This is a genomic window from Caballeronia sp. LjRoot29 (genome assembly GCF_964252755.1).
Taxonomy (GTDB): Bacteria; Pseudomonadota; Gammaproteobacteria; order Burkholderiales; family Burkholderiaceae; genus Caballeronia.
The window spans coordinates 1-55,446 of the sequence record NZ_CAXUPU020000034.1 but is presented as its reverse complement, the minus strand read 5'-3'; the positions used below and the strand labels follow the sequence as shown (position 1 = coordinate 55,446).

Sequence of the window (55,446 nt, the reverse complement as noted above, 5' to 3'; positions counted from 1 at the left end):
GGCACTGAAACCGCCACTTTCTCCGATATCTTCAAAGGCTCGCATCTCAAGACAACCGTGCTCGGCAGCGCGTTGTGCACCGGCATGCTCGGCGGTTATTACGCCATCACCACATGGCTGCCGACGTACCTGAAAACCGAGCGTCATTTGTCCATGTTCAACACGAGCGGTTATCTCGTGGTGCTGATCGTCGGCTCGTTTCTGGGTTACGTGTTCGGAGCCATTCTCTGCGACAAGATCGGGCGGCGCGCGTCGTTCGTGCTGTTTGCCATCGGCTCGTTTCTGCTCGGGATGATCTACACCATGATCCCCATCACCGACCACGCCATGCTGCTGCTCGGCTTCCCGCTTGGCATCGTCGTGCAAGGTATTTTTGCTGGGGTTGGTGCGTATTTATCGGAGCTGTATCCAAATGCGATTCGTGGCTCGGGACAGGGGTTTTGCTACAACCTCGGGCGCGGGCTCGGCTCGTTTTTTCCGATTCTCGTGGGCGTGTTGTCGCAGGCAATGTCGCTGGTCAAAGCGATAGGCGTTGTGGCTGGGACGGGGTATTTGCTGGTGATCGTTGCCGCGTTGTTGCTGCCGGAAACGCGCGGAAAGGTGCTTGGGTGAGATGACGGGATGAAAGTGATTTATTGAGCAGCAAAGGCCGTTTAACTCGCGTTAAAGGGCCTTTTTTCTTGATGCGCGTGGTTTCTCAAACGCGATCGCTTTCCATGGTCAGATCACTCCACTTCCCATATCTCGCGCCCGTTCAGGGCTTGTACCGGCCGTTGATTGCCATGATAGAAACGATGCATGGCATCGCGTTGTTGCTGAGTGATAGTCATCGATTCCTTGAACTCGATCCACGTCACGCCTTCCGAACATGGCGGCGTGGTCAGCGAACCGCTGTAGGTGTAATAGCCCGTTTGTTTGGGCAGCAACTCGAGCGGGTTGACCATCACGGCGTCCACCTTGAACTCGGCCCCCGGCTCTTTCGGAATTCGGTCCAGCATCGCCTGGATGACAGGGTTAGGTTGGGCACCTATCTTGAATTGAACAGCCAGCACGAGGAGCTTGCCATCTGAGGAGCGATGGACGAGATGTGCGTCCATCGCGCTGTCCTTGCCGGCGAAATGTTCCTCGCCCGGGGAGTGGAAGTGGAATTGGACGAGCTGGTAGGCCTGATCGCCGAGGGTGATGCTGTCGGTGCCGGGTGTTGCGTTGAACTGAACTGCGTGGCCGGTGTTGATGATATCGATGGGGAGCGGCTGACAGTTGATCTTGAGGCGGGGCATATCGGCTGGGGCCTTCTTTGCACCATCGATATTGATCGGTGACTCAGCACGACCGCTTTCGCAAGCGTGGAACGCTTCGCTCATTGCGCCCCAGTGGGCAGGGCCGTGTTCGCCGTCGTAGGTCCAGCCATGACCCGCGGTTTCAGCCGATGCAGTGAGCGAAACGACGGCGGCAAATAGGAACGCGCCGCTGGACAAACGTTTGATGTTGGTCATTCCATGCCCCTGAAATTGTGAGGGCATGAGCATGCGCTGATAGGCATGCGGGGGATATCGGAGAAGTCGTAATAGAGGCGGACGGAAACGGAAACATTGGCGAGCGAGGTTCAATCAGAACCGTCAATAAAAAAACCGGGTTCAACATCGAGCCCGGTTTTTCAACGACCATTCGCGGGAGAAAAATCTCAACGCGGCAATTCACTAGATCCCATCAAAAACGCATCGACCGAACGCGCGCACTGCCGTCCTTCGCGGATCGCCCAAACCACGAGCGACTGGCCGCGCCGCATATCGCCGGCGGTGAACACCTTTGGCACCGACGTAAAGTAAGCCTTCTCCCCTTCGGTAGAAGCCTTCACATTCCCACGCGCGTCCTTGTCCACGCCGAACGCTTCAAGAACCGGCGACGTGGGCTGCGTAAAGCCCATCGCGAGCAGCACCAGATCGGCTTTCATTTCGAACTCCGATCCCGCCACTTCCTGCATCTTCCCGTCCTTCCATTCCACGCGCACAGCGATCAGCTTTTCGACCTTGCCGTTCTTGCCTTCGAAGCGCTTCGTCGCGACCGACCAATCGCGCTCACAACCTTCCTCGTGCGATGACGACGTCCGCAACTTGATCGGCCAGTACGGCCAGACCAGCGGCTTGTTCTCGGTCTCAGGCGGCTGCGAAAGCAACTCGAACTGCGTCACGCTCTTCGCACCATGCCGATTCGATGTTCCGACACAATCCGAACCCGTATCACCGCCACCGATCACCACAACGTGCTTGCCCTTGGCGATCAACTGATCGACAACCGTATCGCCAGCATTGACCCTGTTCTGCAGCGGCAGGAATTCCATCGCGTAATGAATGCCTTGCATTTCACGTCCAGGCACTGGCAGATCACGCGGCGTTTCCGACCCGCCCGCAATCACGACAGCGTCGAACTCTTCGCGAAGCTGATCAGGCGAAATGGTTTCACGCGATGAATTCGCGATATGCCCCGGCAGCGGATCCTTGCCGATAAACACATTGGTCTTAAACGTCACGCCTTCGGCTTCCATCTGCCGCATGCGGCGATCGATCAGCCACTTTTCGAGTTTGAAATCGGGGATGCCATAGCGCAGCAATCCACCGACGCGATCATTCTTCTCGAACACCGTCACGTCATGCCCGGCACGCGCGAGTTGCTGCGCAGCGGCCAATCCGGCGGGACCCGATCCGACCACGGCCACCTTCTTGCCGGTCTTGTGCTTCGACGGCAACGGGGCGACCCAACCTTCGGCCCAGGCTTTATCGATGATCGCGTGTTCGATCGACTTGATGCCGACTGGATCGTCGTTGATACCGAGCGTGCAAGCCGTCTCACACGGCGCCGGACAAATGCGCCCGGTGAACTCGGGGAAGTTGTTCGTGGAATGCAGCACATCAATGGCCGTCTTCCAGTTTTGCTGGAACACCAGGTCATTGAAGTCCGGGATGATGTTGTTCACCGGACAGCCGTTGTTGCAGAACGGAATGCCGCAGTCCATGCAGCGCGCGCCCTGGATCTTCGCGTTCTCGTCCGACAGCGCGTGAACGAATTCCTTGTAATGCTTGACGCGAGCGAGCGGCGCTTCGTACGTCTCATGCTGGCGCTCGAACTCGAGAAAACCGGTTGCCTTGCCCATGTGGTTCTCTTTCTCTGTATTTGGGGGTTAATCCACCCTTCGACGTTCAAGGTCGAAGGGCCGTACTAAGTCAGATCAGCGAACACTCAAGCCGCGATCGCATCCTTCGCTTTCTTCGCGCCCAACTCGCCAAGCGCACGCTTGTACTCGGTCGGGAAGACCTTCACGAATTGACGACGCGACGCGTCCCAGTTCTCCAGCAACGCTTTCGCGCGCGTCGAACCGGTGCACTGGAAGTGCTGCTCGATCAGGTCCTTGAGCAACGCTTCGTCGGTCTTGCCGGTGTGCCACAAAGCCCGATCCACGGTGCGTTCCTGTTCTGCCTGCTGCAAGACAGGATCGAGCGCGACCATCGCCTTGTTGCACTTGCCACCGAACGTGCCGTCTGCATCGAAGACAAATGCCACGCCGCCCGACATGCCCGCCGCGAAGTTGCGCCCGGTTTCGCCGAGCACCACCACCGTGCCGCCGGTCATGTATTCGCAACCGTGATCGCCGGTGCCTTCAACGACCGCCGTCGCGCCCGAGTTACGCACCGCGAAACGTTCGCCCGCGACACCCCGGAAATACGCATCGCCTTCAATCGCGCCGTACAACACCGTGTTGCCGCAGATGATGTTTTCCTCCGACTTGCCGCGGAAATCGTTAGTCGGGCGAATGATGATGCGCCCGCCCGACAGACCCTTGCCGACGTAATCGTTGCCATCGCCGACGAGGTCCAGCGTGATGCCCTTCGCCAGGAACGCACCGAAGCTCTGCCCCGCCGTGCCCTTCAACTGGATATGAATCGAGTCGTCGGGCAAGCCGTCATGACCATACTTGCGTGCGATCAAACCGGACAACATTGCGCCGACCGTGCGGTTCACGTTGCGCACTGGCTGGATGAACGAGACGTGCTCACCCTTCTCGATAGCCGCTTTCGACTTCTCGATCAGCACATGATCCAGCGCCTTCTCAAGCGCATGATCTTGCGTTTCAACATGCTTCGTCGCGATGCTGCCGTCGTTCGGCACCTGATAGAACACCTTCGAGAAATCCAGGCCCTTCGCTTTCCAATGCTCGACGCCCTTCTTCGTATCGAGCAATTCGGCGTGACCGATCAAATCGTCGAACTTGCGGATGCCCAGCTGCGCCATGATTTCCCGCACTTCTTCAGCGATAAAGAAGAAGAAGTTCACCACGTGTTCCGGCTGGCCCGTGAACTTGGCGCGCAGCACCGGATCTTGCGTCGCGACGCCGACCGGGCACGTGTTCAGGTGACACTTGCGCATCATGATGCAACCCTGCACGACGAGCGGCGCGGTCGCGAAACCAAATTCATCGGCGCCAAGCAGCGCACCGATCACCACGTCGCGGCCGGTCTTCATCTGACCATCGGCTTGCACGCGGATACGGCCACGCAGGCGGTTGAGCACCAGTGTTTGCTGCGTTTCGGCCAGACCCAGTTCCCACGGCGTACCGGCGTGCTTCAGCGATGACAACGGCGAAGCGCCCGTGCCGCCATCGTGACCGGCGATCACGACGTGATCGGCCTTAGCCTTGGCAACGCCGGCGGCAACGGTCCCAACGCCGACTTCCGACACCAACTTCACCGACACGCTCGACGACGAGTTCACGTTCTTCAGATCGTGAATAAGCTGCGCCAAGTCTTCGATCGAATAAATATCGTGGTGCGGCGGCGGCGAAATCAGACCCACGCCCGGCACCGAATATCGCAGCTTGCCGATGTAATCGCTGACCTTGTGACCCGGCAGTTGTCCGCCTTCGCCCGGCTTCGCGCCCTGCGCCATCTTGATCTGGATCTGATCAGCCGACGACAGGTATTCCGCCGTCACGCCGAAGCGTCCGGACGCAACCTGCTTGATCTTCGAGCGCAGAGAATCGCCGTCTTTCAACGGAATGTCCGTGACGACTTCTTCGCCGATAACGGAGCGCATGGTGTCGCCGTTCTTGATAGGAATGCCGCGCAGTTCGTTGCGATACCGGTTTGCATCCTCACCGCCTTCGCCCGTGTTCGACTTCCCGCCAATCCGGTTCATGGCCACAGCCAACGTGGCGTGCGCTTCGGTGCTGATCGAACCCAGTGACATCGCGCCGGTGGCGAAACGCTTGACGATTTCCTTCGCCGGTTCCACTTCGTCCAAAGGAATCGCCTTCGCCGGATCGACCTTGAACTCGAACAAACCGCGGAACGTCATGTGACGCTTGGTCTGGTCGTTGATCAGGTGCGCGTATTCCTTGTACGTCTGATACGAGTTGCTGCGCGTGGAATGCTGCAGCTTGGCGATGGCATCCGGCGTCCACATGTGCTCTTCACCGCGCACGCGATACGCGTATTCGCCACCGGCATCGAGCATGGTCGCGAGCACGGGGTTCTCGCCAAACGCCTCGCGATGCAGGCGAATTGCTTCCTCGGCCACTTCGAAGATGCTGATCCCGCCGACCTTCGATGCCGTGCCCTTGAAGTACTTCTCCACGAGTTCACTGGACAGCCCGACCGCTTCGAAAATCTGCGCGCCGGTGTACGACATGTACGTGGAAATACCCATCTTCGACATGACCTTGTACAAGCCCTTGCCGACCGCCTTCGTGTAGTTGTAGATGGCTTTATCGGCGGAAAGATCGCCCTTCAGGCCTTCGGCCATTTGTGCGAGCGTTTCCAGCGCCAGGTACGGATGCACCGCTTCCGCGCCGTACGCGGCAAGCAATGCGAAGTGATGCGTCTCGCGCGCCGACCCCGTTTCCACGACCAGACCCGTGCTCGTGCGCAGACCGTGCTGCACGAGATGCGTATGGATGGCGGACGTGGCAAGCAGCGCCGGAATAGCCAGGTTGTCGCGATCCATCTTGCGATCGGAGACGATCAGCATGTTGTAGCCGGACCTGACTGCATCCACGGCTTCCGCGCACAGCGAAGCGAGGCGCGCTTCCACGCCTTCGTTGCCCCACACGACCGGATAGCAGATGCTCAACTCATACGAGCTGAACTTGCCGCCAGTGTATTTATCGATAGCGCGAATCTTCGCGATGTCCTTGAAGTCGAGCACGGGCTGCGAGACTTCGAGACGCATAGTCGGGTTGATGTTGGTCGTGTCGAGCAAGTTCGGCTTCGGGCCAACGAACGACACCAGCGACATCACCATGTTCTCGCGGATCGGGTCGATCGGCGGGTTCGTGACCTGCGCGAAGAGCTGCTTGAAGTAGTGATACAGCGTCTTGTTCTTGTTGGACATCACCGCGAGGGGCGAGTCATTCCCCATCGAACCGACGGCTTCTTCGCCCAGCTGCGCCATCGGCGCCATCAGGAACTTGACGTCTTCCTGCGTGTAGCCGAACGCCTGCTGCCGGTCCAGCAAAGCGGCCGCCTCACGACGCTGCGTTTCGACTTCCTCGGCCTTCGGCTCGATTTCATCGAGCTTGATGCGCACAGCGTCGATCCAGCTCTTGTACGGCTTGCCGTTCGCGAGATTGTCCTTGAGTTCCTTGTCGTCGATGATCCGGCCTTGCTCCATGTCGATCAGGAACATCTTGCCCGGCTGCAGACGCCACTTCTTCACGATCTTCGATTCCGGCACCGGCAACACGCCCGATTCCGATGCGAGGATCACGAGGTCGTCGTCCGTGATGACATAACGCGCCGGACGCAGGCCGTTACGGTCCAGCGTGGCGCCGATCTGACGGCCATCCGTGAACGCGATCGCGGCGGGGCCGTCCCACGGCTCCATCATCGCGGCGTGATATTCGTAGAACGCGCGGCGGTTGTCGTCCATCAGCGTGTGCTGTTCCCACGCTTCCGGGATCATCATCATCATGGCGTGGACGAGCGGATAACCTGCCATGACCAGGAGTTCAAGGCAGTTATCGAACGATGCCGTGTCCGATTGGCCCGGATAGATCAGCGGCCAGAGCTTCGGCAGGTCGTCGCCCAGCACGTAACTGGCGATCGCGCCGGTCCGCGCGTTCAACCAGTTGACGTTGCCCTTCACGGTGTTGATTTCACCGTTGTGCGCGATCATCCGATACGGGTGCGCGAGTTCCCACGCGGGGAACGTGTTCGTGGAGAAACGCTGGTGCACGAGCGCGAGCGCGGAGACGGTGCGTTCGTCCTGCAGGTCGCGGTAATACACGCCAACCTGACCGGCCAGCAGCAGACCTTTATAGACGACGGTACGCGCTGACATGGACGGCACGAAGTATTCCTTGCCGTGCTTGAGCTTGAGCGCCTGGATCCGATGGCTTGCCGTCTTGCGGATCACGTACAGCTTCCGCTCGAGCGCGTCGGTCACCACAATATCCTTGCCCCGGCCAATGAAGATCTGCCGGATCAGCGGCTCGCTGGCCTTCACGGTCGGCGAAATCGGCATGGTGGCGTCGACGGGGACGTCACGCCAACCGAGCACCAGCTGACCTTCGGCCTTCACCGTGCGCTCCAGCTCCTGCTCGCATGCGAGACGCGACGCATTCTCCTTCGGCAAGAAGATCATGCCGACGCCGTACTCGCCTTCCGGCGGCAGCGTCACGCCCTGCTTCGCCATTTCCTCGCGATAAAACCCGTCAGGAATCTGGATCAGGATGCCCGCGCCGTCGCCCATCAGCTTGTCGGCGCCGACAGCGCCGCGATGGTCGAGGTTTTCGAGGATCTTCAGACCCTGCTCGATGATTTCGTGGCGTTTCTTGCCCTTGATGTGCGCAACGAAGCCGACGCCACAGGAGTCGTGTTCGTTCTCTGGGTCATACATGCCCTGCGCGGCGGGAGCGGAACCGAGAGTCGGCGGCAGTTGATCGTTCATGGGTCACCGTGTTCTGTGGGGGGCCGCGGGCGGCCGTTGAACATGTTTTTGCTTGAGCCTTGCTGCTTACATGCTGCTCGTGTGCTGCTTCTATGCGCTGCTCGCGTCTTTCGGGAGGCCAAGACCCTGAACCTGGGCGAAAAACACGAAGCGATGATCGCAAGCCGGTCGTGCAATTTGACGCATCGCGTCACGAACAGCCGGAAAACGAAATATACGCGATGAATCAAAAAGTTGGCAATCAAAACGCGTTGATCTGACACCTATTATCGAGTTGGTGCACGAATGCTCCATTTAATTAGTGTCATATCAATTCTGATGAAATAAAACGGCATGCCGATTTTTGTCGTCATGCCGTTCAGTCATTCTTCGGGGACTCTTCAGTTCCGGCGTAAAAGCTCCGTTAACGGGTCTGAGGAGTCTCGCGAATCTTGCGCGGCCGGCCGCGAGGCAGCGGAGAGACCCGACGGTTAGCGGCGCGCCCGGCCCACTCGCGGTAGGAATCGCTGCCGAGCACCCAGCCCTTGAGCGTCGCCTGAAGCAGCCGGTTCGCTTCGCGTTCATCGAGCGGCTGTTCGCACAGCTCCGTATAGGCGCGCTGGCGCTCGAAAGGCGTGTTGCCGAGCTTCCAGTACAGCGGGTGGTCGGTGATCAGGCTGTCGAGCGTCAAGCCGATGTGATGGCGGTAGCTGGACCATTTGTAGTCTTGCGGCAGGGTGGCAAGTTCGGCGTGTACGGGCGCCATCTCGACCACCCGGCTCGCCAGCAGGAAGTAGGTTTCACCTTCGATCACCGTTGCGCGGTAGCGGCCTTCCCACAAGGTTCCGCGACGGGCATAACGGCGATTGAAATGGGCAACGTAGCGCCGGCCGACCGCCTGCATGGCTTTCGGGAGGCTCGCTTCGTCGCGGGGAGTGACGAGCAGATGTACCGCGCCTGGCATCAGCGCATAAGCGTGGATGGCGAGATGGTGGTCGCGGGAGGCCGTGCGCAGGCATTCGATAAAAAGCTCGTAGTCCGGAGCTTCGACGAAAGCGGGCTGCTGGTCGAGACCGCGCAAGATGACGTGCTGCGGCTGTTCGGGAACGTAGAGTCGTGCTAGCCGTGCCATGCTGGATTTTCCGTTAGTCGAGCGTTGGTCGGGTATTCCGGCGGTCCGTCAAAGCCACATTCTGGGCCACCTTTAGATTTTTCGTTCAAGTCGTGCAAGACATGCGTCAGCGGGAAAAGTCAGGGGCCTGGCACCGCGCTAATCCAATTAGAGCCCGCATTCTTCTTAGGGAAAACGCTCTGAGGCGAAGCATGGTTTGTTTCAAATGTTCTGTTCATAATTAGCGTGCTTTTTCGGAGGAGCACTCAATGAAAATAAAACGGGTAGTTACGGGGGTCGCCGCGTTTGCGTGCGTGTCTGGCGCGGCACATGCCCAGTCGGCGAACACTTTCTACGTCACTACAGGCTGGTTCCATTTCGCTCCTATTTCCAGTAGCGGCCCACTCAAGGAAACAAGCGTAGGCGGATCGCCAATCGGCATTGAAGTACCTAACACCGGCGCAAGTCTCTCTAGCGGCGACACCGCAGGCTTCACGGCCGGCTACTTTGTCACCGACCATATTGCCGGCGAATTCGTTCTTGGCATTCCACCCAAATTCGACTTGCAAGGTGAAAAGGGGTATTCGCAATATGGCAACCTCGGTTCGGCCAAGCAGTGGAGCCCGACACTGTTGCTGAAGTACTACTTCATGCAGCCCCAATCGAAGATTCGCCCCTACGTGGGTATTGGCGTGACGCGCGTGTGGTTCACCGACGCGAAGATTACGAATTCTGCCTTCGAAGCCAACGTACTGCATGGTCCGACCGACGTATCGACGGATAGTTCGTGGGCGCCCGTGTTTAATGCAGGCCTTACTTACTCGTTCAACGAGCACTGGTTCGCCGGTTTCTCGATCTCCTTCGTGCCCCTCCACGCCACGGCCAAGCTGACAACCCAGGCGCAGACGCCGGTTGGCGAGCTCACCGTGAAGTCGGAAGCAAAACTGAAGCTGAACCCGATCGTGACGTACTTGAACGTCGGGTATCGGTTCTAGGCGCGGTTCTAAGCGCGGTTCTAAGCGCCGCTCAAGTTTTCAGCTGTTCCGTCAAAGCAAGTCATCAAACAAACGCCGTTGCGAGGAATCCTCGCAACGGCGTTTGTCTTTCCGCGCTTGTAAATATGACTCGCATCGAGCCATTTTCCGGGTTGATCCGGGGAGTTTCTACTTTTCCTGATTCTTTCCTTTTCGCTGGATGCCTTGCGTGACAACGCGCAAGCGTGCAATGTTGAACGCCGCGCGCTAACCGGCATCCAACTTGCTCACCTTTTGTTTTTCCGCACTTTCGCGGCCCATCCACGATTCACCATCGACGGAGCGATCCTATGAACGCATTCCCCAATACGCGAGATGCCCTCGGAGATTCATGGAACTCCACCAGCCGTCGTGCACGCCGCATTTCGCGTCACAGCAAAGACGCGGCGCAGGACATTGGCGGCGAATTGCGCACGCTGATTTCGGAGATTGAAGAAACGCTGTCGGAAGGGACGTCGGCCGACGTCGCCGCATTGCGAGCTCAACTGGGCAAGAGCGTGGACTCAGCACGCGCACGTTTGAACGACACACAAGATGCCGTTCGCGCCCGCGCGAATGCGGCGCTAGCCGATGCGGACACCTACATTCACGACAAACCGTGGCAAACCATTGCCCTGGTTGGCGGCCTGGCGTTGGTAGCCGGCGTATTGCTGGCCCGCGCCCGCTAAGCCATTTGCTGCATCGATGAAAAAACCGCGCGCAGGAATCGCTTCCGGCGCGCGGCTTTTGTTCGCTCGCGCCCGTTCGTCGCTTTGCTCAGTCCAGGAAATCCGCGCCGATCACATCGATACGATCCGTGCAGATCGCGTCCACGCCCCACTTCGCAAGCTCACGCGCCCGCTCCGGGTCGTTGACAGTGTAGGCCAGGATCCGCAAGCCGGAGTCCTTGATCTCCGCGACCAGACGTTCGTCCAGCGTCTTGTGATCCGCGTGCAGCGATACGCACGCCAACGCCGCGGTCTGGGCGCGCCAGTCGGCTGGAATGGCTTCGTAGAGCATGCCGCGCGGCAGATCGGGGGCAGCCCCGGTGGCGGCCTCAAGCGCAGCGTATGAAAACGACGACAACAGCGGCGCCGGTTCTGCCGTTGACCACAGCCGCGCCGCTTCCTGCGCCACTAAAACACCCGTTTCAACGTCACGCCCTTCGCATGGCTTGATTTCGATATTTGCCGCCAATCCGTGCGCAAAACATCGTTCCGCGACCTGGACGAGCGTCGGCATGCGCGCGCCGGCGAAACTTGGATCGAACCAGCTTCCGGCATCGAGTTGCTCGAGTTCTTCGTAGCGAAGGTTTTTCGCCGTGCCACGCCCGTTCGATGTGCGATCCACCAGGTCATCGTGTAGCAAAAACACAACGTTATCCGCCGATAACTTCGCATCGAATTCGATCATTTTCAGACCGAGCCGCGCGCCGGTATCGATACCGTCAAGCGTGTTTTCCGGCGCAACCTTCCCGCCACCACGATGCGCGACGATGCGCGGATAGGGCCAGATTTTCATCGTTTTTCCTGTTCTAGTTCACGCGCAAGCCGGTCGCCGGATCGAAGATATGCAGGCGATGCGCCGGCAACGCCACTTCCAGCGCGTCGCCTCGCGCGGGACGATGTTCGTGCGGCAAGCGCACCGCGACGTCATGCTTGCCCCAACGTCCGTGCGCCAGATTGTCGGCGCCGAGGAGTTCGCAGGAATCAACCGTCAACGATACATGCGCGCTCTGCTGTTCGGGCAGCATGTGTTCCGGCCGAATGCCCAATACCCACTCACGGCCCTTCAGATCCTGTTGCAGCGACTGCATGCCCGCGAGCGGCAAGCGTGGCCCGTTACCCGCAACTTCAAAACTCGAGCCATCGTCTGAGACACGGCCTTCGAGCAGATTCATTGCCGGCGAGCCGATAAAACTCGCAACGAATACGGTCGCCGGACGCTCGTAGACTTCGGTCGGCGGCCCGATCTGCTCGGCACGGCCGCGATTCATCACGATCACGCGCTGCGCGAGCGTCATCGCCTCGATCTGATCGTGCGTCACATAAAGGCTCGTAGTCGCTAGACGCGCGTGCAGCCGCTGGATTTCCAGCCGCATTTGCACGCGCAACTTGGCATCGAGATTGGACAGCGGCTCGTCGAACAGGAAAACGGCCGGTTCGCGCACGATCGCGCGGCCCATTGCCACGCGTTGCCGCTGGCCACCGGACAACTCGCGCGGCTTGCGGGCGAGCAGCGGTTCCAGTTCCAAAATCTTCGCGGCATTCTGCACGCGCCGATCGATTTCCGATTTACTCACGCCGCCGATCTTCAGCGCGTACGCCATGTTCTGCGCGACGCTCATGTGCGGATACAGCGCGTAGTTCTGGAACACCATCGCGATGTCCCGGTCCTTCGGCTCAAGCGTATTCACCACCTTCTCGCCGATGGAAATCTTCCCTTCGGACACGCTTTCCAGCCCCGCGACCATGCGCAGCAAAGTCGATTTTCCACAGCCGGACGGACCGACCATCACGACGAATTCGCCGTCCGTCACTTCCACGTCGATGCCGTGCAGAACGAACTGTTTGCCGTCGTAAGTTTTCTTGACGCCTTGAAGGCTCAGTGCAGCCATCGACCCGCCTTCATTTAAGGGCGCCCGCGACCGTCGCAAAATGCGCGACCGCGACACCCGGTTCATAGAATTTATGCAGCAGCTCGCGCCACGTCTGGTAGTCGGCCGAGCCGCGAAAACCTTCCTCATGCGCCGCGACCGTTTCCCATCGGACGAGCAGCACGTAATGCGAAAAGTTGTTCGCGTCGGCGCCGCGCACGAGTTCGTGCGAGAGAAAGCCCGGTTGCGCCGAGATGATCTTTTCGGCTTGAGCGAACGCCGTTTCGAACGCGGCCTCTTCGCCTGCCTTTACCGGCAATTGAGCAACTTCAAGGATCACTGAATGAGCCTCCGTTATTTTTCGGAATCGACGAGACCGCGCACAAACCAGCGCTGCATCGTCAGCACGACCGCGAGCGGCGGCAACATGGCGAGCAGCGTGGCCGTCATGACCAGATGCCATTCCGTGGCGGTGTCTCCAGAAGCGATCATGCTCTTGATGCCGACCACCGCTGTTTGCAGCGACTGGTCGCTCGTGATCAGGATTGGCCACAAATACTGGTTCCAGCCATAGATGAACGTGATCACGAAAAGCGCGGCAATGTTCGTCTTCGACAGCGGTAACACCACGTCCCACAAGAACCGCAATGCGCCGGCGCCGTCGATGCGCGCCGCCTCCATGAGTTCATCGGGCAGCGTCATGAAGAACTGGCGGAACAAAAACGTTGCCGTCGCCGATGCAATCAACGGCAGCGTCAGGCCGGCGTACGTGTTGCTGAGATGCATCGATGAAACGACCTGGACTGTCGGAAAAATCCGCACTTCCACCGGCAGCATCAGCGTGATGAAGATGAGCCAGAAGGCCAGGTTTTTAAACGGGAAGCGAAAAAACACAATGGCATAGGCCGACAGCATGGAGATAGCGATCTTGCCGATCGAAATCACCAGCGCCATGACCAGGCTGTTCAGCAGCATGTGGCCGAACGGCGCTGCCGCGTTGCCGCTGCCGTGCGTCCAGATATTCGCGATGTTCTCGAACAAATGCGTGCTCGGAACGAGCGAGATCGGCACGCTGAATACTTCTTTTTCGCTCATCGTGGCGGCGCAGAACGCGATGTACACCGGAAACACGACCAGCACCACGCCCACGATCAGCACCGCGTGGCAAAACAGGTCAAAACCGCGACGGTTCTCGATCATGAGTACTGCACCCGACGTTCAATAAAGCGGAACTGCACGACCGTCAGCGCCACCACGATCACCATCAGCACGACCGACTGAGCACCGGAACTGCCGATATCGAGACCTTGGAAGCCTTCAGCGAAGATCTTGTAGATAAGCGTTTTTGTGGACTGGGCGGGACCGCCGCCGGTCGCTGCATCGATTACCGGGAAGGTATCGAAGAAGGCATAGACCACGTTCACGGTCAGCAGAAAGAAACTCGTTGGCGAGAGCAACGGCAACGCAATGCCGAAGAACCGCCGTACCGGCCCGGCGCCGTCAATGGCGGCCGCCTCGATCAGCGAACGCGGAATGGCCTGCAAACCGGCATAGAAGAACAGAAAGTTATAGCTGACCTGTTTCCACACCGACGCCAGCACGACCAAAAACATGGCCTGGGAGCCGTTGAGCGCGTGGTTCCAGACAATGCCGTATTTCGCGAGCGCATAGGTCACGAGACCAATGCTCGGATTGAACAGGAACGACCACAGCACAGCGGCAATCGCGGGCGCAACCGCGTACGGCCAGATCAAAAGCGTCTGGTACAGCTTCCTGCCACGCGTCACCCGATCGGCGCACGCGGCCAGCAGCAGCGAAATCACGAGACCCGACACGGTCACGAGCGTGCAGAAGATGATGGTCGTGTTGAACGACGCGAGGTAAAGCGGATCGGTGAAGATCTGCTTGAAGTTCGCCAGCCCCACAAACTCGCTCGATGTCCCGAACGCGTCCTGGGTCTGCGTGGCCTGCCACAGCGCCTCGCCGGCCGGCCACAGGAAAAAGAGCGCGGTGATGGCGAGTTGCGGCGCGACCAGCAGATAAGGCAGCAGGCTCGTATTGAACCGCGATCGTTTTTCCATGGCGAGTTTAGTTTCCGGCCTTTTCGAAGCGGCGCAGCAAGTCGTCGCCACGCGATGCCGCCGAATCAAGCGCGTCCTTCGGCGTTTTCTTGTCCGCCCAGACCTGCTCGAGTTCTTCGTCAACAATCGTGCGGATCTGCGGCATGTTGCCCAGACGCAAGCCCTTCGTGAACGGCAGGGGCGGCTTGTTCAGCATCTGTTTGATCGCGGTATCGGCGCCGGGATTCTTTTCGTAGAAGCCCTGCTTTTGCGTGAGCTCGTAAGCGGCCGTCGTGACCGGGAGATAACCCGTGTCCTGATGCCACTTGGCGGCAACGGCCGGCGACGTCAGGTAAGCCAGGAACTTGGCGACACCCTTGTACGTTGCAGCATCCTTGCCGGACAGAACCCAAAGACTCGCGCCGCCGATAATCGCATTCTGCGGTGCGCCCTTCACGCTCGCGTCGTACGGCATCATGCCCGTGCCGAAATCGAATTTCGCGTACTTCTTGATGTTGGCAAGCGAACCCGACGAGTTGGTGAGAATGCCGCAATCGCCGCTATAGAACTTCGATACCGGCTCGTCCTTCCGGCCGACGTACGTGAATGTGCCGTCCTTCGCCATGTTCTGCAGGAACTGGATGTGCGCGATCTGCAGCGGCTTGTTGAATTCGAGCACAGCGTTGGTGCCATCGAAGCCATTATTCTGTGATGCGAACGGCAGTCCGTGCCACGCACTGTAGTTCTCTAGCTGAATCCAGCTCTGCCAGCCCGACGTATAACCGCATATGCCAACCGCTTTCAGCTTTTTCGAATCGGCTGCGACTTCTTCCCAGGTTTTCGGCGGATGAGTCGGATCGATACCGGCTTTCTTGAACGCGTCCTTGTTGTAATAGAGGACAGGCGTGGAGCTGTTGAACGGCATCGAAATCAGGTGACCGGTTTTCGAGTCGCTGTAATAGCTGGCGATGGTCGGCACGAACGCCTTTTCATCGAGCGGAACGCCGGCTTGCTTGAATACGTCGGAGACCGGAATGACGGCCTTCCTGGCCTGAATCATTGTGGCCGTGCCCACTTCGTACACCTGCAGGATGGCCGGCGCGTTGCCGCTGCGATACGCCGCAATGCCCGCAGCCATGGTCTGATCGTAGCTGCCCTTGAAGACCGGTACGATCTTGTAGTCGCTTTGCGACGCGTTGAAATCGTTTGCGATGTCATTGACGCGCTCGCCGAGCGCGGATTCCATCGCGTGCCAGAACTGGATTTCAGTAGCGGCTTGTGCCTGACTGGCGCTAAAAGCAAATACAGCGGCAATGGAAAAGGCGCTGACCAATAACTTGCGACTACTCATGAGTAACCTCTCCTCGAACCCCGGTGGAGTTTTTTTGATTGGGACAAACGCAGAACGCGTCTGGAACGCGGCATTCTAATTGTCGTCTATGACGAATAGACGTCCATATTCTTTTAACGCGTATCGATCCGTCATGCCCGCGATGTAATGCGCGATCAGGCGTGCCTGCGTGCTGCCGGAAGCAGCCTCGCTGCCGCGGGGGTCGTTGGCAGACTCCTCGCCGATCGGACCGCGCGCCTGATAAGCCGGCGGCAGCAGGCGCGGGTCGTCGTTGAACGCCTTGAAAAGGCCGCTCACCACGCGCCCCGCTTTGTTAGCCATCCGCATGACCCGGTAATGGCGATACAGGTTCTTGTACAGGAAGCGCTTGAGTTCGGTCGCCTGGGCCGCGACGGGCTCGCTGTGCGTGACGAGCGCCGGAGCATTGCGCACGTCATCGACGGATTGCGGATTCAAGCGCGCCAGATTCTCGCTGGTCGACTCGATCAGATCCACGATCAACGTGTTGATGATTCGACGGATGGTCTCGTGAATCAGTCTTCGCCCTTCGATATCCGGATATTCGCCGCGCGCGACTTCGTAGTGCGTCTGCCACAACTCGACATCGGCCAGTTGCTCGAGCGTGATCAGCCCGGAACGCAGGCCGTCATCCACGTCGTGGTTGTTGTAGGCAATTTCGTCGGCAACGTTGGCGATCTGGGCTTCTATCGACGGCTGCTTGCGATTGAGAAACCGCTCTCCCAGCGCGCCGAGCTTCAGCGCGTTTTCATGCGAGCAGTGTTTGAGAATGCCTTCACGAGTTTCGAAGCAGAGATTCAGACCGTCGAACGCGCCGTAGTGCTCTTCGAGTTCATCGACAACCACAAGGCTCTGCAAGTTGTGCTCGAAGCCGCCGTGATCTCGCATGCATTCATTCAGCGCATCCTGTCCGGCATGGCCGAACGGCGTATGGCCAAGATCGTGCGCCAGCGAAATGGCTTCGACCAGATCTTCGTTCACGCGCAGGTTGCGCGCCACAGAGCGCGCGATCTGCGCGACTTCCAGACTGTGCGTCAGACGCGTGCGAAACAGGTCGCCCTCGTGATTGACGAAAACCTGCGTCTTGTATTCGAGCCGGCGGAAAGCCGTCGAGTGAACAATGCGATCTCGGTCGCGCTGGAACTCGGTGCGCGCAACAGGCGGTTTTTCTTCGAAGCGGCGGCCACGCGACTCGGCCGAATGCGCGGCATACGGGGCGAGATGCGCCTCGAGCGCGAAGGGCGTCGGCGTGATGCTGGAAAACTGGAATGTCTTGTCGCTCACCGGCTGCTCCGAATCATCGTTGCTTCGTTGTTTGCTTCTTTGTTTTTGCTTGCTTGGGACTTGGCTTGGTCGTGGGTTTAACGTGTTCTCTGCGGCAACGGTTTTGTTTCGGTGCAGCGTTTGATGGTGCAGAGTCAGCGCGATGGAAAGTCAGCGCCATGCTCGAATCGCTTGTCTCTCGCGGCTTGGCGGTCGCTCCAACCCGGCGTCATGTGCTTCATGGCGATGGCCGCGCCTCGACCTGGGTCAACGAAGCCAGCGCGAATGGCCTCAATATCCGGAAGGTAGTGCGTAGTACGGCTTGCGTGTTGCGTAAGCGATGGTTTCTTCTTCACCATGGCTACCGGCAATATCTGGCAAGCGCCAAGAAAACTAACCCCCGATTGAACGCCGACATCTCGCAGCGAAATTCAGCCGCTCAGACGCTGGCCGCGAGCGTTGCGCGCACTACCTCGTCCGGTGCCCCGGTGATCTTCGTACTACCGAAACGCTCGAGCAGGATGAATTTGATCTCGCCTGCTTCGGCTTTCTTGTCGACCTTCATCAAGTCGATATACCGATCCGCGCCCAGCGCCGGTGCCTTGACCGGCAGCTTTGCCGCAGCGATCACGCGCGTGAGCCGCTTACGTGACGCTTCGTCGAGCCGGCCGAGCCGGACGGATAGATCCGCCGCCATCACCATGCCGCATCCAACCGCCTCGCCATGCAGCCATTCGCCGTAACCGAGGCCGGCCTCAATCGCATGACCGAACGTGTGACCGAAATTGAGAATGGCGCGCAAACCGCCTTCGCGTTCGTCGGCCGCGACGACCGAAGCCTTCACCTCGCACGAGCGCTTCACCGCATGCGTCAGCGCAGTGGCGTCGCAATCGTTCAACGCCGGAATGTTAGCCTCGATCCAGTCGAAGAATTCGCTGTCTGCAATTGCGCCGGTCTTGATCACTTCCGCGATACCCGCGGCGAGTTCACGCGGCGGCAGCGTCTGGAGCGCGCCAATATCCGCGATGACCGCTTGCGGCTGATAAAACGCGCCGATCATGTTCTTGCCGAGCGGATGATTGATGCCAGTCTTTCCGCCCACCGATGAATCGACTTGCGCGAGCAACGTGGTCGGCACCTGGATAAACGGCACGCCGCGCATATAACTGGCGGCGGCAAAACCCGTCATGTCGCCAATCACGCCGCCGCCCAGCGCAATCAGCGTGGTCTTGCGGTCGGCACGCTCGGTCAGCAGCGCGCTGAAGATCTGGTTCAGCGTCTCGAGATTCTTGTGAGCCTCGCCATCGGGTAAAACGATGGTCGTGACTTTCTTGCCGAGCGGCGCGAGCGCGACGCGGAGCGCATCGCCGTAAAGCGGATCGACGGTCGTGTTGGTGACAATGACCACCGACGAGCCCGCGATATGCGGCGCGAAGAGCTCGGTCCGGCCAATCAGCCCGGCGCCGATATGGATGGGGTAGGCGCGATCGCCCAGTTCGACGTTGACGGTAATCATGGCGGACATTATGACGTAGCCGGTTTCACGATGCCGGCCATCTCCAGTTGCATCAACACCATGTTGACGAGGTTATTCACGGTCGGCCGGCCAGTTTCCACGATGAAATGCGCGCACTCCTGATACAGCGGATCGCGCGTCTTGTAGAGCGCTTCCAGCTTGCCGCGCGGGTCGTCCGTCTGCAGCAGCGGCCGGTTTTTATCGCGTCGCGTGCGTTGCCACAATTCGTGCGGCGTGGCGCGCAGGTAGATCACCAGCCCGCGACTCTTCAGATGTTCCCGATTCTCCGCGCGGAGAATCGCGCCGCCGCCCGTTGCCAGCACAATGTTCTCGCGCCGCGACAACTCGTCGATCACATCCGCTTCGCGCTGCCTGAAACCGTCTTCGCCTTCGACTTCCCAGATTACCGGGATGCGCGCGCCCGTTCGGGCCTCGATTTCGTGGTCGGAATCGATGAAAGAGCGCTGTAACCGGCGCGCGACCGCCCGCCCCACGGTGGTCTTTCCAGCCCCCATGAGTCCGACAAAAAATACGTTCGCGTTCGCTTGCCCGGCTTCCAACTCGCTTCCTTTTGCATTGATTCCGGTCCCGATTCTGGTCCCGTTCGTGCGGGAGCTTAAGGGCAAAAGCCCCGCTTTGTCGAGTCGGAAAGGCTTGCCGGCGGCCCTCACAGACGCGCTGGAACGATGTGCGGGGTAATGAAAATGACCAGTTCGCTGCGTGAATTACGGCGCGCGGTATGACGAAAAAGCCAGCCCAATACCGGGATTTTACCGAGCAGCGGGACCCTCGTGACATCTTCGCGCTCGTCGGTGGAATATATCCCGCCGATTGCCACCGTGCCCCCGTCCTCCACCTCAACGCGCGTCTGGACGTGCTTGGTGTTGATCGCCGGGCCCGCCGCCGTCTGCTCGCCGACGCTGTCCTTCGATACATCGAGATCCAGGATCACGTGTCCACGCGGGGTTATTTGGGGCTCGACTTCCAGTTTCAGCGCGGCGCGGCGAAACTGGACACCTGAGACGCCATTGCCGACTTTCGCCTGATACGGCAATTCCGTACCCTGCTCGACCACCGCCCTCACGCGACCCGCTGTGATCACGCGAGGACTCGACACAATCTCGCCGCGGCCCTCGTTTTCCAGCGCGCTCAACTCGACGTTCAGCAAGCGTGTAGCTTGCGCGGCGAATAGCGTCAGACCTGCCGTCGCGGCGTCGAAACCGCCAATCGGCCCCGCCGATAGATCGAATACCGCGCCCTCGGCGCCCGCTACAAGGCCGCGTGCAGCGGCGTCGCCGGTGGGCGTCATCGACAGTTTCACCCCGAGATTGCGCGAAAGCCCGGTGTCGCCTTCCACGATGCGCGCCTCGATCATCACCTGCGGCGTCGGCTGGTCGATGCGCGCGATCAGCTCTGCGATCTGCGCGACACGGGCGTCCAGGTCGGTCACGAACAACAGGTTGGTGCGGGCATCGGCCATGACAGAACCTCGCTTCGATAACACCCGCTGGCTGCCCGTGCCGGTCAGGAGCTTGCGGACGTCGTCGGCACGCGGATAGCGCAGAACGAACGTACGGCTGGCGAGCGGCTCGAGATCCGCTGCTCGCGCATGCGCTTCGTAACGAAGGCGCTCGCGCGCTGCCAGTTCGCTGAGCGGCGCAACCCAGATGACGTCGCCGTGGCGCTCCATCGCCAGGCCGTGGACGTCGAGCAGCGTGTCGAACGCGCGCCGCCACGGCACATCGACGAGATTCAGCGAGACGGTCCCACGGATCTTCTCGCTCGTCACGACGTTGACGCCCGAAAACTTCGCGAAGGTTTGCAGCACGGCGCCCAAGCCGGCATTTTTCAGGTTCAACGAGATCGGCTTGCCGTCCTCGATCGACGTAGCTGCGGAATCCACCGAGCCACGGCTCATACGCTCGACAGGCGGCAACGGGGTCGGTGGCCCTTCCAGCGCAGGCGTGGCATCAGGTGTGGCGACTGGAGCAGGCGTGGCGGTTGTTGAAGCTGGCGTCAGCCACGCAGTGTCCTCGTCGGGCACTTGCACAGCGACAGCCGCAGGCACTTCAACCGCGAACTGATCCGTGGGCAGCGTCTCTGGAAACGGCTCGGGCAAGGGTGGCAAAGGAGGAATTGCGGCGTGGGCGGTCATGGCCCCCAGCAAGAGTGCGGTCGCGATACCACACGCCCAAATGTTCCACCGAAAAACGATTGCCGCCCCGCGAATAGCCCGAAGCGCCACGCTTACCGGACGCCCTGACAACAGCAAAAGGCGGAGCATCTTCATGGCCGATCATCCGAAAAACCGATCGTCCGCGCAACGCCGTTGCGGCTGAGCTCTATCGAACGTGAACGGACATTGCCAAACCGCTCGTCGCCAATCATCTGGCCCGGCAAAAATCCATCGACACCCGTAGCCGACTCAACCAGCGCCATCCCGCGACGCCAGGCACGCAAGGTACCGCAAGCAGCATTGCGCCTCCATCACCCACGCCCGTACCGTTCTTCACACCAAATGGATCGATAGCAAACGCGTCCCGGCGTGACGGCTCCGGCCGCGTGACCGCCGGGAGGTCCTCGAATACCCTGAGCGTCGCATCGAGGGCAAGCGCATTCGCCGCTCGTTTCATTTGTACATCTGCCGGAACGACGAGTCTTGGCAGCCCTTCGAGCGCATCGAGAAACCGCCTGATTTCCCCGAACGAACCTTCGGCGCGAAATTTCTGCGGCCGCTCGATCTCGATCCCGTCGCCCTTCTGAGCCGACGGTTCGATCATGCCGATCCGCAAACCGCTCTGAGCGGCGAGCGCAGTCAGTTCGTGCAGTGCGTCGGCAACGGTCCAGCGGATGAGCGGCCCACCATCGCCTGAACGCGTGCGCATTGCAGGTAAGTGCGCAGTCACTGCTCGCGCCCGGTCCAGGCGTTGCTGCACGTCGTGCAATGCCGAACGGCTTGCCTCGGTTCCGCCTGGATCGGAGGAACGCCACAATGACACGCCTGCAGCAAACAGCAGCGCAGCAACCACGGCGCTTGTGAGCGCGATCCTAAAACCGCTCCATGCGTCCAGAGGCTGTAGCAATTCAAACCCGTGGGAGGATTTAGCGAAGCGGTTCATCGCGGACTCCGGCTAGCAACCTTCGGCTTCGACGACGCCTCACGTCTCGCGGTATTCAAGAGCTTTGGCGTTGCGTCTCCTCCGGCGCTACGCGTCCAATGCACGACCGCGATGAAATCGTAGGGGCTCGTCTTGCCTTGCAAATGGCCCGCATTGGGCTTCGCGACAGCCAATGCTGAGGGCTGTACAGCAACGACCCGCCGCCGCATTTCCACGATCTCCACCGCCCCTACACCCGCCACCTTTTCAAGCCCTTTCAGCCACGCGGCGGCCGCGTGCGAATCCGGCGCGCTGGCGGCAAGCTCCACCTCGCTCACGCGCTGGTCACCCGCTGCAAGCCGATATTCCCCTGCGATGTCCCCCGCGCGAGCGCGTCGAGCAGGCCGAGAAACCGGGCGCGCGGTTCGGCTAGTGGCACGGCGGCGCTCTGCGCGCGCCGCTCCAGCGCCCGCCGCTCGACCAGACGCGCATGCTCCGCGATCGGCCCGTTCAGTTGCCGCAGCGCCATGTCCAGCGAGTCTCGTTTCTCTTCTATGTGCATCCGCTCCAGCGCATCCCAGCCCGCCACCGCGCCGACCGCAGCACATCCAAGCCAGACCGGCGCCTGCGAGCAGCGCCAGCGCCTGGTTGCGAGCTCGACGCCGCGCACCCGATCGATACGGCAGCAGATTGAAGGCATGCAAACCCACCGCGCTCATGGCATCACCTCGCGCAGCGCAAGGCCCATCGCGACCGCGAAAAGCGGCGAATGCGCGAGACGTTGGTCTACCCGTTGCGCGCCATTGCAAAACGGCGCGCATTCAAACGGCATGACAGGGCAACCGAACAACGCGGCAAGCATTGGCGTTGAAACACCCGCGCGACCGAGCAGCTCGATATCCCCGCCGATATAAATCCAGCGCACGTCCGGATCGTCACCGACCAGATCCGTCAGCGCTTCAGTCGCGCTCGAATACTCCGGCGCCGGATAACGCACTTCGTTCTCCACACCGTCCGGCCCGATAACCCAGGCATGCAACCCGGCGGTCTCTACCCAGCAAGCGACAAAACGGTCATGCGGATCAATCTCCATGCGTGCCGAATAACGCAAGGCCTGCAGCGCCGCGCACGGTTCGCCATCGATCGCACTCAACATAATGTTCGCGGCCGCCGCCGTTTCCACGCGCGACTCAACGAATTGCCTCCCTGTGGCCGCAATCAATACCTCGGTCTCGCCGTTCGCGCCCGCCTGGATAGACCAGTCGACTGCCAGCGCGCCTCGCTCGATCCCCGCCACGCGCTCGACTTCTGCCAGCACAGCCGGTCCAAGCAAGCCACGTGGATCGCGCCCCGACAATGCCGAAATGGCCATCTGGCTGGACTGCGTAAGCCGCGCGAGCGGCGCTCGCGTGGTCAGCGTGGCCGATGCCAGCAACGCCATTGCGCATCGCAGCGAGCGCAGTGCGCCTCGCGCTGGCAGCCGTGAAAACGCTTCTCGCAACGCCGCCGTGATAGCCGGCTGGTCGATGAAATCTCCGCCGATCACCACGCCCGGTTCAAGCAGGACCTCCTCCAGCCGCTCGACGCAAACCGGCCGGTTCGCGTGCAACCGCTTGCTGACAACAGCGAACCGCAGCGCCCCTTCGGTAATGTCGATACCCGCCGCGAACCGGCGCGTAACGGTCAGGACCGATCCGCGCAATAGTGTTTCCGTACTCATGCTCACCCTCTCTTTCCCGGCCGCGCACCGAACTGTTCGGGCGCTGGCAATGAAGCGATTGTGAGCAGCCGCGGCGGTTGCCACCATTCGGCCAAGTGGCTAACGTAAAGGGAAGAGGAGCGTAAGAGGCTCCCATGCCGGTGGGCACGAAACAAGCGATGCAAACGTTAGCTGTGGCAGTCCGTCAACGCTTATCGTGGCAAAGAGGCTTCGTCGCAACCTGCGCGCAACACCCCCAGTAAGCCGGACGAAAGCCGTAAAGTTGGGCAGCTATAATCGCGGGACCGTTTTTTGGTGGTGCCATGCAATCTCAGTCTCCGTCGTCTCCTCCGTCCCGTCGTCCCGATTTCCCGAAGCGTGTTCGCCCGCTCTGGATCAGGCTTCTGCTCGGATTGTTAATTTGTATTGTCGGGCTTATTGTCAGCGCGGGGCTCGTGCTTGGTTACGCGCTGGTGGTGGCCCAGCCCAACCTGCCGTCGCTCGAGGCGCTCACCGACTACCGCCCGAAAGTACCGCTGCGGGTCTACACGGCAGACCATGTGCTGATTGGCGAATTCGGCGATGAACGACGCAGCGTCGTGCGTATCCAGGACGTGCCCGATTACCTCAAGAAGGCGGTGCTCGCCATTGAAGACGCGCGTTTCTACGATCACGGCGGTGTCGACCTGACCGGTATCCTTCGCGCCGGCACGGTGGCGTTGACGAACGGCCACGCGTCCCAGGGCGCAAGCACGATCACCATGCAAGTCGCGCGAAATTTCTTCCTGTCGAGCGAAAAAACCTACACCCGCAAGATCTACGAAATGCTGCTCGCCTACAAGATCGAGCGCGCGTTGACGAAAGACCAGATTCTCGAGGTCTATATGAACCAGATTTATCTGGGACAGCGCGCCTATGGTTTCGCGAGCGCCGCGCGGGTTTATTTCGGCAAGGACCTCAAGGACATCACGCTTGCCGAAGCCGCCATGCTCGCCGGCCTGCCAAAAGCGCCTTCTGCGTACAACCCGGTCGTCAATCCGAAGCGCGCAAAAGTGCGCCAGCAATACATCCTGGAACGCATGCTCGAACTGCATTACATCACGCAGCAGCAATACGAAGACGCAGCCAAACAACCGCTAGTGGTGAAGGGCGCCGGGCGCGAGTTCAGCGTGCACGCCGAGTACGTGGCGGAAATGGTGCGCCAGATGATGTACACGCAGTATCGCGAGGAGGCGTACACGCTGGGCCTGAACGTGGTGACGACCATCGATTCCGCCGATCAGGACGCGGCGTATCGCGCCGTGCGCAAAGGTCTGATGGACTATGAGCATCGGCACGGGTATCGCGGGCCGGAAGCGTACATCGATCTACCCGTGGATCCTGACGATCGCGAGCAGGCTATTGACGATGCCTTAGTCGATCATCCCGATAACGGCGAGATCGTCGCGGCGGTCGTCACTGAGGCTAGTCCGAAGCAAGTGAAGGCGAGTTTCATCGATGGCAACGCGGCAGTCGTTCAAGGCAACGACTTGCGTTTTGTCGCCAGCGCGCTCAGCACGCGGGCGCAGCCGAATCAGCGTATCCGGCCGGGCGCGATCGTGCGCCTGATGAAAAACGACGACGACAACTGGATCATCACGCAGCTGCCGCAAGTAGAAGGCGCGTTCGTTTCCATCGTGCCGCAGGACGGCGCGATCCGCGCGCTGGTGGGCGGCTTCGACTTCAACAAGAACAAGTTCAACCACGTCACCCAGGCCTGGCGCCAGCCGGGTTCGAGCTTCAAGCCGTTCATCTATTCGGCGTCGCTGGAAAAGGGCTTGTCACCGGCAACCATCATCAACGACGCGCCGCTCTACTTCAGCGCCGCTGAAACGGGTGGTCAGGCGTGGGAGCCGAAGAACTACGGCGGCGGTTTCGATGGCCCCATGGCCATGCGTACCGCGCTGATGAAATCGAAGAATCTGGTTTCCATCCGCATCCTGAACAACATCGGTCCCAAGTACGCGCAGGGTTATGTGACGAAGTTCGGCTTCGATGCCTCACGTCAGCCCGCATATCTGCCGATGGCGCTCGGCGCAGGCCAGGTCACGCCGCTGCAAATGGCGACGGGGTATTCGGTGTTCGCGAACGGCGGATATCGTGTGAATCCTTATTTGATCGCCGATATCACCGACCCGCGCGGCGCCGTGGTCTCGCATCCACAGCCGCTGATCGCCGGCGACACCGCGCCGCTCGCCATTACGCCGCGCAATGCCTACGTGATGAACAGCTTGCTGCAGAGCGTGGCGCAGCGCGGCACCGGCGCGAGAACGAACCAGTTGAAGCGCACGGACCTTGCCGGCAAGACGGGCACGACGAATGACTCGCACGATGCGTGGTTCGCCGGATACCAGCATTCGCTGGTGGCCATCGCGTGGATTGGGTACGACGCGCCGCGCAGTCTCGGCGACAAGGAAACGGGCGGCGGACTCGCGCTGCCGGTGTGGATGGACTACATGAGCCGGGCGTTGCGCGGCGTGCCGGAATACAAATCGACCATGCCGCCCGATGTGGTCTCGCTAGGCGGCGAACTCTATTTCGACGACATGACGCCGGGCCATGGTTTCATCGCAACTATTGGCGTAAGTCAGGCCGTGCCTGAAGACGTCAGCGGCACATCGACGGCGCCCGCGCCGCAAGTGGGCGAGCAGGAAAAGCAGGACATCATGAATCTGTTCAAAGGGCAGTAAGCCCTGAGCTCAGGCCCCGGGTGTTCCGGGACCTGAGCTCAGTCAAGCTGAAAACCGAATCGGCTCGCCAGCCTGTTCGCTCGCGTACTGGCTGAGCGCTTCAAAAAACTCGCTGCCGTCGCGCGTGTTGCGCCACGCGCCGTCCACATACCGGTAGTGAAAACCGCCCGATTTTGCCGCGAGCCAGAGCTCGTGCATCGGCGGCTGCAAGTTGACGATCAGCTTCGTGCGGTTCTCGAATTCGAGCGTTAAAACATTGCCGCTGCGTTCGAATTCGACATCGGCTTCAAGGCCGTCCACGTCCCGCTCGATGGCCGCCAGCGCAGCCTCGGCGAGGGTCAGGTATTCGTTGTCGGTCATGCTAAACTCCATCGATTAATTAGTCAGGGACAGCAATGCAAGTCGTCTTCCGGATGAGCGCGATTGTAGCGGCTTTGGCCATTTCCGCCGGCACGCTGCTCGCCGCCTGTGGTCAGCGCGGACCGCTTTATATGCCCGTCGCGCCGCCGATTCCGGCTCGTCCCGCCAGCTTGCCGCCGTTGCCGGCGAGCAATGCGGCCACGCCGGCAGCAGCATCGTCGGCCTCTTCTGTCGATAGTACCGGCGACGTTCCCGACACATCCGGCACGGCGCTTTCGCTCTCCCCCGACGACAATCTGAAATCATCACCTTCGTCGGCATCGGCTCCCAAAGCCGCGTCCTCCGGCGAATAATCGTTGCCATTGCGCGCTTGAGCCCAACTGGCCAAGCGCGTCAGCAGAACCAGAAAACTCATGACTCAATCCGTGTTCTCGCGCGCCGAAGGCGTGCTGCAGGTCGAAGGCGTTTCGGCCACGTCGCTGGCCGACCAGTTCGGCACACCGCTCTACGTATATTCACGCACTGCGTTGAGCGACGCGTATAAAGCTTACGCCGATGCCTGCATTGGCCACCGCGCCACGATCCACGTGGCCGTGAAAGCCAACAGCAACCTCGCGGTGCTGAACGTATTCGCACGATTGGGGGCGGGGTTTGACATCGTCTCGTCGGGTGAATTGGCGCGCGTGCTGGCTGCCGGCGGCAAAGCGGAAAACACCGTGTTTTCCGGCGTCGGCAAGACGGCGGCTGAAATGCGCGAAGCACTTGATGCCGGCGTGAAGTGCTTCAACGTCGAGTCCATTGCCGAACTGCACGCATTGAACGAAGTGGCCAAGGCCGCGGGCAAGCAAGCGCCGGTGTCGCTGCGCGTGAATCCGGATGTCGATGCCAAGACGCATCCGTATATCTCCACGGGCCTCAAGTCGAACAAGTTCGGCGTGGCTTTCGCCGATGCGCGCGCAACGTACGCGCAAGCTGCGGCCATGTCGAATCTCGACGTGATCGGGATCGACTGCCACATTGGTTCACAGATCACCGAAGTGAGCCCATATCTCGATGCCGTCGACAAATTGCTGGACCTCGTCGAGCAGATCGAAGCGGACGGCACGAACATTCATCACGTCGATGTCGGCGGTGGTCTCGGCATTACGTACGATGACGAAACGCCGCCGGCTATCGGCGAATTCGTGAGCGCGGTGCTTGCGCATATCGATGAACGCGGGCACGGTCATCGCGAAGTGTATTTCGAGCCGGGCCGCTCGCTGGTCGGCAATGCGGGCTTGTTGCTCACGCGCGTGGAATACCTGAAGCCGGGCGAGGAGAAAAATTTCGCCATCGTCGACGCGGCCATGAACGACCTCGCGCGCCCCGCGATGTATCAGGCGTTTCATCGCATGGAAGCAGTGGAAAAGCGCGCGACGAAAGCGCAACTCTACGACGTCGTCGGCCCTGTTTGCGAAAGCGGCGACTGGCTCGGCAAGGATCGGGAACTCGCGATCGAACAAGGCGATCTGATCGCGATCTTCTCGGCGGGCGCGTACGGTTTTGTCATGAGCTCGAACTACAACACGCGCCCACGCGCCGCCGAAGTGATGGTCGATCGCGAACGTGCTCGGCGAGTGCGTGAACGCGAAGAAGTGAAGCAGTTGTTCGCGGGCGAATCGATTTTCCCAGACTGATTTCGGTCGATCTGATCAGCATAAAAAAGGGCGATGCCATTTGAGCACCGCCCTTTTTTCATGCGCGTCGGATTACGGATCAGCTAAACCGCGCGTGCTTGCGTGATCCGCGAGCGCAGCCACACAATCACCCGCCACGCCAGCAACACCACCACGATCGCGCCATAGATCTTCGGCAAGATGAGATCGTGCTTACCCGCTTTCATCCACCAGAAGTGCAGGATCGCAAGCACAGCGATCGGATAGATGAGCTTATGCAGCGTTTGCCAGCGGCGCCCGAGTTTTCTGAGCATCGCTTTCGGTGACGTCACGGCAAGTGGGATCAGCAGCACGAACGCCGAGAAACCAACCAGGATGAACGGCCGCTTGACGATGTCTTTTAGGATGGCGAAGACATCGAACCATTTGTCGAACCAGACGTACGTGGTGAAGTGCAGCACGACATAGAAGAACGCGAATAGCCCGAGCATCCGCCGAAAACGCAGCAGCGCATTCAAGCCGGTCAGCCGGCGAACCGGCGTGACGGCAAGCGTGATGCACAGGAACACGAGCGTCCACAGCCCAGTCGAGCGAGTAATGAATTCGATCGGGTTCGCGCCCAGACCGCCCGTGAAACCCAGCAGGACGATACGCGCCAGCGGATACAAACCGCCCAGAAATACAGCCACTTTCGCCGGCACGATCCAGTTCGTGCCGCCTGCGGCAGCGCGTGGTACTGGCTTTGTTTTGACATCGGAAGCCACAGCCATCCTCTTCCCCTAAACCTAGAAATTCGCCTTGAGATCCATGCCGCGATACAACGACGCAACCTGGTCACCGTATCCATTGAACATCAGCGTCTTGCGCTTCGGCGTGAAGAAACCGTCCTCGCCAATACGCCGTTCCGTTGCCTGACTCCAGCGCGGATGATCGACGTTCGGATTCACGTTCGAGTAAAAACCGTACTCTTTCGGCGCATATTCGCTCCAGCTCGTTTTCGGCTGTTGCTCGACAAATCGGATCTTCACGATCGATTTCGCGCTCTTGAAGCCATATTTCCATGGCAACACCACACGCACCGGCGCGCCGTTCTGATTCGGCAGCACCTCACCGTACAAACCGACGGTCAGCAGCGTGAGGGGATTCATCGCCTCGTCCATGCGCAAACCTTCGGAATACGGCCAGTCGAGAATGGGATCGGACAGCCCAGGCATTTGCGAGGGATCTGCGAGCGTGATGAATTGCACGTACTTTGCGTTGCCCGTCGGCTGTGCGCGCTTGATGATCTCGGAGAGCGGAATGCCGATCCACGGAATCACCATCGACCACCCTTCCACGCAGCGCATCCGGTAAATGCGTTCCTCGAGCGGCGCGAGTTTCACGATTTCATCGATGTCATACACCTTCGCGTTCTTGATCTCGCCTTCCACCGATATCCTCCACGGCCGCGGACGCAGCGTGTGCGCGTTTTGCGCCGGATCGGCCTTGTCGGTGCCGAACTCGTAGAAGTTGTTGTACGTCGTGATGTCCTTGAACGGCGTCACTTTATCCAGCGCGACAAACGTCTTGTTCGTGGTCGCGGCGAGCTTCTGACCCTTTGCATCGGGCGATGTCATCGCCGCAAGCGCTTCGCCATTCATGCCGACAAGTCCCGTCGCGGCCAGCGCACCCGCAGCACGCAACACGCGCCGACGGTTCTCGAAGAACGCGCGCGGCGTGATCTCGCTTCGGGCGATGTCGTCGCCGAAAAGCTGGCGTGTGTGTTTCATAACCATTTCGATGCTCCTGAAATCCTTGTTACGCCCTGCGACAACCTCGCCGCCGCTCTACCTATATTCGTGGCAAACACCGAATCGGTTTCAGCTATTCCGCTCAGACAATAAAAAAACCGCCAGCAAATCTTGCATGGCGGTTCTTAAACAGCGCTTAGAGGCGAATCTTACAGCTTGCCGTAGCTATGCAGACCCGACAAGAACATGTTCACGCCCAGGAACGCAAACGTGGTGACCAGCAAACCGGTCAACGCCCACCATGCAGCAACCGATCCGCGCAGGCCCTTCATCAGGCGCATATGCAGCCACGCGGCGTAATTCAGCCAAACGATCAATGCCCACGTTTCCTTCGGATCCCAGCTCCAGTAACCGCCCCATGCTTCGGCAGCCCACAACGCACCAAGAATGGTCGCGATGGTGAAGAACGCGAAACCGACCGCAATCGACTTGTACATCACGTCGTCGAGCACTTCGAGCGACGGCAGGCGATCCGCCAGGATGCCGCGTTCCTTGACCAGATAAGCCACGCCGACCATGGCCGCCAACGCAAAGCTGCCATATCCGATGAAATTCGCCGGCACGTGGATTTTCATCCACCAGCTTTGCAGCGCGGGCACGAGCGGCTGGATCTGCTGTGCATCGCGGGCGATGGAATACCACATCAGGAAGCCGACGGCGGCGCTGATCACCAGCAGTACGAACGCGCCCATGGCACGCGTGCTGTAGTGCTGTTCGTAATATAAATAAAACAGCGATGTAATCAGGCAGAACAGCACGAAAACTTCATACAAATTCGAAATGGGGATATGACCCACATCCGAACCGATCAGGTAAGACTCGTACCAGCGCACCATCAGGCCGGTGAAGCCCATCAGCACTGCGGCCCAGGTCATCTTCGAGCCGATCGCGCCGCCCGTGGGTGACCGCGACAGCAGGCCGATCCAGTAGAACACCGTCGCCAGCACGAGCAGCGCGCTCATCCACAAGATGGCCGACTGGCTGGACAAGAAGTACTTGAGGAAGAAGTTGGTGTCGGCGCGCGCGAGATCCGAGTGATAAAGCTGCAACGACGACAACGATAACAACGCGATGCACGCAATCAACAGCCGCACCGGCTTCCAGCGCCATCCGAGGACCATGAACGTCGGCACGGCGCAACAGAGCACCAGCTTGTCGTAGTAGTTCATGAACGGGTGATACCGGTACAGCGCGAAACCCGCACCCGCGACCAGCGCCAGCGCGAATAGCCAGTCGGTCAGGCCGAGACGCTTGAGAAACGGACGTTCGTCGAAGAGATCCGGATCGACGGGCACGGTGCCCTCGCGCTGTTGCGCCAGAGTCGAATGGGAAGAGGCTTGTGTGAGGTCCATGTTCTTACCGAGTTGAATCCTGCGAGCCGGTGGACTTGGGGTCCACTGGCGTTTCCGGTGTTGACGTTGCCGGCTGAGACTTGACGCCCAGCATGGCGCCGATCGCGTCGCGCGTTCGCACGAACTCTTTCTCGAAATCGATTGTGCGCCGTGCCGTGGACATTGCCATCAACACGCTGGTGCCGCCCGTCGATGTGTCTTTGAGCCAGAACCAGAGACGACGTTCACGCACGTAAAACATCGAGAAAATGCCGAACACGAGCAGAAGGCTGCCAAGATACACCACTTTTTTACCCGGTGCGCGTGTCAACTGGAACACGGAAGCCTGGATCTGCTTGAACGAATCGAGTTGAAGAAATACCGGCGATCCGTAGAGAAAGCTGTCCGAAAGTGCGTTAATCGACGATTGCACGAATTGCGTGTTTTTCGCATCCGACTGCGCGTCCGGCAGGCCGTTCTGCGCGCGCGAAATCTGCCACAAATCCCACGTCGCGCCTTCCAGCATACGCAGCAATAAGCCTGCCGCCTTTTCCTGCTCGCCCTTCGGCACGGATTTATCGATGAAACCCGCAATTGCCTGGAAACCGCCCAGCGTCGCGCCGGGTTGGCCCGGATTCGCTGCCACGCCGGTTTCGTCCGCGCCCGCGAACAGGTTCAGCACCCGCGACGCGCTTTCCTCCAGATGTTTCTGCAAGTCCGCGTTCGCTTCAGGCACCGAACGCTTCGCGAATCGGCGCGCCGCCTCGTCGCGCATCGCGGGCGTTTCCAGCGCGGCGCGCAGGTTCATCCACTGTTTGATCGAGCTTTGCTCGTCCGCGGGAATACGCAGATAGCGGAACGGATCGTTCGGGCTCAGGCGCATGCCGGCGAGGAACATCGGCTGGCCTTGTACGTCGACGGGCAGCATGTAGTTGTTGAACTCGCGCGCCTGGCCGTCGGTGCCCCGCACCTTATATTGCACCGATGGCCCCACGTTACGCAGATCCGTCGGCTTCGATGTTTTCGCGCCGGAACCGAGCCGTTCGTCGAACGCTTGCTTGAGCGTCTGCGTCCGGCCGACGCCGCGGGTATCGATCGAGCCGCTGCCATCGGTAACGTTTTCCACGTTGATCGCGCGGAAATCGGTGAATTCCACGGTTTCGCCCGATCCGCCGATGATCTGCGGGCTCATTGGCACCGTGCCGCCAATCGCTCCGTCGAACGGCGTGGTTTTCGTGCTGCCGCCGGACATGGGCCACGCGGTCATGGAGAGCTTCGAACCGCCATCCTGGAAACTCGATTGATAGATCGAAATACCATCGTAGGTGAACGGTTCATTCACTTCGATACGCGCCGGGATGCGCTTGCCGGTCGCATGATCGATCACGACGATATCGCTGGCAAACAGCTTCGGCATGCCAGTCGAGTAATAGTCGACGATGAATTTGTTGAGCTGGATGGAGAACGGCAAATCCTGGATCAGCGAGCCGTCCTGCTGATTCAGGATGGCGGTTGCAACGTGCTGCCCTTCCGGCACCCAGGCGTAGCCGCGGAACGTGGGATTCGACGTCGGTAGCCGATGATTCGGCGCGATATCGTTGATGACTTCGTTCGATGCAATCGGGGTCTTGCTGAAGAGCAGCATTTGCAGCTTGATCGGCAAATTGCTGTCGAGCAAGCCGCCGAGGCAGATGATCACGAACGCCAGATGCGCCGAGATATAGCCGATCTTCGTCAGCGCGCCGCGCTTGGCCGCGATCAACGTCGCGCCGCTCTCCGTCTCGCGCGTAACAAACTTGTAGCCCATCTTGCCCGCGAGGCGTTGCAGGTTGACGGCAGTCTCGGCACGCGATCCGGCCACTTGCGGGAATTCACCCTTGTGATGGAACGCGCGCAGGCTGCCTTCGCGCACTCGATCCTTCCAGCTCTTCATGTCCGCGATCATCTTCGGGCCGTTGCGGATCACGCACAGCGACACCGAGAACACCAGGAACATCAGGATCAGCAAGAACCACCACGCGCTATAAACGTTGTAGAGGCTCAGGCCGCGGAAGATGTCGGCCCAGAACGGACCGAACTGATTGACGTAATTCGGGTACGGATCTTCTTGCGTAAGAACCGTCCCGATAATGCTTGCTATCGCGAGAATGACGAGCAATGAAATGGCGAAGCGCATCGAACTAATTGTTTCGATGGCATGACGCACGCTGCTACGGCTCGACTTCGACTGCAATCCCGACGTGGTGACGCTCATTCAAACTCCGGCTGAACAGCAAAAAAGGGTGGAGACGCAAGCGGTCTGTGACCGGCGTCCCACCCTTTTTCTTATTTTGCGCGCCGGCCTCGTCGGACCGGCTTCGTACATCATTCAAACTGCGACATTTGACTATGACTCGCGCATGTGACGTCCGGGCGACGCTGCGCGCATCTTAATGCAGACCCGCACTTGACGCAGACGGGTCGTGCGGACCATTACAGACCGTTAGCGACAGTCAATGAAGGCCGGCGATGTAGTCTGCAACCGCCTTCACTTCTGCCTCATTCAGGCGCAGCGCAATGGTGTGCATCGGCTCACTGTTGTTGCGCGTGCCCTGCGCAAACGCGGTGAGCTGCGCGGCCGTGTAGTCCGACCATTGTCCCGACAACCGCGGATACTGCACCGGCACGCCCATGCCCGTCGCGCCATGACACGCGGCACACGCCGGGACGCCCCTGTCCGCAATGCCGCCGCGATAAATCTTCTGCCCAACCGGCACGGTATTCTTGTCGCGCGCGTAGCCTGGTTTGGCCTTCTGCGTCTCAAAATACGCGGCCACGTTGACCATGTCCTGATCGTTCAACGCGCCCGCAATGCCTGCCATGATGGGGTTCTTGCGCGCCGGCTCTTTCGCGCCCGGCTGCGTCTTGTAATCCTTCAACTGCTTGACGATGTACTCGGCATGCTGGCCTGCCAGCTTCGGAAACGCGCCGCCGGCACTGTTGCCGTCTGCTCCGTGACACGCTGCGCAAACCTGGGTGGCAATTGCCTGACCCCTTGTCACGTCTGGCTTGGCGGGGGCTCCGGGCGCAGCCGCTTCTGCCGCTTGCGCTGTGACTGTCCAGCCTACCAACCCCGCTCCTAATGCTGCTGCTAATTCCAGGACCATCAGAGTCTTGTACAGTCGGTTCATTCGCGTACCCTGTTTTTCGTCTTGTGAGAATTGTGAGGTTCTGCAAAACGACGGTTACCGATGCACTGCAAGACACCCGACAGAGGACTCGATACGGGATAAAAGGTTACCCGGCGCGCGCCCTGAAATCTGTCGTCAAACCTGTCTCACTCCTTATCCCGCTTGGGTCTTGCGTGCCCTGGCTGGTCTTCGTACAACCGTCGTATTGTACAATAACTCGCTAAACGCAAAGACGCCAGTCGGGGCAAGCCCAGTATTCAGTGGCTCCTTACAGCTCGAGTTTCCACAGAATTTCACTTTCGGTCTTCCCATGTCGTCATTTCTGCTCCACCAAGCCCGTTTTTTTACAACGGTCAATCACCTGAAGGACCTGCCGCCGACGCCCCAGCCGGAGATCGCTTTCGCGGGCCGTTCGAATGCCGGCAAGTCGACTGCCATCAACCTGCTGTGCAACCAGAAGCGGCTGGCATTCGCCAGTAAGACGCCGGGTCGCACGCAGCACATCAACTACTTTGCGATAGGCCCGGCTGACCAGCCCCGCGCGCATGTGGTCGATTTGCCGGGGTACGGGTACGCGGAAGTATCGGGTAATGCCAAGCTGCATTGGCAGGCATTGCTATCCACCTATTTGCAGAGCCGGGCGCAGCTCGTCGGCATGATCCTGATGATGGATTCGCGCCGTCCGCTGACCGAACTCGACAAGATCATGCTCGAGTGGTTTGCGCCCACGGGAAAGCCAATTCACGCTTTACTGACGAAATGCGACAAATTGACGCGGCAGGAAAGCATCAACACGTTGCGCGCGACCAAGAAAGCGTTCGAGGAATACACGGCGGCCGGATATCGCGGCGAATTGACGCTGCAGCTCTTCTCAGCGCTCAAGCGCGTCGGGCTCGACGAAGCCCACGAGAAAATCGAAAGCTGGCTGATCCCGAAATCGACGGAAGAAATTGCGCCGGAAGACGAAGCGCAGTGAGATAGATCTGGTGCCGAACGTTGGATTGACTCACGTCGCCCAGCATAAAAAAACCCGCCGCATGACGGCGGGTCAAACAGCCTGATCGAATCCTTCGATCATCACAGGCACCCGCTCAGGGAGGAGAAGCGGGGAGCTCGGCGCCAAGCGCCTACCTCGATCGGTATGATATACCATTGTCCCGAAAAGGTTCTGAAGGCGGTCCGGCCCCTTGTCCATGGCGGTTGCGGCGGTTCAGCCAGCATCCGTTTCCCTGATTGCGTTATCTACCCTCCCCCCACAAAAGTCATGAGCTTCTATCCGCATCATCGTCCGCGCCGTATGCGTCGTGACGACTTTTCGCGCCGCCTGATGCGCGAAAACCTGCTGACCACGAACGACCTGATCTACCCCGTGTTTATCGTCGAGGGATCGAATGTGCGTCAGGCCGTCCCGTCCATGCCGGGCGTCGAGCGCACATCGGTCGATCTGCTGATGAAGGTGGCCGAGCAGTGCGTGGAACTCGGCGTGCCGGTGATTTCGCTGTTCCCCGCGATCGAACCTTCGTTGAAAACGCCGGATGGCCGCGAAGCGACGAACCCTGAAGGCCTGATTCCGCGCGCCGTTCGCGAGTTGAAAAAGCACTTTCCCGAACTGGGCGTGCTCACCGATGTCGCGCTGGATCCGTACACCAGCCACGGACAGGACGGTGTCCTCGACGAACAGGGCTACGTGATCAACGATGAAACCAGCGAAATTCTCGTCGACCAGGCGCGTGCACAGGCCGAAGCGGGTGTGGATATCGTGGCGCCCTCGGACATGATGGACGGCCGGATCGGCGCAATTCGCGAAATGCTAGAAAGCGACGGACATATCCACACGCGGATCATGGCGTACGCGGCGAAGTACGCATCGGCGTTTTACGGCCCGTTCCGCGACGCGGTCGGCTCCGCTGCGAACCTCGGAAAGAGCAACAAGATGACGTACCAGATGGATCCGTCGAATTCCGATGAAGCCCTGCGCGAAGTGCGGATGGATATCGAGGAAGGCGCGGACATGGTGATGGTCAAGCCGGGCATGCCGTATCTGGATATCGTGTATCGCGTGAAGGAGGAGTTTCGCTTTCCGACCTACGTGTACCAGGTCAGCGGCGAGTACGCGATGATCAAGGCCGCCACGCAAAACGGCTGGCTCGATCACGACAAGGCGGTGATGGAGTCGCTACTGGCGTTTAAACGTGCTGGCGCGGACGGCGTGCTCACGTACTTCGCGCTCGATGCTGCGCGGCTGTTGCGGGTGGCATCGAAGTAAAGGGATCCGCGCGTTTTTGGGGCGGTGATGGTCTTCTGGAACCGTGTCGCCGCCTTCGCTCGGGGATGAGTCCACCCCCGCGGTGCTGCAAGTCCCGCCGACTGAACGCGGAGATTCTCCGGCCGAGCGCCGCCTTAGTCACGCGCTCGACCGGTTGTTAAGCTGGGCGGCTAGCGCCTCGAACGCTCAAACCAGCGGCAAACAGATCTCCGTCAGCAAATCGGCGGGTGCCGTTTCCTTCGGATTGTTCAGATACTCCTCGAATACAGGCGCATCGGCGGCCTCACGGCCCGATTGCACGAGCCACGTTCCGTATAACCATTCATAGGCCGCGTGCATATCGCTGTAGGGCCCTTTATGGCGGAGCACCGCATACTGGCCGCCACGTAACGGCGTTACTCCGACCGGCGCGGCGACTTCGATCTTGGCTGGCAACACGACCCCGGCCTTCGATCTCAACTCCGCTTCTGCCACGATCCCAGGATCGTCATAGTAGATGCCGATCGTCCGGAACTCCGCCGACAACAGATTCCTGCTGGCTAGCCAACCGAACAGCGCATCGAACGCCTTGCCAATCTGCATATACGACCCGACGTGGTCGAGAGACACAACGTTCATCGCCGGTACGTCACGAATCACCACTTCACGCATCACCATTTGATCGTCTCCCGATAACGCCGGCCGAAACCGGCTGTGAGTGCCCTGCCTGCGGTACTGCGCGAGCGGCATGCCGAATGCCGCCCTGAACGTGCGCGAAAACGACTGCAAGCTGCCATACCCGGAACGCTCGGCTATCTCCGCGATCGGCATCGATCCATTAGCCAAGTAACCGCCCGCACGATGCAGTCTTAACCGGCGCACCGTCGCGGCGATCGTCTCGCCGTACATCGCCTGATAAATCCGATGCCAGTGATACGGCGACAAACAGGCGATCTCAGCCAACCTGTCGATATCCAGAGGCTTGTCGAGATGATCGTAGATATGGTCGAGCACGCGACTCAGTCGCGATTCGTAACGGGCTTGATAAGTCAGATCGTTCATGAGCGACTCACCGGGAGCGAGCGTTGAGTGCAAACAAAAGTATCACGATGCGATTTACCAAATCCTGCGGACTTGATGACGCTTTAGTTGGGGGTTGGCGGAGGAGTCGGGCCGCTTAGGTTTTGATGGTGCGCGGTTTATACCGCGCCGGGTTTAAGGGCGAGCGGCCCTTGATCCTCTGGTCCGAGCGAGAAGATGGCCCTCCGCATGACACACGTTCTACAGAGGTCCGCCATTGAGCACGTCAAGTTACTCTCGTCGAAAATCACGTCGCGGGCGCGGAGAGTTTGTCCAGGCTCTTCAAGAACGTATCCGCCGACTCGTACCCGACAACCCGCACCACTTCGTTGCCTTGCGCATCGAAGAAGATGATCCCCGGCGGCCCGAACAGTTTGAAGCGTTTGAGCAACGCTTGGTCATCGGGATTATTCGCCGTGACGTCCGCGCGCAGCAGGTTGAGTTGTGCGAGACGAGCACGTACCCGCGGATCGCTGAACGTGAGATGTTCCATTTCCCTACACGACACGCACCAATCGGCATAGAAATCGAGCATGGCGGGACGGCCGGCTGCCTTGAGCGCCAGGTCCAGTTCCGCCGATGACTTCACCGGTGCGAAAGTCTCCCCAGGCGCTGATTGTTGTGCGCTGGCTTCCGTTCCGGAACCCATGCGCGCCGCAAATACAGCAAGCGGTCGAAGTGGATCGGTCGAACCCGCAGCGAGCCCAACGAGCAACGCCGCGCCCCAGATAGCGAGCGCGGCGCCGAATCCCCGACCCAGTTTGCGCCATATCGACACCCCTGCAGCGCCCGATGTGAACAGTCCCAACGCCGCAGCCGCCGCAAGCAACCACAACGCCGCCAGCGCCATCTGCGCGACCGCGCTGAGTACTGGCCACACAATCCACAGTGCCGCCGCGAGCAACACAACGCCGAAGAACACCTTCACACCGTCCATCCAGTTTCCGGCGCGCGGCAACAGCGTGCCGGCACCCAGTCCGATGATCAGCAGCGGCACGCCGAGCCCTACGCCCATGGAGAACAACGCGGCGCCGCCGAGCAGCGCGTTGCCCGTGTGCGCGATGAATGCAAGCACGGCGAAGAGTGGCGCAGTCATGCAAGCACCGACCACGAGCGCCGACAATGCCCCCATGACGACGACCGCCGCAACCTTCCCGCCCGAACGTTTCTGCGACGCCTGGTTGACGCTGTTTTGCCAGCGCGCCGGCAATGCGATATCGACACCTGCGATCAGCGTGAGCGCGAAGATCGCCAGCAGCACGCCGAACGCGCCGAGCACCCAGGGATTCTGGAGCCATGCGCCGAGACTCTGCCCGATCATCGCGGCGAGCACGCCTAGCGCGGTGTAGACGAGCGCCATGCCAAACACGTACGCCACCGATAACCCGAATCCCCGCGAGCGCGTCACGCGCGCGCCTTCACCAATGATGATGGCCGACAGAATAGGAATCATTGGATAAGAGCACGGCAACAAGCTCAACACGACGCCCGCTACGAAGTACAAGCCGATGATTGCGAAAAAGCCCCCGCTTTCGAGCAGGGATTGCGCGTAATCGGCGTTGGTTGCGCGTTCGTACCAAGGAACGTCACTGGCGCTGGCCGATGGCGTTTGACCAGCGGCACTGGCGGCTTGCAGCGCCGCGCCACTGACGCGGTACACGCGCTCCATCGGCGGATAACAAATGCCTTGATCGGCACACCCCTGCGACGTGACGGCAATATCGAAAGGACCGGAAGCCTGCTTCACCGGAATCCGGATCACAAGTTCACCGCGATACGTTTCCACGTCCTTGTTAAACGTCTGGTCGAAGTGAACCTTGCCTGCGGGCAATTGCGGTTCGCCAAGCGTCGCCGTGCCACTCTTCACCGCAAACGCAAACCGCTCGCGATACATGTAATAGCCATCTGCTACTTTATATCGCACGTCGATTTCGCCCGGTTTCTCCGTGGCGCTGAATTTGAACGCGACGGCGGGGTCGAGAAAATCGTCGGCGGCATGGCTTGGCGAAATGAAGCAGAGTAGCAACGCGAAACACGATACGAGCATGAGCACTGCATCGAGCGGCCGGCGCGCGGAGAAGGCAAAGGACTTAAACATTAAGAGGACGTTGAGTTTCCGCAGTAATCCATTGCCCATAAGCAGCCGACGCATCTGCCTGCCACGAGACAATTTCAGGTGTTTCATAAGGATGATTCGCTTCGATAAAGCGCGTCAGTTCGTCGCTGCGTGCGAGGCTTGTCTTGAACAGGAGCTGAAGCTCCTCGGCAACCTCGACCTTACCTTCCCACCGATACCGCGACTTCACCGCCCCCAGCTCTGTCACGCATGCGGCAAGGCGTGCGTCTATGGCTTGCTGCGCGAGCGTTGACGCGGCCTCGCTGTCAGGCAGCGTCGTGAGAACGAGTACAACCGGCGTGTTCACGGAAAAGCTCCGATGCAGTGGATATGCACGCAATCCTAGCACTGGACGTCGACAACTCGCATTCAGCCAATCGGCCTATGACCCGAATCACAAGCCGTAGAAACCGGCCGTGCGAAACCAGCGCACAAATAGAAAAAGGCCAAGCAAAGCTTGGCCTTTCTTCGATCAACAGCGCGCTCGCTTATTCAGCTTCTTGCACGTCGTCGCCGTCCGCGAGTTCCGGACGATCCATCAGCATGACCAGCGCCATCGGCGCGTTGTCGCCGTTACGGAAGCCGAACTTCAGGATGCTCAGATATCCACCCGGGCGCTTTTCAAAGCGCGGGCCCAGCACTTCGAACAGCTTCGCGACGGAGTCACGATCGCGCAGGCGGTTGAACGCCAGACGGCGATTTGCCAATGACGGCTTCTTGCCGAGTGTGATCAGCGGCTCAACAACTTTACGGAGTTCTTTAGCTTTCGGCAGCGTCGTCTTGATGACTTCGTGCTCGATCAGCGAGTTCGACATATTACGGAGCATAGCCAAACGGTGGCTGCTCGTGCGGTTCAGTTTCCGCAAACCATGTTTATGGCGCATTTTGAATTTCCTAATTAACCAAGTTTAGATCCAGCTCTTCTATTGCGTCTCCTGAGAATTTCTCGTGAGCGCACGGGCCGGTCGTAGAAAAAGCAAGATGCGGATTTTAAAGGAAAATCCGCATCTTTGCCAGTCAAGCGTACTGCTTGAATCTTACTTGTCGAGACCAGCCGGCGGCCAGTTTTCGAGCTTCATACCCAACGTCAGACCACGCGAAGCCAGGACTTCCTTGATCTCGTTCAGCGACTTGCGACCGAGATTAGGCGTCTTGAGCAATTCGTTTTCCGTGCGCTGAATCAAATCACCGATGTAATAGATGTTCTCGGCCTTCAGGCAGTTCGCGGAACGAACCGTCAGTTCGAGATCGTCCACCGGACGCAACAGGATCGGATCGATCTGCGGCGCGCGCGACGGAGCTTCTGCCGCTGCTTCCGTGCCTTCCAGTGCGGCGAACACCGACAACTGGTCGACCAGGATACGAGCTGATTGACGAATTGCTTCCTCGGGCGAAATCACGCCGTTGGTTTCAATGTTCATCACGAGCTTGTCGAGGTCGGTACGCTGTTCAACGCGAGCGCTTTCAACGGCGTAGCTCACGCGGAGAACCGGCGAGAACGATGCGTCCAGCACGATACGGCCAATGATCTTCGCCGAATCTTCGCCATAACGGCGCACGTTGCCCGGCACATAACCGCGGCCCTTTTCAATCTTGATCTGAACGTCGAGCTTGCCGCCCTTCGACAGATGCGCAATCACGTGACCCGGATTGATGACCTCGCAGTCGTGCGCGAGTTCGATATCGCCGGCCGTGACAACGCCTTCGCCTTCCTTGCGCAGCGTAACCGTAACTTCGTCGCGGTTATGCAGCTTGAAAACGACGCCCTTCAAATTCAACAGCAGGTTGACCACATCTTCTTGCACGCCGTCGAGCGTAGAATATTCATGCACGACGCCAGCAATCGTCACTTCGGTCGGCGCATAACCAATCATCGACGACAACAGCACACGCCGAAGCGCATTACCCAAGGTGTGACCATAACCGCGTTCGAACGGCTCCATGACCACTTTCGCGTGACTGTCGCCAAGCGATTCAACTGCAATAATCTTGGGCTTCAACAAACTGGTTTGCATAGGTTTTCCTTTTCAATACCCTCGGCTCGTTACGCCGATAAGGCTGACCGGTGACAACCCGAAAATAAACAGCCGAGGTAACCCCTTGCCTTCGGCAATCAGGGCTCCCCGGCCGTTAATCCGATTTACCGCGAATACAATTCGACGATCAGGCTTTCGTTGATGTCGCCAGCGATATCGCTGCGTTCCGGCATCGACTTGAACGTGCCTTCGAACTTCTTGGCATCGACCGTCACCCAGCTCGGCATTCCGCCTTGCTCAGCCAGGTTCAGCGCTTCGAGAATCCGCACTTGTTTCTTCGACTGTTCGCGAACAGCAACCACATCACCGGCCTTGACTTGCATAGACGGGATGTTGTTCACAACGCCGTTCACCGTGATCGACTTGTGGCCGACCAACTGACGCGCTTCAGCACGCGTTGAACCGAAGCCCATGCGATACACGACGTTATCAAGACGCGACTCAAGCAATTGCAGCAGGTTTTCGCCCGTCGGGCCCTTGCGGCGATCAGCTTCAGCGAAGTAACGGCGGAACTGACGTTCGAGCACGCCGTAAATACGCTTCACTTTTTGCTTTTCACGCAACTGCGTACCGTAGTCGGACGTACGAGCACCCGACGTGCGGCCATGCTGACCCGGCTTGCTATCGAGCTTGCACTTGTCGGCGAGGGAGCGGCGCGCGCTCTTCAGGAAAAGATCAGTACCTTCACGGCGGGACAGCTTTGCTTTTGGACCGGTATAACGTGCCACTTTGCATCCTTAATAATTGATCACGCGAAGATTGTTCGCGCTAGTTCGAACTCGATGGATCGAACGGTGGGCTTAGTCAGTATTCTTCACGCAGATTCCATAACGCAAGCAACCTGTCGACGCGCGAGCGTCAACAGGTCAAGGCGTTACGCGACGTCTTAGATACGACGACGCTTCGGCGGACGGCAGCCGTTGTGCGGAACCGGTGTCACGTCGGAGATTGCGGTGATCTTGATTCCAAGACCATGCAGCGCACGCACCGCCGATTCACGGCCAGGACCAGGGCCCTTGATCCGCACTTCGAGGTTCTTCACGCCGTATTCCATCGCCACGCGACCAGCCGATTCGGCTGCAACCTGAGCAGCAAAGGGAGTCGATTTACGCGAACCCTTGAAGCCCTGGCCACCCGAAGTTGCCCAGGCGAGTGCATTGCCTTGGCGATCGGTGATCGTGATGATGGTGTTGTTGAACGACGCGTGAACGTGAACTACGCCCTCGGCGACGTTCTTCTTTACCTTCTTGCGAACGCGTTGCGCCGCGGAGTTGTTCGAAGCCTTAGCCATTACGTTTTCCTGTAACTATCAATTCCGCTTACTTCTTCAGCGATTGCGCTGCACGACGCGGACCCTTACGGGTACGGGCATTCGTACGTGTGCGTTGACCACGCATGGGCAGGCCCTTGCGATGACGTACGCCACGATAGCAGCCCAAGTCCATCAGGCGCTTGATGTTCATCGTCACTTCACGACGCAGGTCGCCTTCGACGATAAACTTACCCACTTCTTCTCGCAGCTTTTCGAGGTCTGCGTCAGTGAGGTCTTTGACCTTCTTCGAAAACTCCACACCAGACGAGACGCAAATGTTGCGTGCGCGCGTGCGGCCTACACCGAAAATAGCCGTGAGGCCGATTTCAGTATGCTGGTGATTCGGGATGTTAACCCCTGCGATACGAGCCATTGTTTTTCCTCAAACAAAAAGCGCAAGCAAAAAGCGCGGCGTTCAGCCTTGACGCTGTTTGTGGCGCGGATCAGAGCTGCAAATCACGCGCACAACGCCCTTGCGCTTGATGATCTTGCAATTGCGGCAAATGCGCTTAACCGATGCCATCACTTTCATGATATTACCCTTTTTTCAAATCACTTCGCCCGGAACACGATCCGTGCACGAGACAGATCGTAAGGCGTCAATTCAACCGTTACCTTGTCGCCTGGAAGAATGCGGATGGTGTGCATCCGCATTCTTCCCGGATATGTGCCCAAGAACCACATGGCCATTTTCTAACCTAACCCGGAAAGTCGCATTGGGAAGGTTTTCCACCACCTCACCCTGCATCTGGATTACATCATCTTTGGCCATAGTCCTTATTAGCGCATAGGGACGTTACTGCCTTTGAAGTTGGCCTTCTTGAGCAGCGATTCGTACTGTTGCGACATAACGTAGGACTGCACCTGCGCCATGAAATCCATCGTGACCACGACAATGATCAGCAGCGACGTTCCACCGAAATAAAACGGTACGTTCCAACGCAGCACCAGAAATTCCGGCAGCAAGCAAACGAACACGATGTAGATCGCACCGGCCAGCGTCAAACGCGTGAGGATCCGATCAATATATCGAGCCGTCTGGTCACCAGGACGAATCCCGGGAACGAAGGCACCGCTTTTCTTCAAGTTGTCGGCCGTCTCTCTGCTGTTGAACACCAACGCGGTGTAGAAGAAGCAGAAGAAAACGATCGCCATTGCGTACAGCAACACATACACCGGTTGACCAGGCTTCAGCGCCTCAGCAACACCGTGCAGCGTGTTCGCAAACCAGCCGGTCCGCGTACCCGAACTAAACCAGTTCAGGATAGTTGCCGGGAACAGGATGATCGACGACGCAAAGATCGGCGGAATCACACCCGACATATTCAACTTCAGCGGCAAATGCGAAGACTGACCGCCGTAAATCTTGTTTCCGACCTGACGCTTGGCGTAGTTCACGAGGATCTTGCGCTGACCGCGTTCGATGAACACCACCACGAACGTGACCGCCCCAATCAGCACGACGACAATAATCGCCGAGATGATACTCATGGAGCCGGTGCGAACCAGTTCGAAGAGACCACCGATTGCGTTCGGGAAACCCGCCGCGATACCACCGAAAATGATGATCGAGATTCCGTTGCCCAGACCGCGCTCCGTGATCTGCTCACCCAGCCACATCAGGAACATCGTGCCGGTCACCAGCGTGACCACAGTCGTCAACCGGAACACCATGCCTGGATCAATAACGAGTCCAGCCTGATTTTCCAGCGCCACCGCAATACCGAATGCTTGAAACGTAGCCAGAACAACCGTGAAGTAACGCGTGTACTGCGTAATCTTCCGCTGCCCCGCTTGCCCTTCTTTCTTCAGCGCTTCCATTTGCGGCGAAACGATCGACAGCAGCTGCATGATGATCGACGCTGAGATGTACGGCATGATCCCAAGCGCGAAGATCGTGAACCTGGAAAGAGCACCACCCGAGAACATGTTGAACATGCCTAAGATGCCGCCTGACTGGCTCTGGAAAAGCTTCGCCAGCTGATCCGGGTCGATACCCGGCACCGGAATGTGCGCACCGATACGGTAGACGATCAGCGCCAGCAGCAAGAACATTGCACGCCGACGCAGATCGCCGAACTTCGCAGCGCTTCGACCGGATTTTGCGAGACTCGGGCTATTAGCCAAGAACCTTCTCCGATGCTTTCGCTAACAACGACAACACGCTTTCGTTACTCAGAGACCGAGCCGCCAACGGCTTCAATCGCAGCACGGGCACCCTTCGTAGCAACGAGGCCCTTGACCGTGATCTTGCGCGTCAACTCGCCCGTCTTGATGATCCGTGCGCTCGTAAAGAGCACGCCGAGCAGACCGGCTTGCTTCAAAGCCAACAAGTCGATTTCGTCGACCGGCAGCTTCTCGAGATCCGACAAACGCACTTCACCAACGAACTCATGCGTCAGCGAGCTAAAGCCACGCTTCGGCAGACGACGTTGCAAAGGCATCTGACCGCCTTCGAAGCCGACTTTATGAAAGCCGCCCGAACGCGATTTTTGACCCTTGTGACCACGACCTGCAGTCTTGCCCAGGCCGGAACCGATACCGCGGCCAACGCGACGCTTTGCGTGCTTCGCGCCTTCTGCCGGCTTAAGGTTATTCAAATCCATATTCAACTCCTTGATCCCTGGTCAGCCGCTTAGCTGAGGACTTTGACAAGGTACGAGACCTTGTTGATCATCCCGCGCACTGCCGGGGTGTCCTGCAGTTCGCTAACCGAGTTGAGTCGGCGCAGGCCCAGACCACGCACCGTTGCACGGTGCGTTTCACGGGTCCCAATCAGGCTCTTCACGAGCTGAACCTTGACAGTTTTATCAGACATGGTGACCACCTGGCTTAGCCCAAAATATCTTCGACGGACTTGCCGCGCTTCGCCGCGATGTCACCCGGCGTGGACTGCTTGCGCAGACCGTCGAGTGTTGCACGAACGAGGTTGTACGGATTCGTCGAACCGTGGCTTTTCGCCACAACGTTTTGAACGCCCATCACGTCGAACACTGCGCGCATCGGGCCGCCGGCGATAACACCCGTACCGTCCTTGGCCGGAGCCAGGAGAACTGCGGATGCGCCATGCTTACCATGCACTTCGTGTTGCAGCGTACCGTTCTTCAACGGCACCTTGAACATGTTGCGGCGTGCTTGTTCCATTGCCTTTTGAACAGCAACCGGAACTTCCTTCGCTTTACCTTTGCCCATGCCGATGCGGCCATCGCCATCGCCAACCACGGTCAGTGCGGCAAAACCGAGAATCCGGCCGCCCTTCACCACCTTGGTCACGCGATTGACCGCGATCATCTTTTCACGGAGGCCGTCGTCGCGTTCTTCAGCCTTCACATTCGCTTGCATCTTTGCCATGACGAATTCTTCCCTTAGAACTTGAGTCCGGCTTCGCGTGCCGCATCAGCCAGCGCTTTCACGCGGCCGTGGTAACGGAAACCTGAACGGTCGAAGGCGACGGATTCGACGCCGGCAGCCTTGGCTTTTTCAGCAATACGCTTACCGACAGCGATCGCAGCATTGACGTTGCCGCCCTTACCGGTCTTGTCGGCCAGTTCGGCACGCACTTCAGCTTCGAGCGTCGACGCGCTTGCCAACACCTTGGTGCCGCATGCCGAGAACACTTGCGCATAGATATGCGTGTTCGTGCGATGCACAGCCAGACGTGCGACCTGCAGCTCAGCGATCTTGACGCGCGTCTGTTTAGCGCGGCGCAGGCGAGATTGAGTCTTATCCATGATTGCGCACCCTTACTTCTTCTTCGTTTCTTTGAGGATGACGACTTCGCCGAAGTAGCGCACGCCCTTGCCCTTGTAGGGCTCCGGCGGACGGTAACCGCGAACTTCCGCAGCGACCTGGCCAACTTTCTGCTTGTCGATCCCCTTGATCACGATTTCGGTTTGCGTCGGGGTTTCAACTTTGACGCCTTCCGGCATCGCATGCACCACGGGGTGCGAGAAACCCAGCGACAGATTCAGCTTGTCGCCCTGCGCCTGCGCGCGATAACCAACGCCAACCAGCGTCAGCTTGCGCTCGAAACCCTTCGTAACGCCATTCACCATGTTCGCCACGAGGGCGCGCATCGTGCCCGACATCGCATTCGCTTCACGGCTTTCATCAGCCGGGGCGAAGTTGAGCGTGCCGTTGTCGTTTGCTACCGTAACAAGCGGGTTGGCCGCTTGCGTAATCGTACCCAGCGGGCCCTTGACGGTGATTACTTCGCCGCTAAAGGCCACTTCCGCGCCTTGCGGCAGCGTAATCGGGCTTTTACCTACTCGAGACATGTTTCTTCTCCTTTTCGGCTTAAGCGACGTAGCAGAGGACTTCGCCGCCGACGCCGGTCTGGCGCGCCTTGCGGTCGGTCATCACACCCTGGGGCGTCGACACGATTGCAACGCCAAGACCGTTCATCACAACCGGAATGTCGTTACGACCGCGATACACACGCAGACCAGGCTTCGAGACGCGTTCAATGCGCTCGATAACCGGACGGCCAGCGTAGTACTTCAACGCGATATTCAATTCAGACTTCGCACCTTCAGACTTCACTGCGAAATCGTCGATATAACCTTCGTCCTTCAAAACCTGCGCAATCGCAACCTTGACTTTCGACGAGGGCATTGTCACCGATACTTTCTCAACCATCTGCGCATTGCGGATGCGAGTCAGCATATCGGCGATAGGATCACTCATACTCATTTAGATATCTCCTATTACCAGCTCGCCTTGGTCAGGCCAGGGATTTCGCCGCGGAATGCGATTTCGCGAATCTTGCTGCGTGCCAATCCGAATTTGCGGAACGTGCCACGCGGACGACCCGTGATCGCGCAGCGGTTACGCTTGCGAGTGGGGTTCGAATTGCGGGGCAGTTGTTGCAGTTCGAGACGAGCGGCATAACGCTCTTCGTCCGACTTGCTCGCGTCATCAATGACCGCCTTCAGCGCCGTACGCTTGGGAGCGTACTTTGCAGCCAGGCGCGCACGCTTCTTTTCACGTTCGATCAGTGCCAGTTTAGCCACGGTAACCTCAGTTTCTGAACGGGAACTTGAAGCTGGCGAGCAGTGCCTTCGCTTCATCGTCAGTCTTCGCGGTCGTCGTGATGCTGATGTTCAGCCCACGAAGCGCGTCGATCTTGTCGTAATCGATCTCGGGGAAAATGATCTGCTCTTTCACACCGATGTTGTAGTTGCCGCGACCGTCGAACGCACGACCCGATACACCGCGGAAGTCACGAACCCGGGGGAGCGCAACCGTCACGAAACGATCGAGAAATTCGTACATGGCCTGACCGCGCAGCGTAACCATCGCGCCGATCGGGTAGCCCTGACGAATCTTGAAGCCAGCGATAGCCTTGCGTGCCTTCGTGATAACGGGCTTTTGGCCAGCAATCTTCGTCAGGTCGCCAACGGCGTTTTCGATGATCTTCTTGTCGGCGACGGCTTCACCAAGACCCATGTTCAGGGTGATTTTGGTGATGCGCGGCACTTCCATTACGGACTTGTAGCCGAACTTCTCAACGAGGCCGGGTACAACTTTCTCTTTATAAAACTCATGCAGACGTGCCATTTATTACTCCGCGTCAGACGCTAAGCGTGGCACCGGTCGACTTCAAGAAGCGTACCTTCTTGTCGTTCTCGACCTTGATGCCCACACGCGACGCCTTGCCATTCGCGTCGACCAATGCGACGTTCGAAATATGCAAGGGCATCGTCTTGGCTTCTACGCCGCCCGTCGTACCCTTCATCGGGTTAGGCTTCACGTGTTTCTTGACGAGGTTGATACCCTCGACCGTCACACGCTCTTCCCCAACGGACAGCACGATACCGCGCTTGCCTTTGTCTTTGCCAGTGATGACGAGAACCTCGTCACCTTTGCGAATCTTGTTCATCGCGACTCCTTACAGCACTTCCGGCGCGAGCGAAACGATCTTCATAAATCGTTCACTACGCAATTCACGCGTAACCGGTCCGAAAATACGCGTACCGATAGGCTCGAGCTTGGCATTCAAAAGTACGGCGGCATTACCGTCGAACTTGATCAGCGAGCCGTCCTGGCGGCGCACGCCCTTGGCCGTACGAACGACCACGGCGTTGTAGATTTCGCCCTTCTTCACGCGTCCGCGCGGCGTTGCTTCTTTGACGGTCACCTTGATGATGTCGCCAATGCTAGCGTAACGACGCTTCGAGCCGCCGAGCACCTTGATGCACATCACTTCACGTGCACCTGTGTTGTCGGCAACTTCAAGCCGAGTTTCGGTCTGAATCATGGTTTATCTTTCCCAACTTAATCCAGTTACGCCACCATGGCTTAACCGGTCAGTCTTGGTCCCGTCAGCCTGGTGGCTGCTTGGGTTAGAACAGGCAGCGAGGGCAGACGAAACCCGCCATCGCAATCCGGTGAATCTGTCAGCACAAGCTTGGCGCCTGCGCTGGCTTCCCCCACCAACTTCGCCCGCGATGGGGCTCCCACAAAGAGGGAAGACCGAAATTATAACGCATAATTTCGGTCTGGCAAGCGAAAGTTACTGCGATACTTCTTTTACCGCGTTTTGATGCTTTTTGACGCTTAGATTACGCGAGCTGTCTCAAGCAACTTCGACACAACCCAGGCTTTCGTCTTGGAAATCGGACGTGTTTCCTGGATCTCGACGAGATCGCCTTCGTTGTACGTGTTCGCGTCGTCGTGAGCGTGGTACTTCTTCGACCGTACGACGTACTTGCCGTAGATCGGGTGCTTTACGCGATGCTCAACCAGCACGGTGACCGTCTTTTCCATCTTGTTGCTGACGACCTTGCCGACCAGCGTCCGCTTGAGCGAGGTTTTTACGCTGCTATCGTTCATTTCTGGTTCGCCTTCTCAGTCAGGACGGTCCGCACACGAGCGATGTCGCGACGAACCTTCTTCAATTGACTATTGTTGGTCAATTGCTGGGTCGCGAGTTGCATGCGCAGGCCGAATTGCGCCTTCAGCAGGTCCGTCAGCTCTTGATTGAGCCCAGCCTGGTCTTTCTGGTGAAGTTCGGAAGCCTTCATCATTGCTCCTTAGGCGCCGAGCTGGCGTGAAACGAAGTACGTCTTCAGCGGCAGCTTAGCTGCAGCCAGACGGAACGCTTCACGTGCCAACTCTTCAGTAACACCGTCCATTTCATACAACATCTTGCCCGGTTGAATCTCTGCGACGTAGTACTCAGGGTTACCTTTACCGTTACCCATCCGTACTTCAGCCGGCTTTTGCGAGATCGGCTTGTCCGGGAAAATGCGGATCCAGATACGGCCGCCACGTTTAATGTGACGCGTCATTGCACGACGCGCCGCTTCGATTTGGCGCGCGGTCAAACGGCCGCGACCGATAGCCTTCAGACCATATTCACCGAACGACACTGCGTTGCCGCGCGTCGCCTTGCCGGTGTTACGACCCTTCTGCTCTTTGCGATACTTTCTGCGTTTCGGTTGCAGCATCGTTATTCTCCAGTCTTCCCGTCGCCGCCGGCACCGCCAGCACGACGGGGAGCGCCTGCACCACGGCGCGCACCTGCGTTTGCCGGACCACCACCCTCACCATCACGACGCGGACGGCGATCGCCACCCGGACGTGCGTTACGGCGCGGACGCTTGTCTTCGGCTACTTCTTCGACCACCGGTGCATCGTTGCGGCCCAGCGTGTCGCCCTTGTAGACCCACACCTTGACGCCGATGATGCCGTAGGTCGTCTTCGCTTCCGAGGTTGCGTAGTCGATATCAGCACGCAGCGTGTGAAGCGGAACGCGGCCTTCGCGATACCACTCCGTACGAGCGATTTCGATACCGTTCAACCGGCCCGCGCTCATGATCTTGATGCCTTGGGCACCCAGACGCATGGCGTTTTGCATCGCACGCTTCATCGCGCGGCGGAACATGATCCGGCGCTCGAGTTGCTGCGTGATCGAGTCGGCGATCAGTTGCGCGTCGGTTTCCGGCTTACGGATTTCTTCGATGTTGACGTGGACCGGAACGCCCATGCGGCGTTGCAGTTCCGTCTTCAACAGTTCGATATCCTCACCCTTCTTGCCGATCACTACACCCGGACGCGAGCTGTAAATCGTGATACGTGCATTCTTCGCCGGACGCTCGATGACAACCCGACCCACCGAAGCGTTTTTCAGCTTCTTCTTCAGGTATTCACGAACGCCGATGTCTTCCTGCAGCATCGATGCGAAATTGGTGTTGTTCGCGTACCAACGCGACGCCCAATTTCGGCTGACAGCCAGACGGAAGCCTGTCGGATGAATTTTTTGTCCCATCGTATGGCTCCTTAATTCCCGACTGTCACGGTGATGTGACAGGATTGCTTCTCAATGCGGTTACCACGGCCTTTTGCGCGCGCGGTGAATCGCTTCAGGGAAGCTGCCTTGTCGACCATGATGCTCGTTACTTTGAGCTCGTCGATGTCGGCGCCTTCGTTGTGTTCCGCATTCGCGATCGCCGACAGCACGACCTTCTTGACAATACCCGCCGCCTTCTTCGGCGAGAACGTAAGAACGTTCAGCGCCTTGTCGACCGGCAAACCACGGATCTGGTCAGCCACAAGGCGCGTCTTCTGCGCCGAGATGCGGGCACCGCGATGAATAGCTTTTACTTCCATCTTGATAGCCCCTTATTTCTTGGCCTTCTTGTCGGCTGCATGACCCTTGAACGTACGGGTCAATGCGAACTCGCCAAGTTTGTGGCCGACCATGTTTTCCGAAACATAAACCGGGACGTGTTGACGGCCGTTATGGACGGCGATCGTCAGACCGATGAAGTCCGGGAGAATCGTCGAACGACGCGACCAGGTCTTGATCGGCTTCTTGTCACGCGCAGCTGCGGCAGCCTCAACCTTCTTCAGCAAATGAGCGTCGCAGAACGGACCTTTTTTAACAGAACGTGCCATTGCTTACTCCTTAGCGCTTGTGACGGCGCTGAACGATCATCGTCGTCGTGCGCTTGTTGCTGCGGGTGCGATATCCCTTGGCCGGGGTTCCCCACGGGCTGACCGGATCGCGACCTGCTGCCGTCTTACCTTCACCACCACCGTGCGGGTGATCGACCGGGTTCATTGCAACGCCACGCACCGTCGGGCGGATACCGCGCCAGCGGTTAGCACCGGCCTTACCGATTTGACGGAGGCTATGCTCTTCGTTGCCAACTTCACCAATCGTCGCGCGGCACTCAACGTGCACACGGCGAATTTCACCCGAACGCAGGCGAACCTGAGCGTACGTGCCTTCACGAGCCAGCAGCATCGCGGACGTACCAGCCGAGCGCGCCATTTGCGCGCCCTTGCCCGGCAACATCTCGACACAGTGAATCGTCGTACCGACCGGAATGTTGCGGATCGGCAGGGTGTTACCCGAGCGGATCGGCGCTTCCGAACCAGACATCAACGATTGACCCACCGTCGCGCCCTTCGGAGCGATGATGTACGTGCGCTCGCCGTCTGCGTACAGAACCAGCGCGATGTTCGCGCTACGGTTCGGATCGTACTCAAGACGTTCGATCTTCGCCGGAATGCCGTCCTTGATGCGACGGAAATCGACCATACGGTAGTGTTGCTTATGACCGCCACCTTTGTGACGTGTCGTGATGCGACCGGAGTTATTCCGGCCGGCGGTCACGGACTGTGCGTCGAGCAGCGCTGCATGCGGCTTGCCCTTGTACAGATCCTTGTTGACCACCTTGACCATCGCGCGGCGACCCGGCGAAGTCGGCTTAACTTTTACGATTGCCATGATTACTTGGCCTCCGCTTCAAAGTTGATTTCCTGGCCGGGCTTCAGGCAGACATACGCCTTCTTCACGTCCTTGCGCTTACCCATGAAGCGGCCAAAGCGCTTGGCTTTACCCTTCGTGACCAACACGTTGACGGAATTGACTTCTACCTTGAACAGCAGCTCGACAGCAGCCTTGACTTCCTGCTTCGTGGCATCGGGCGCGACTTCGAACACAACTTGCTCGTTCTTGTCGGCCACCAGCGTCGCCTTTTCGGAGATCACCGGCGCGAGCAGGACCTGCATCAAACGATGATCGTTCTTGCGAATCTCGCTCATGACAGCAACTCCTCGATCTGGGCGACCGCAGCCTTCGTAATCACGATCTTCTTGAAGTAGATCAACGAGAGCGGGTCGGCGTAACGCGGCTCGACAACGGCCACGTGGGCCAGATTGCGCGACGCGAGGTACAGGTTTTCGTCGACCGTGTCAGTAATGACCAGGACGGACTCGAGACCCATTGCCTTGAATTTTTCGGCCAACAGCTTCGTCTTCGGCGCTTCGAGGGTCATCTCGTCGACGACCACGATGCGACCTTCACGGGCCAGTTGCGAATAGATCGAGCAGAGACCTGCGCGATGCATCTTCTTGTTGACCTTGTGCGAAAAGTTTTCTTCCGGCGAATTCGGGAAGATCCGGCCACCGCCGCGCCACAACGGGCTCGACGACATACCGGCACGAGCGCGGCCCGTACCCTTTTGACGCCACGGCTTCTTGGTCGTGTGCTTGACTTGCTCACGATCCTTCTGCGCGCGGTTACCGCTTCGTGCGTTGGCTTGATAGGCCGTGACGACCTGATGGATCAGGGCTTCGTTGTAATCGCGACCGAACACGACGTCCGATGCGTTCACACCCGTGCCTTCCTGACCATTGGCGCTCAGGAGCTTAAGTTCCATTATTTCGCTCCTTTCACAGCGCGAGCCTTGACAGCCGGCGTCACGAAGACCTTACCGCCCTTGGCACCAGGAACAGCGCCACGGACCAGCAGCAGATGACGGTCGGTGTCGATACGAGCGATTACGAGGTTTTGCACCGTAACCGTTTCGTCGCCCATGTGACCGGTCATGCGCTTACCCGGGAAAACACGACCCGGATCCTGCGCCATACCGATCGAACCAGGGACGTTGTGCGAACGCGAGTTACCGTGCGATGCGCGACCCGAAGCGAAGTTGTGACGCTTGATGGTACCGGCGTAGCCCTTACCGATCGACACGCCTTGCACGTCGACTTTCTGGCCCACTTCGAAGATGTCCGTACCGATCACGGTACCGTTCGACAACTCGGCAGCCTTAGCGGAATCGATCTGGAATTCTTTGAGAACTTCACCAGCTTGTACGCCGGCTTTGGCAAGGTGACCTGCCAGCGGCTTCGTCACGCGCGATGCGCGGCGAGTGCCGAATGCAACTTGAACGGCGATGTAACCATCCGTTTCTACAGACTTGATCTGCGTCACTCGGTTGTCCGACACGTCCAATACGGTGACGGGAATCGAATCCCCTTCAGGCGTAAAGATACGGGTCATGCCAACCTTGCGACCTACGAGTCCAAGGCTCATCGTTTTCTCCATTCCCAACTGCGATTGGTCGGGGCTGATTTACAAAATGCCGGGCGCTCAGGCGAGTAGCTCACCAGAATCAACCGACTTTTTTGCGCAAATGCGCGAAAAGCCTTGGAGTATAACAAGGCTTTTCGTTTTCCGCAAGCAATCAAAGACTTAGCGCCACTCCTCGCGAGAGCAGCGCTGGTGAAACTTATTGCAACTTGATTTCCACATCGACACCGGCCGGCAGGTCGAGCTTCATCAACGCGTCAACGGTCTTGTCCGTCGGATCGACGATGTCCATCAAGCGTTGGTGGGTCCGGATTTCGAGCTGATCGCGCGACGTCTTGTTGACGTGCGGCGAACGCAAAATGTCAAAACGTTGGATACGGGTCGGCAGCGGTACCGGACCACGTACGATTGCGCCAGTCCGCTTAGCCGTATCGACGATTTCAGCTGCTGACTGATCGATCAGACGATAGTCGAAAGCCTTCAGGCGAATGCGGATTTTCTGGTTTGCCATGACAATTCCTTGAAAGAGCGAGACGGTGTTGCACCGTCGATTTGGTAAAAGAGCAAGGAGCCGGGCACTAGCTAGGTGCATGCGCCCGGCTCCGGGCACGACTACTAATTACAGCTTTTCTGAAGCAAGCTCAGGAT

The 55,446-nt window shown here is 59.0% G+C and carries 63 protein-coding genes and 2 pseudogenes (1 of these 65 only partly in view); 8 read left to right on the top strand and 57 right to left on the bottom strand.

The genetic code is table 11. The features are described from left to right. Positions 1-612, top strand: the final stretch of a protein-coding gene (locus tag ACSQ83_RS28560; RefSeq protein WP_436230479.1) for an MFS transporter. 630 nt of this gene lie to the left of the window's left edge; the window shows 612 of its 1,242 coding nt (coding positions 631-1,242); its start codon lies beyond the left edge, outside the window; it ends in the stop codon at positions 610-612. 113 nt (positions 613-725) lie between these two features. On the opposite strand, the gene ACSQ83_RS28555 is transcribed toward ACSQ83_RS28560, so the two are convergent. From ACSQ83_RS28555 to ACSQ83_RS28540, 4 genes are all read right to left on the bottom strand, one after another. Beyond that, positions 726-1,496: a carbonic anhydrase gene (locus tag ACSQ83_RS28555; protein ID WP_436230478.1), complete on the bottom strand. Its 771-nt coding sequence runs from the start codon at positions 1,494-1,496 to the stop codon at positions 726-728. 188 nt (positions 1,497-1,684) lie between these two features. Beyond that, positions 1,685-3,151 carry a glutamate synthase subunit beta gene (locus ACSQ83_RS28550; RefSeq protein WP_436230477.1) on the bottom strand — a complete coding sequence of 489 codons (1,467 nt, stop codon included), beginning with the start codon at positions 3,149-3,151 and terminating at the stop codon, positions 1,685-1,687. A gap of 86 nt (positions 3,152-3,237) precedes the next feature. Further along, positions 3,238-7,941 carry a glutamate synthase-related protein gene (locus ACSQ83_RS28545; protein WP_436230476.1) on the bottom strand — a complete coding sequence of 1,568 codons (4,704 nt, stop codon included), beginning with the start codon at positions 7,939-7,941 and terminating at the stop codon, positions 3,238-3,240. A 403-nt stretch (positions 7,942-8,344) separates the two neighbouring features. Further along, entirely contained in the window at positions 8,345-9,052 is a 708-nt protein-coding gene (locus ACSQ83_RS28540) for a transposase (RefSeq protein WP_414952802.1), read from the bottom strand. A 248-nt stretch (positions 9,053-9,300) separates the two neighbouring features. On the opposite strand from ACSQ83_RS28540, the gene ACSQ83_RS28535 reads away from it, so the two are divergent. Next, positions 9,301-10,026: an OmpW/AlkL family protein gene (locus ACSQ83_RS28535; protein ID WP_414952801.1), complete on the top strand. Its 726-nt coding sequence runs from the start codon at positions 9,301-9,303 to the stop codon at positions 10,024-10,026. A 329-nt stretch (positions 10,027-10,355) separates the two neighbouring features. Beyond that, positions 10,356-10,733 (top strand): DUF883 family protein, encoded by a 378-nt coding sequence (locus tag ACSQ83_RS28530; RefSeq protein WP_414952800.1) that lies wholly within the window; start codon positions 10,356-10,358, stop codon positions 10,731-10,733. Positions 10,734-10,821: 88 nt separating this feature from the next. Here the strand turns inward: ACSQ83_RS28530 and ugpQ are convergent, their stop codons facing one another. The 14 genes from ugpQ to pilM all read right to left on the bottom strand — a co-directional run bounded on the left by ugpQ (position 10,822) and on the right by pilM (position 23,666). After that, a complete protein-coding gene (gene ugpQ / locus ACSQ83_RS28525) occupies positions 10,822-11,565 on the bottom strand; it encodes a glycerophosphodiester phosphodiesterase (protein WP_436230475.1) in 744 nt (247 codons plus the stop codon). A gap of 13 nt (positions 11,566-11,578) precedes the next feature. Further along, complete coding sequence (locus tag ACSQ83_RS28520) at positions 11,579-12,661, bottom strand: sn-glycerol-3-phosphate import ATP-binding protein UgpC (protein ID WP_436230474.1); 1,083 nt, start codon at positions 12,659-12,661, stop codon at positions 11,579-11,581. A 10-nt stretch (positions 12,662-12,671) separates the two neighbouring features. Further along, positions 12,672-12,980 carry an antibiotic biosynthesis monooxygenase family protein gene (locus ACSQ83_RS28515; protein WP_436230473.1) on the bottom strand — a complete coding sequence of 103 codons (309 nt, stop codon included), beginning with the start codon at positions 12,978-12,980 and terminating at the stop codon, positions 12,672-12,674. Between the two features lie 14 nt (positions 12,981-12,994). Then, on the bottom strand, positions 12,995-13,840 hold the full coding sequence (ugpE, locus tag ACSQ83_RS28510; RefSeq protein ID WP_436230472.1) for a sn-glycerol-3-phosphate ABC transporter permease UgpE: 846 nt from the start codon (positions 13,838-13,840) through the stop codon (positions 12,995-12,997). After that, positions 13,837-14,721: a sn-glycerol-3-phosphate ABC transporter permease UgpA gene (gene ugpA, locus ACSQ83_RS28505; RefSeq protein WP_165092696.1), complete on the bottom strand. Its 885-nt coding sequence runs from the start codon at positions 14,719-14,721 to the stop codon at positions 13,837-13,839. Before ugpA ends, ugpE begins: the two co-directional genes overlap by 4 nt. Positions 14,722-14,728: 7 nt before the next feature. Next, complete coding sequence (ugpB, locus tag ACSQ83_RS28500) at positions 14,729-16,051, bottom strand: sn-glycerol-3-phosphate ABC transporter substrate-binding protein UgpB (protein WP_414952795.1); 1,323 nt, start codon at positions 16,049-16,051, stop codon at positions 14,729-14,731. A 75-nt stretch (positions 16,052-16,126) separates the two neighbouring features. Continuing rightward, positions 16,127-17,353, bottom strand: coding sequence for a deoxyguanosinetriphosphate triphosphohydrolase (locus tag ACSQ83_RS28495; protein WP_436230471.1), 1,227 nt, complete (start codon positions 17,351-17,353; stop codon positions 16,127-16,129). A gap of 418 nt (positions 17,354-17,771) precedes the next feature. Further along, positions 17,772-18,848 carry a 3-dehydroquinate synthase gene (gene aroB / locus ACSQ83_RS28490; protein ID WP_436230492.1) on the bottom strand — a complete coding sequence of 359 codons (1,077 nt, stop codon included), beginning with the start codon at positions 18,846-18,848 and terminating at the stop codon, positions 17,772-17,774. Between the two features lie 8 nt (positions 18,849-18,856). Beyond that, positions 18,857-19,363 (bottom strand): shikimate kinase, encoded by a 507-nt coding sequence (locus tag ACSQ83_RS28485; protein ID WP_414952839.1) that lies wholly within the window; start codon positions 19,361-19,363, stop codon positions 18,857-18,859. 152 nt (positions 19,364-19,515) lie between these two features. Next, positions 19,516-21,003 (bottom strand): type IV pilus secretin PilQ, encoded by a 1,488-nt coding sequence (locus ACSQ83_RS28480; protein ID WP_436230491.1) that lies wholly within the window; start codon positions 21,001-21,003, stop codon positions 19,516-19,518. Between the two features lie 229 nt (positions 21,004-21,232). Further along, positions 21,233-21,967, bottom strand: a complete 735-nt coding sequence (pilO, locus tag ACSQ83_RS28475; RefSeq protein ID WP_436230470.1) for a type 4a pilus biogenesis protein PilO — start codon at positions 21,965-21,967, stop codon at positions 21,233-21,235. Further along, complete coding sequence (locus ACSQ83_RS28470) at positions 21,964-22,284, bottom strand: hypothetical protein (RefSeq protein WP_436230469.1); 321 nt, start codon at positions 22,282-22,284, stop codon at positions 21,964-21,966. Before ACSQ83_RS28470 ends, pilO begins: the two co-directional genes overlap by 4 nt. After that, the gene (locus ACSQ83_RS28465) at positions 22,281-22,646 is read right to left on the bottom strand and encodes a hypothetical protein (protein ID WP_436230468.1); all 366 of its coding nucleotides are present in this window, start codon (positions 22,644-22,646) and stop codon (positions 22,281-22,283) included. The genes ACSQ83_RS28470 and ACSQ83_RS28465 overlap by 4 nt, the downstream gene beginning before the upstream one ends. A gap of 15 nt (positions 22,647-22,661) precedes the next feature. Further along, positions 22,662-23,666 (bottom strand): type IV pilus biogenesis protein PilM, encoded by a 1,005-nt coding sequence (gene pilM / locus ACSQ83_RS28460; RefSeq protein WP_436230467.1) that lies wholly within the window; start codon positions 23,664-23,666, stop codon positions 22,662-22,664. A gap of 302 nt (positions 23,667-23,968) precedes the next feature. Between pilM and ACSQ83_RS28455 the strand changes: the two genes are divergently transcribed. Next, positions 23,969-26,374: a penicillin-binding protein 1A gene (locus tag ACSQ83_RS28455; protein ID WP_436230466.1), complete on the top strand. Its 2,406-nt coding sequence runs from the start codon at positions 23,969-23,971 to the stop codon at positions 26,372-26,374. 42 nt (positions 26,375-26,416) lie between these two features. Here the strand turns inward: ACSQ83_RS28455 and cyaY are convergent, their stop codons facing one another. After that, positions 26,417-26,734, bottom strand: coding sequence for an iron donor protein CyaY (cyaY, locus tag ACSQ83_RS28450; protein ID WP_414952788.1), 318 nt, complete (start codon positions 26,732-26,734; stop codon positions 26,417-26,419). Between the two features lie 35 nt (positions 26,735-26,769). Here cyaY and ACSQ83_RS28445 point away from each other — a divergent pair. Then, positions 26,770-26,841, top strand: a pseudogene (locus ACSQ83_RS28445) (hypothetical protein); the annotation flags it as partial. Positions 26,842-26,861: 20 nt separating this feature from the next. Here the strand turns inward: ACSQ83_RS28445 and ACSQ83_RS28440 are convergent. Further along, complete coding sequence (locus ACSQ83_RS28440; protein WP_436230494.1) at positions 26,862-27,149, bottom strand: hypothetical protein; 288 nt, start codon at positions 27,147-27,149, stop codon at positions 26,862-26,864. Between ACSQ83_RS28440 and lysA the strand changes: the two genes are divergently transcribed. Next, the gene (gene lysA / locus ACSQ83_RS28435; RefSeq protein ID WP_436230465.1) at positions 27,148-28,410 is read left to right on the top strand and encodes a diaminopimelate decarboxylase; all 1,263 of its coding nucleotides are present in this window, start codon (positions 27,148-27,150) and stop codon (positions 28,408-28,410) included. The genes ACSQ83_RS28440 and lysA overlap by 2 nt on opposite strands. Positions 28,411-28,493: 83 nt before the next feature. On the opposite strand, the gene msrQ is transcribed toward lysA, so the two are convergent. The 5 genes from msrQ to ACSQ83_RS28410 form a co-directional block, all read right to left on the bottom strand. After that, complete coding sequence (gene msrQ / locus ACSQ83_RS28430) at positions 28,494-29,159, bottom strand: protein-methionine-sulfoxide reductase heme-binding subunit MsrQ (protein WP_414952786.1); 666 nt, start codon at positions 29,157-29,159, stop codon at positions 28,494-28,496. 15 nt (positions 29,160-29,174) lie between these two features. After that, on the bottom strand, positions 29,175-30,164 hold the full coding sequence (gene msrP, locus ACSQ83_RS28425) for a protein-methionine-sulfoxide reductase catalytic subunit MsrP (RefSeq protein ID WP_436230464.1): 990 nt from the start codon (positions 30,162-30,164) through the stop codon (positions 29,175-29,177). Positions 30,165-30,328: 164 nt separating this feature from the next. After that, on the bottom strand, positions 30,329-31,531 hold the full coding sequence (gene ccsB, locus ACSQ83_RS28420) for a c-type cytochrome biogenesis protein CcsB (protein WP_414952784.1): 1,203 nt from the start codon (positions 31,529-31,531) through the stop codon (positions 30,329-30,331). 4 nt (positions 31,532-31,535) lie between these two features. After that, on the bottom strand, positions 31,536-33,764 hold the full coding sequence (locus ACSQ83_RS28415; RefSeq protein WP_436230463.1) for a cytochrome c biogenesis protein ResB: 2,229 nt from the start codon (positions 33,762-33,764) through the stop codon (positions 31,536-31,538). 238 nt (positions 33,765-34,002) lie between these two features. Continuing rightward, positions 34,003-34,680, bottom strand: coding sequence for a c-type cytochrome (locus ACSQ83_RS28410; protein ID WP_414952782.1), 678 nt, complete (start codon positions 34,678-34,680; stop codon positions 34,003-34,005). A 310-nt stretch (positions 34,681-34,990) separates the two neighbouring features. Here ACSQ83_RS28410 and yihA point away from each other — a divergent pair, with 310 nt between their 5' ends. Continuing rightward, on the top strand, positions 34,991-35,656 hold the full coding sequence (yihA, locus tag ACSQ83_RS28405) for a ribosome biogenesis GTP-binding protein YihA/YsxC (protein WP_414952781.1): 666 nt from the start codon (positions 34,991-34,993) through the stop codon (positions 35,654-35,656). Between the two features lie 288 nt (positions 35,657-35,944). Continuing rightward, positions 35,945-36,946 (top strand): porphobilinogen synthase, encoded by a 1,002-nt coding sequence (gene hemB / locus ACSQ83_RS28400; RefSeq protein ID WP_436230462.1) that lies wholly within the window; start codon positions 35,945-35,947, stop codon positions 36,944-36,946. A gap of 186 nt (positions 36,947-37,132) precedes the next feature. On the opposite strand, the gene ACSQ83_RS28395 is transcribed toward hemB, so the two are convergent. The 32 genes and pseudogenes from ACSQ83_RS28395 to rpsJ form a co-directional block, all read right to left on the bottom strand. Then, positions 37,133-37,987 carry an AraC family transcriptional regulator gene (locus ACSQ83_RS28395; RefSeq protein WP_436230461.1) on the bottom strand — a complete coding sequence of 285 codons (855 nt, stop codon included), beginning with the start codon at positions 37,985-37,987 and terminating at the stop codon, positions 37,133-37,135. 265 nt (positions 37,988-38,252) lie between these two features. Then, positions 38,253-40,103 (bottom strand): protein-disulfide reductase DsbD, encoded by a 1,851-nt coding sequence (gene dsbD / locus ACSQ83_RS28390; protein WP_436230460.1) that lies wholly within the window; start codon positions 40,101-40,103, stop codon positions 38,253-38,255. Next, positions 40,096-40,428, bottom strand: coding sequence for a divalent-cation tolerance protein CutA (cutA, locus tag ACSQ83_RS28385; protein WP_436230459.1), 333 nt, complete (start codon positions 40,426-40,428; stop codon positions 40,096-40,098). Before cutA ends, dsbD begins: the two co-directional genes overlap by 8 nt. Before the next feature lie 181 nt (positions 40,429-40,609). Continuing rightward, a complete protein-coding gene (gene rplQ, locus ACSQ83_RS28380; protein ID WP_414952776.1) occupies positions 40,610-41,005 on the bottom strand; it encodes a 50S ribosomal protein L17 in 396 nt (131 codons plus the stop codon). A 153-nt stretch (positions 41,006-41,158) separates the two neighbouring features. Further along, entirely contained in the window at positions 41,159-42,136 is a 978-nt protein-coding gene (locus tag ACSQ83_RS28375) for a DNA-directed RNA polymerase subunit alpha (RefSeq protein ID WP_047845349.1), read from the bottom strand. 125 nt (positions 42,137-42,261) lie between these two features. Then, complete coding sequence (gene rpsD / locus ACSQ83_RS28370) at positions 42,262-42,885, bottom strand: 30S ribosomal protein S4 (protein WP_414952775.1); 624 nt, start codon at positions 42,883-42,885, stop codon at positions 42,262-42,264. 158 nt (positions 42,886-43,043) lie between these two features. Then, positions 43,044-43,448, bottom strand: coding sequence for a 30S ribosomal protein S11 (rpsK, locus tag ACSQ83_RS28365; protein WP_006052224.1), 405 nt, complete (start codon positions 43,446-43,448; stop codon positions 43,044-43,046). A 28-nt stretch (positions 43,449-43,476) separates the two neighbouring features. Next, the gene (rpsM, locus tag ACSQ83_RS28360; RefSeq protein WP_062000484.1) at positions 43,477-43,842 is read right to left on the bottom strand and encodes a 30S ribosomal protein S13; all 366 of its coding nucleotides are present in this window, start codon (positions 43,840-43,842) and stop codon (positions 43,477-43,479) included. Between the two features lie 42 nt (positions 43,843-43,884). After that, on the bottom strand, positions 43,885-44,001 hold the full coding sequence (rpmJ, locus tag ACSQ83_RS28355) for a 50S ribosomal protein L36 (protein WP_004199844.1): 117 nt from the start codon (positions 43,999-44,001) through the stop codon (positions 43,885-43,887). 20 nt (positions 44,002-44,021) lie between these two features. Beyond that, positions 44,022-44,241, bottom strand: a pseudogene (gene infA / locus ACSQ83_RS28350) (translation initiation factor IF-1). An 8-nt stretch (positions 44,242-44,249) separates the two neighbouring features. Continuing rightward, positions 44,250-45,596: a preprotein translocase subunit SecY gene (gene secY, locus ACSQ83_RS28345; RefSeq protein ID WP_414952774.1), complete on the bottom strand. Its 1,347-nt coding sequence runs from the start codon at positions 45,594-45,596 to the stop codon at positions 44,250-44,252. Positions 45,597-45,640: 44 nt separating this feature from the next. Continuing rightward, entirely contained in the window at positions 45,641-46,075 is a 435-nt protein-coding gene (gene rplO / locus ACSQ83_RS28340; RefSeq protein WP_414952773.1) for a 50S ribosomal protein L15, read from the bottom strand. 29 nt (positions 46,076-46,104) lie between these two features. Then, positions 46,105-46,287, bottom strand: a complete 183-nt coding sequence (gene rpmD / locus ACSQ83_RS28335) for a 50S ribosomal protein L30 (protein ID WP_047845343.1) — start codon at positions 46,285-46,287, stop codon at positions 46,105-46,107. 14 nt (positions 46,288-46,301) lie between these two features. Then, positions 46,302-46,820, bottom strand: a complete 519-nt coding sequence (gene rpsE / locus ACSQ83_RS28330; protein WP_031361566.1) for a 30S ribosomal protein S5 — start codon at positions 46,818-46,820, stop codon at positions 46,302-46,304. Positions 46,821-46,834: 14 nt separating this feature from the next. Next, a complete protein-coding gene (rplR, locus tag ACSQ83_RS28325) occupies positions 46,835-47,200 on the bottom strand; it encodes a 50S ribosomal protein L18 (RefSeq protein WP_056355425.1) in 366 nt (121 codons plus the stop codon). A gap of 12 nt (positions 47,201-47,212) precedes the next feature. Then, positions 47,213-47,746: a 50S ribosomal protein L6 gene (gene rplF / locus ACSQ83_RS28320; RefSeq protein ID WP_056355422.1), complete on the bottom strand. Its 534-nt coding sequence runs from the start codon at positions 47,744-47,746 to the stop codon at positions 47,213-47,215. Between the two features lie 19 nt (positions 47,747-47,765). Next, a complete protein-coding gene (gene rpsH, locus ACSQ83_RS28315) occupies positions 47,766-48,161 on the bottom strand; it encodes a 30S ribosomal protein S8 (protein ID WP_031361569.1) in 396 nt (131 codons plus the stop codon). A gap of 14 nt (positions 48,162-48,175) precedes the next feature. Beyond that, positions 48,176-48,481, bottom strand: coding sequence for a 30S ribosomal protein S14 (gene rpsN, locus ACSQ83_RS28310; protein ID WP_031361570.1), 306 nt, complete (start codon positions 48,479-48,481; stop codon positions 48,176-48,178). A gap of 7 nt (positions 48,482-48,488) precedes the next feature. Next, positions 48,489-49,028 carry a 50S ribosomal protein L5 gene (gene rplE, locus ACSQ83_RS28305; protein ID WP_031361571.1) on the bottom strand — a complete coding sequence of 180 codons (540 nt, stop codon included), beginning with the start codon at positions 49,026-49,028 and terminating at the stop codon, positions 48,489-48,491. 13 nt (positions 49,029-49,041) lie between these two features. Next, entirely contained in the window at positions 49,042-49,350 is a 309-nt protein-coding gene (rplX, locus tag ACSQ83_RS28300; protein WP_089162633.1) for a 50S ribosomal protein L24, read from the bottom strand. 9 nt (positions 49,351-49,359) lie between these two features. Further along, complete coding sequence (gene rplN, locus ACSQ83_RS28295) at positions 49,360-49,728, bottom strand: 50S ribosomal protein L14 (protein WP_006052212.1); 369 nt, start codon at positions 49,726-49,728, stop codon at positions 49,360-49,362. Between the two features lie 299 nt (positions 49,729-50,027). Beyond that, positions 50,028-50,303 (bottom strand): 30S ribosomal protein S17, encoded by a 276-nt coding sequence (gene rpsQ, locus ACSQ83_RS28290; RefSeq protein WP_414952772.1) that lies wholly within the window; start codon positions 50,301-50,303, stop codon positions 50,028-50,030. After that, positions 50,300-50,494 (bottom strand): 50S ribosomal protein L29, encoded by a 195-nt coding sequence (gene rpmC / locus ACSQ83_RS28285; RefSeq protein WP_031361575.1) that lies wholly within the window; start codon positions 50,492-50,494, stop codon positions 50,300-50,302. Before rpmC ends, rpsQ begins: the two co-directional genes overlap by 4 nt. Before the next feature lie 9 nt (positions 50,495-50,503). Next, complete coding sequence (rplP, locus tag ACSQ83_RS28280; protein ID WP_031361576.1) at positions 50,504-50,920, bottom strand: 50S ribosomal protein L16; 417 nt, start codon at positions 50,918-50,920, stop codon at positions 50,504-50,506. Positions 50,921-50,922: 2 nt separating this feature from the next. Beyond that, a complete protein-coding gene (gene rpsC / locus ACSQ83_RS28275) occupies positions 50,923-51,741 on the bottom strand; it encodes a 30S ribosomal protein S3 (RefSeq protein WP_031361577.1) in 819 nt (272 codons plus the stop codon). Between the two features lie 11 nt (positions 51,742-51,752). Continuing rightward, the gene (rplV, locus tag ACSQ83_RS28270) at positions 51,753-52,082 is read right to left on the bottom strand and encodes a 50S ribosomal protein L22 (RefSeq protein ID WP_031361578.1); all 330 of its coding nucleotides are present in this window, start codon (positions 52,080-52,082) and stop codon (positions 51,753-51,755) included. Between the two features lie 12 nt (positions 52,083-52,094). Beyond that, positions 52,095-52,370, bottom strand: a complete 276-nt coding sequence (rpsS, locus tag ACSQ83_RS28265) for a 30S ribosomal protein S19 (protein ID WP_031361579.1) — start codon at positions 52,368-52,370, stop codon at positions 52,095-52,097. Between the two features lie 10 nt (positions 52,371-52,380). Beyond that, positions 52,381-53,208, bottom strand: coding sequence for a 50S ribosomal protein L2 (gene rplB / locus ACSQ83_RS28260; RefSeq protein WP_299709515.1), 828 nt, complete (start codon positions 53,206-53,208; stop codon positions 52,381-52,383). 2 nt (positions 53,209-53,210) lie between these two features. Beyond that, complete coding sequence (gene rplW, locus ACSQ83_RS28255) at positions 53,211-53,525, bottom strand: 50S ribosomal protein L23 (RefSeq protein ID WP_031361581.1); 315 nt, start codon at positions 53,523-53,525, stop codon at positions 53,211-53,213. After that, positions 53,522-54,142 (bottom strand): 50S ribosomal protein L4, encoded by a 621-nt coding sequence (rplD, locus tag ACSQ83_RS28250; protein WP_031361582.1) that lies wholly within the window; start codon positions 54,140-54,142, stop codon positions 53,522-53,524. The genes rplW and rplD overlap by 4 nt, the downstream gene beginning before the upstream one ends. After that, positions 54,142-54,801, bottom strand: coding sequence for a 50S ribosomal protein L3 (gene rplC / locus ACSQ83_RS28245; protein WP_062091252.1), 660 nt, complete (start codon positions 54,799-54,801; stop codon positions 54,142-54,144). The genes rplD and rplC overlap by 1 nt, the downstream gene beginning before the upstream one ends. A 196-nt stretch (positions 54,802-54,997) precedes the next feature. Beyond that, positions 54,998-55,309, bottom strand: coding sequence for a 30S ribosomal protein S10 (gene rpsJ / locus ACSQ83_RS28240; protein ID WP_031361584.1), 312 nt, complete (start codon positions 55,307-55,309; stop codon positions 54,998-55,000). Positions 55,310-55,446: the final 137 nt, after the last annotated feature.

Coding starts and splice junctions, on each gene's coding strand:
- ACSQ83_RS28555 (WP_436230478.1), bottom strand. CDS start 1,496: ATGACCAACATCAAACGTTTGTCCAGCGGCGCGTTCCTATTTGCCGCC.
- ACSQ83_RS28550 (WP_436230477.1), bottom strand. CDS start 3,151: ATGGGCAAGGCAACCGGTTTTCTCGAGTTCGAGCGCCAGCATGAGACG.
- ACSQ83_RS28545 (WP_436230476.1), bottom strand. CDS start 7,941: ATGAACGATCAACTGCCGCCGACTCTCGGTTCCGCTCCCGCCGCGCAG.
- ACSQ83_RS28540 (WP_414952802.1), bottom strand. CDS start 9,052: ATGGCACGGCTAGCACGACTCTACGTTCCCGAACAGCCGCAGCACGTC.
- ACSQ83_RS28535 (WP_414952801.1), top strand. CDS start 9,301: ATGAAAATAAAACGGGTAGTTACGGGGGTCGCCGCGTTTGCGTGCGTG.
- ACSQ83_RS28530 (WP_414952800.1), top strand. CDS start 10,356: ATGAACGCATTCCCCAATACGCGAGATGCCCTCGGAGATTCATGGAAC.
- ugpQ (WP_436230475.1), bottom strand. CDS start 11,565: ATGAAAATCTGGCCCTATCCGCGCATCGTCGCGCATCGTGGTGGCGGG.
- ACSQ83_RS28520 (WP_436230474.1), bottom strand. CDS start 12,661: ATGGCTGCACTGAGCCTTCAAGGCGTCAAGAAAACTTACGACGGCAAA.
- ugpE (WP_436230472.1), bottom strand. CDS start 13,840: ATGATCGAGAACCGTCGCGGTTTTGACCTGTTTTGCCACGCGGTGCTG.
- ugpA (WP_165092696.1), bottom strand. CDS start 14,721: ATGGAAAAACGATCGCGGTTCAATACGAGCCTGCTGCCTTATCTGCTG.
- ugpB (WP_414952795.1), bottom strand. CDS start 16,051: ATGAGTAGTCGCAAGTTATTGGTCAGCGCCTTTTCCATTGCCGCTGTA.
- aroB (WP_436230492.1), bottom strand. CDS start 18,848: ATGATTACCGTCAACGTCGAACTGGGCGATCGCGCCTACCCCATCCAT.
- ACSQ83_RS28485 (WP_414952839.1), bottom strand. CDS start 19,363: ATGGGGGCTGGAAAGACCACCGTGGGGCGGGCGGTCGCGCGCCGGTTA.
- ACSQ83_RS28480 (WP_436230491.1), bottom strand. CDS start 21,003: ATGACCGCCCACGCCGCAATTCCTCCTTTGCCACCCTTGCCCGAGCCG.
- pilO (WP_436230470.1), bottom strand. CDS start 21,967: ATGAACCGCTTCGCTAAATCCTCCCACGGGTTTGAATTGCTACAGCCT.
- ACSQ83_RS28465 (WP_436230468.1), bottom strand. CDS start 22,646: ATGCCTTCAATCTGCTGCCGTATCGATCGGGTGCGCGGCGTCGAGCTC.
- pilM (WP_436230467.1), bottom strand. CDS start 23,666: ATGAGTACGGAAACACTATTGCGCGGATCGGTCCTGACCGTTACGCGC.
- ACSQ83_RS28455 (WP_436230466.1), top strand. CDS start 23,969: ATGCAATCTCAGTCTCCGTCGTCTCCTCCGTCCCGTCGTCCCGATTTC.
- cyaY (WP_414952788.1), bottom strand. CDS start 26,734: ATGACCGACAACGAATACCTGACCCTCGCCGAGGCTGCGCTGGCGGCC.
- lysA (WP_436230465.1), top strand. CDS start 27,148: ATGACTCAATCCGTGTTCTCGCGCGCCGAAGGCGTGCTGCAGGTCGAA.
- ACSQ83_RS28440 (WP_436230494.1), bottom strand. CDS start 27,149: ATGAGTTTTCTGGTTCTGCTGACGCGCTTGGCCAGTTGGGCTCAAGCG.
- msrQ (WP_414952786.1), bottom strand. CDS start 29,159: ATGGCTGTGGCTTCCGATGTCAAAACAAAGCCAGTACCACGCGCTGCC.
- msrP (WP_436230464.1), bottom strand. CDS start 30,164: ATGGTTATGAAACACACACGCCAGCTTTTCGGCGACGACATCGCCCGA.
- ccsB (WP_414952784.1), bottom strand. CDS start 31,531: ATGGACCTCACACAAGCCTCTTCCCATTCGACTCTGGCGCAACAGCGC.
- ACSQ83_RS28415 (WP_436230463.1), bottom strand. CDS start 33,764: ATGAGCGTCACCACGTCGGGATTGCAGTCGAAGTCGAGCCGTAGCAGC.
- ACSQ83_RS28410 (WP_414952782.1), bottom strand. CDS start 34,680: ATGAACCGACTGTACAAGACTCTGATGGTCCTGGAATTAGCAGCAGCA.
- yihA (WP_414952781.1), top strand. CDS start 34,991: ATGTCGTCATTTCTGCTCCACCAAGCCCGTTTTTTTACAACGGTCAAT.
- hemB (WP_436230462.1), top strand. CDS start 35,945: ATGAGCTTCTATCCGCATCATCGTCCGCGCCGTATGCGTCGTGACGAC.
- ACSQ83_RS28395 (WP_436230461.1), bottom strand. CDS start 37,987: ATGAACGATCTGACTTATCAAGCCCGTTACGAATCGCGACTGAGTCGC.
- dsbD (WP_436230460.1), bottom strand. CDS start 40,103: ATGTTTAAGTCCTTTGCCTTCTCCGCGCGCCGGCCGCTCGATGCAGTG.
- rplQ (WP_414952776.1), bottom strand. CDS start 41,005: ATGCGCCATAAACATGGTTTGCGGAAACTGAACCGCACGAGCAGCCAC.
- ACSQ83_RS28375 (WP_047845349.1), bottom strand. CDS start 42,136: ATGCAAACCAGTTTGTTGAAGCCCAAGATTATTGCAGTTGAATCGCTT.
- rpsK (WP_006052224.1), bottom strand. CDS start 43,448: ATGGCTAAGGCTTCGAACAACTCCGCGGCGCAACGCGTTCGCAAGAAG.
- rpsM (WP_062000484.1), bottom strand. CDS start 43,842: ATGGCTCGTATCGCAGGGGTTAACATCCCGAATCACCAGCATACTGAA.
- rpmJ (WP_004199844.1), bottom strand. CDS start 44,001: ATGAAAGTGATGGCATCGGTTAAGCGCATTTGCCGCAATTGCAAGATC.
- rplO (WP_414952773.1), bottom strand. CDS start 46,075: ATGGATTTGAATAACCTTAAGCCGGCAGAAGGCGCGAAGCACGCAAAG.
- rpmD (WP_047845343.1), bottom strand. CDS start 46,287: ATGTCTGATAAAACTGTCAAGGTTCAGCTCGTGAAGAGCCTGATTGGG.
- rpsE (WP_031361566.1), bottom strand. CDS start 46,820: ATGGCAAAGATGCAAGCGAATGTGAAGGCTGAAGAACGCGACGACGGC.
- rplR (WP_056355425.1), bottom strand. CDS start 47,200: ATGGATAAGACTCAATCTCGCCTGCGCCGCGCTAAACAGACGCGCGTC.
- rplF (WP_056355422.1), bottom strand. CDS start 47,746: ATGTCTCGAGTAGGTAAAAGCCCGATTACGCTGCCGCAAGGCGCGGAA.
- rpsH (WP_031361569.1), bottom strand. CDS start 48,161: ATGAGTATGAGTGATCCTATCGCCGATATGCTGACTCGCATCCGCAAT.
- rplE (WP_031361571.1), bottom strand. CDS start 49,028: ATGGCACGTCTGCATGAGTTTTATAAAGAGAAAGTTGTACCCGGCCTC.
- rplX (WP_089162633.1), bottom strand. CDS start 49,350: ATGAACAAGATTCGCAAAGGTGACGAGGTTCTCGTCATCACTGGCAAA.
- rplN (WP_006052212.1), bottom strand. CDS start 49,728: ATGATTCAGACCGAAACTCGGCTTGAAGTTGCCGACAACACAGGTGCA.
- rpsQ (WP_414952772.1), bottom strand. CDS start 50,303: ATGAACGATAGCAGCGTAAAAACCTCGCTCAAGCGGACGCTGGTCGGC.
- rpmC (WP_031361575.1), bottom strand. CDS start 50,494: ATGAAGGCTTCCGAACTTCACCAGAAAGACCAGGCTGGGCTCAATCAA.
- rplP (WP_031361576.1), bottom strand. CDS start 50,920: ATGCTGCAACCGAAACGCAGAAAGTATCGCAAAGAGCAGAAGGGTCGT.
- rpsC (WP_031361577.1), bottom strand. CDS start 51,741: ATGGGACAAAAAATTCATCCGACAGGCTTCCGTCTGGCTGTCAGCCGA.
- rplV (WP_031361578.1), bottom strand. CDS start 52,082: ATGGAAGTAAAAGCTATTCATCGCGGTGCCCGCATCTCGGCGCAGAAG.
- rpsS (WP_031361579.1), bottom strand. CDS start 52,370: ATGGCACGTTCTGTTAAAAAAGGTCCGTTCTGCGACGCTCATTTGCTG.
- rplB (WP_299709515.1), bottom strand. CDS start 53,208: ATGGCAATCGTAAAAGTTAAGCCGACTTCGCCGGGTCGCCGCGCGATG.
- rplW (WP_031361581.1), bottom strand. CDS start 53,525: ATGAGCGAGATTCGCAAGAACGATCATCGTTTGATGCAGGTCCTGCTC.
- rplD (WP_031361582.1), bottom strand. CDS start 54,142: ATGGAACTTAAGCTCCTGAGCGCCAATGGTCAGGAAGGCACGGGTGTG.
- rplC (WP_062091252.1), bottom strand. CDS start 54,801: ATGAGCCTTGGACTCGTAGGTCGCAAGGTTGGCATGACCCGTATCTTT.
- rpsJ (WP_031361584.1), bottom strand. CDS start 55,309: ATGGCAAACCAGAAAATCCGCATTCGCCTGAAGGCTTTCGACTATCGT.